At 71.2% G+C, this 56,659-nt stretch carries 57 protein-coding genes and 1 tRNA gene; 11 read left to right on the top strand and 47 right to left on the bottom strand.

Going from position 1 to position 56,659, the window contains the following annotated elements:
• Positions 1–185: 185 nt before the first annotated feature.
• Both KK087_RS09720 and KK087_RS09715 read right to left on the bottom strand, forming a co-directional pair.
• A complete protein-coding gene (locus tag KK087_RS09720; protein ID WP_214564966.1) occupies positions 186–1,193 on the bottom strand; it encodes a tetratricopeptide repeat protein in 1,008 nt (335 codons plus the stop codon).
• Positions 1,190–2,932, bottom strand: a complete 1,743-nt coding sequence (locus tag KK087_RS09715; RefSeq protein WP_214528612.1) for a DUF8094 domain-containing protein — start codon at positions 2,930–2,932, stop codon at positions 1,190–1,192. The genes KK087_RS09720 and KK087_RS09715 overlap by 4 nt, the downstream gene beginning before the upstream one ends.
• Positions 2,933–3,116: 184 nt before the next feature.
• On the opposite strand from KK087_RS09715, the gene KK087_RS09710 reads away from it, so the two are divergent.
• Positions 3,117–4,958, top strand: a complete 1,842-nt coding sequence (locus tag KK087_RS09710; RefSeq protein ID WP_214564965.1) for a coiled-coil domain-containing protein — start codon at positions 3,117–3,119, stop codon at positions 4,956–4,958.
• Between the two features lie 88 nt (positions 4,959–5,046).
• Here the strand turns inward: KK087_RS09710 and KK087_RS09705 are convergent, their stop codons facing one another.
• The 10 genes from KK087_RS09705 to KK087_RS09660 all read right to left on the bottom strand — a co-directional run bounded on the left by KK087_RS09705 (position 5,047) and on the right by KK087_RS09660 (position 13,858).
• A complete protein-coding gene (locus KK087_RS09705; RefSeq protein WP_214564964.1) occupies positions 5,047–5,796 on the bottom strand; it encodes an alpha/beta hydrolase in 750 nt (249 codons plus the stop codon).
• Positions 5,793–6,095 (bottom strand): Rv1322 family protein, encoded by a 303-nt coding sequence (locus KK087_RS09700; RefSeq protein WP_214528615.1) that lies wholly within the window; start codon positions 6,093–6,095, stop codon positions 5,793–5,795. The genes KK087_RS09705 and KK087_RS09700 overlap by 4 nt, the downstream gene beginning before the upstream one ends.
• A gap of 12 nt (positions 6,096–6,107) precedes the next feature.
• Positions 6,108–6,980, bottom strand: coding sequence for an aggregation-promoting factor C-terminal-like domain-containing protein (locus KK087_RS17395; RefSeq protein WP_307858377.1), 873 nt, complete (start codon positions 6,978–6,980; stop codon positions 6,108–6,110).
• 186 nt (positions 6,981–7,166) lie between these two features.
• Entirely contained in the window at positions 7,167–7,715 is a 549-nt protein-coding gene (locus KK087_RS09690; RefSeq protein ID WP_214528616.1) for a DivIVA domain-containing protein, read from the bottom strand.
• Between the two features lie 91 nt (positions 7,716–7,806).
• Positions 7,807–8,817: a phosphatidate cytidylyltransferase gene (locus KK087_RS09685; protein WP_250892728.1), complete on the bottom strand. Its 1,011-nt coding sequence runs from the start codon at positions 8,815–8,817 to the stop codon at positions 7,807–7,809.
• Entirely contained in the window at positions 8,817–9,371 is a 555-nt protein-coding gene (frr, locus tag KK087_RS09680) for a ribosome recycling factor (protein WP_027465871.1), read from the bottom strand. Before frr ends, KK087_RS09685 begins: the two co-directional genes overlap by 1 nt.
• Positions 9,372–9,418: 47 nt before the next feature.
• Positions 9,419–10,138, bottom strand: coding sequence for a UMP kinase (pyrH, locus tag KK087_RS09675; RefSeq protein ID WP_110859085.1), 720 nt, complete (start codon positions 10,136–10,138; stop codon positions 9,419–9,421).
• Positions 10,139–10,265: 127 nt separating this feature from the next.
• Positions 10,266–11,093, bottom strand: a complete 828-nt coding sequence (tsf, locus tag KK087_RS09670) for a translation elongation factor Ts (RefSeq protein WP_214528617.1) — start codon at positions 11,091–11,093, stop codon at positions 10,266–10,268.
• Positions 11,094–11,176: 83 nt separating this feature from the next.
• Positions 11,177–12,094: a 30S ribosomal protein S2 gene (gene rpsB / locus KK087_RS09665; RefSeq protein ID WP_027465874.1), complete on the bottom strand. Its 918-nt coding sequence runs from the start codon at positions 12,092–12,094 to the stop codon at positions 11,177–11,179.
• A gap of 321 nt (positions 12,095–12,415) precedes the next feature.
• Complete coding sequence (locus KK087_RS09660; RefSeq protein ID WP_307860030.1) at positions 12,416–13,858, bottom strand: sugar porter family MFS transporter; 1,443 nt, start codon at positions 13,856–13,858, stop codon at positions 12,416–12,418.
• Between the two features lie 331 nt (positions 13,859–14,189).
• Here KK087_RS09660 and KK087_RS09655 point away from each other — a divergent pair, with 331 nt between their 5' ends.
• Positions 14,190–14,783 carry a murein hydrolase activator EnvC family protein gene (locus KK087_RS09655; protein ID WP_214564962.1) on the top strand — a complete coding sequence of 198 codons (594 nt, stop codon included), beginning with the start codon at positions 14,190–14,192 and terminating at the stop codon, positions 14,781–14,783.
• 83 nt (positions 14,784–14,866) lie between these two features.
• On the opposite strand, the gene KK087_RS09650 is transcribed toward KK087_RS09655, so the two are convergent.
• The 9 genes from KK087_RS09650 to rplS form a co-directional block, all read right to left on the bottom strand.
• Entirely contained in the window at positions 14,867–15,799 is a 933-nt protein-coding gene (locus tag KK087_RS09650; protein WP_307860028.1) for a tyrosine recombinase XerC, read from the bottom strand.
• Between the two features lie 25 nt (positions 15,800–15,824).
• A complete protein-coding gene (gene dprA / locus KK087_RS09645; protein ID WP_214564961.1) occupies positions 15,825–17,021 on the bottom strand; it encodes a DNA-processing protein DprA in 1,197 nt (398 codons plus the stop codon).
• 38 nt (positions 17,022–17,059) lie between these two features.
• Positions 17,060–18,583 carry a YifB family Mg chelatase-like AAA ATPase gene (locus KK087_RS09640; protein ID WP_214564960.1) on the bottom strand — a complete coding sequence of 508 codons (1,524 nt, stop codon included), beginning with the start codon at positions 18,581–18,583 and terminating at the stop codon, positions 17,060–17,062.
• Positions 18,580–18,969, bottom strand: coding sequence for a YraN family protein (locus tag KK087_RS09635; RefSeq protein ID WP_214528622.1), 390 nt, complete (start codon positions 18,967–18,969; stop codon positions 18,580–18,582). The genes KK087_RS09640 and KK087_RS09635 overlap by 4 nt, the downstream gene beginning before the upstream one ends.
• A gap of 151 nt (positions 18,970–19,120) precedes the next feature.
• A complete protein-coding gene (locus KK087_RS09630) occupies positions 19,121–19,471 on the bottom strand; it encodes a histone-like nucleoid-structuring protein Lsr2 (RefSeq protein WP_017888250.1) in 351 nt (116 codons plus the stop codon).
• A 114-nt stretch (positions 19,472–19,585) separates the two neighbouring features.
• Positions 19,586–19,909, bottom strand: coding sequence for a DUF2469 family protein (locus KK087_RS09625; RefSeq protein WP_017888251.1), 324 nt, complete (start codon positions 19,907–19,909; stop codon positions 19,586–19,588).
• 45 nt (positions 19,910–19,954) lie between these two features.
• Positions 19,955–20,662 carry a ribonuclease HII gene (rnhB, locus tag KK087_RS09620; protein ID WP_214564959.1) on the bottom strand — a complete coding sequence of 236 codons (708 nt, stop codon included), beginning with the start codon at positions 20,660–20,662 and terminating at the stop codon, positions 19,955–19,957.
• Positions 20,659–21,402, bottom strand: a complete 744-nt coding sequence (gene lepB / locus KK087_RS09615) for a signal peptidase I (protein ID WP_214528624.1) — start codon at positions 21,400–21,402, stop codon at positions 20,659–20,661. The genes rnhB and lepB overlap by 4 nt, the downstream gene beginning before the upstream one ends.
• A gap of 122 nt (positions 21,403–21,524) precedes the next feature.
• Entirely contained in the window at positions 21,525–21,881 is a 357-nt protein-coding gene (gene rplS, locus KK087_RS09610; RefSeq protein WP_198656144.1) for a 50S ribosomal protein L19, read from the bottom strand.
• Between the two features lie 168 nt (positions 21,882–22,049).
• Here rplS and map point away from each other — a divergent pair, with 168 nt between their 5' ends.
• Entirely contained in the window at positions 22,050–22,841 is a 792-nt protein-coding gene (gene map / locus KK087_RS09605; RefSeq protein WP_214564958.1) for a type I methionyl aminopeptidase, read from the top strand.
• A gap of 150 nt (positions 22,842–22,991) precedes the next feature.
• On the opposite strand, the gene trmD is transcribed toward map, so the two are convergent.
• From trmD to KK087_RS09580, 5 genes are all read right to left on the bottom strand, one after another.
• Positions 22,992–23,681, bottom strand: coding sequence for a tRNA (guanosine(37)-N1)-methyltransferase TrmD (trmD, locus tag KK087_RS09600; protein WP_214528626.1), 690 nt, complete (start codon positions 23,679–23,681; stop codon positions 22,992–22,994).
• A 5-nt stretch (positions 23,682–23,686) separates the two neighbouring features.
• Positions 23,687–24,232, bottom strand: coding sequence for a ribosome maturation factor RimM (gene rimM, locus KK087_RS09595; protein WP_171907871.1), 546 nt, complete (start codon positions 24,230–24,232; stop codon positions 23,687–23,689).
• A 19-nt stretch (positions 24,233–24,251) separates the two neighbouring features.
• Positions 24,252–24,488, bottom strand: coding sequence for an RNA-binding protein (locus KK087_RS09590; protein WP_017888258.1), 237 nt, complete (start codon positions 24,486–24,488; stop codon positions 24,252–24,254).
• Positions 24,489–24,491: 3 nt separating this feature from the next.
• Entirely contained in the window at positions 24,492–24,905 is a 414-nt protein-coding gene (gene rpsP / locus KK087_RS09585) for a 30S ribosomal protein S16 (RefSeq protein WP_214544388.1), read from the bottom strand.
• 164 nt (positions 24,906–25,069) lie between these two features.
• The gene (locus KK087_RS09580) at positions 25,070–27,205 is read right to left on the bottom strand and encodes an oxidoreductase (protein ID WP_214564957.1); all 2,136 of its coding nucleotides are present in this window, start codon (positions 27,203–27,205) and stop codon (positions 25,070–25,072) included.
• A 70-nt stretch (positions 27,206–27,275) separates the two neighbouring features.
• Between KK087_RS09580 and KK087_RS09575 the strand changes: the two genes are divergently transcribed.
• Positions 27,276–28,415: a glutamate--cysteine ligase gene (locus KK087_RS09575; protein WP_214565018.1), complete on the top strand. Its 1,140-nt coding sequence runs from the start codon at positions 27,276–27,278 to the stop codon at positions 28,413–28,415.
• Between the two features lie 188 nt (positions 28,416–28,603).
• Here KK087_RS09575 and ffh read toward each other — a convergent pair whose 3' ends face one another.
• Complete coding sequence (gene ffh, locus KK087_RS09570) at positions 28,604–30,154, bottom strand: signal recognition particle protein (protein WP_214564956.1); 1,551 nt, start codon at positions 30,152–30,154, stop codon at positions 28,604–28,606.
• Positions 30,155–30,198: 44 nt separating this feature from the next.
• Positions 30,199–30,924 carry a VOC family protein gene (locus tag KK087_RS09565; RefSeq protein ID WP_214564955.1) on the bottom strand — a complete coding sequence of 242 codons (726 nt, stop codon included), beginning with the start codon at positions 30,922–30,924 and terminating at the stop codon, positions 30,199–30,201.
• 84 nt (positions 30,925–31,008) lie between these two features.
• Here KK087_RS09565 and lipB point away from each other — a divergent pair, with 84 nt between their 5' ends.
• Both lipB and lipA read left to right on the top strand, forming a co-directional pair.
• A complete protein-coding gene (gene lipB / locus KK087_RS09560) occupies positions 31,009–31,722 on the top strand; it encodes a lipoyl(octanoyl) transferase LipB (protein WP_214564954.1) in 714 nt (237 codons plus the stop codon).
• Positions 31,719–32,702, top strand: coding sequence for a lipoyl synthase (lipA, locus tag KK087_RS09555; protein ID WP_214564953.1), 984 nt, complete (start codon positions 31,719–31,721; stop codon positions 32,700–32,702). Before lipB ends, lipA begins: the two co-directional genes overlap by 4 nt.
• Positions 32,703–32,864: 162 nt before the next feature.
• On the opposite strand, the gene KK087_RS09550 is transcribed toward lipA, so the two are convergent.
• Positions 32,865–33,890, bottom strand: a complete 1,026-nt coding sequence (locus tag KK087_RS09550; RefSeq protein ID WP_110859106.1) for a TerC family protein — start codon at positions 33,888–33,890, stop codon at positions 32,865–32,867.
• Positions 33,891–34,133: 243 nt separating this feature from the next.
• Here KK087_RS09550 and ftsY point away from each other — a divergent pair, with 243 nt between their 5' ends.
• Positions 34,134–35,003 carry a signal recognition particle-docking protein FtsY gene (gene ftsY / locus KK087_RS09545; protein ID WP_017888268.1) on the top strand — a complete coding sequence of 290 codons (870 nt, stop codon included), beginning with the start codon at positions 34,134–34,136 and terminating at the stop codon, positions 35,001–35,003.
• 106 nt (positions 35,004–35,109) lie between these two features.
• Positions 35,110–35,268 carry a hypothetical protein gene (locus tag KK087_RS09540; protein WP_171907827.1) on the top strand — a complete coding sequence of 53 codons (159 nt, stop codon included), beginning with the start codon at positions 35,110–35,112 and terminating at the stop codon, positions 35,266–35,268.
• 176 nt (positions 35,269–35,444) lie between these two features.
• On the opposite strand, the gene KK087_RS09535 is transcribed toward KK087_RS09540, so the two are convergent.
• The 7 genes from KK087_RS09535 to KK087_RS09505 form a co-directional block, all read right to left on the bottom strand.
• On the bottom strand, positions 35,445–39,197 hold the full coding sequence (locus tag KK087_RS09535) for an AAA family ATPase (RefSeq protein ID WP_214564952.1): 3,753 nt from the start codon (positions 39,195–39,197) through the stop codon (positions 35,445–35,447).
• A 31-nt stretch (positions 39,198–39,228) separates the two neighbouring features.
• On the bottom strand, positions 39,229–40,200 hold the full coding sequence (gene mutM, locus KK087_RS09530; protein WP_214564951.1) for a bifunctional DNA-formamidopyrimidine glycosylase/DNA-(apurinic or apyrimidinic site) lyase: 972 nt from the start codon (positions 40,198–40,200) through the stop codon (positions 39,229–39,231).
• A 4-nt stretch (positions 40,201–40,204) separates the two neighbouring features.
• Positions 40,205–40,930 carry a ribonuclease III gene (gene rnc / locus KK087_RS09525; RefSeq protein ID WP_214528636.1) on the bottom strand — a complete coding sequence of 242 codons (726 nt, stop codon included), beginning with the start codon at positions 40,928–40,930 and terminating at the stop codon, positions 40,205–40,207.
• Positions 40,931–40,943: 13 nt separating this feature from the next.
• A complete protein-coding gene (rpmF, locus tag KK087_RS09520) occupies positions 40,944–41,147 on the bottom strand; it encodes a 50S ribosomal protein L32 (RefSeq protein ID WP_017888273.1) in 204 nt (67 codons plus the stop codon).
• Positions 41,148–41,202: 55 nt separating this feature from the next.
• Complete coding sequence (locus KK087_RS09515; protein ID WP_214565017.1) at positions 41,203–41,787, bottom strand: YceD family protein; 585 nt, start codon at positions 41,785–41,787, stop codon at positions 41,203–41,205.
• Positions 41,788–41,881: 94 nt separating this feature from the next.
• The gene (gene coaD, locus KK087_RS09510) at positions 41,882–42,367 is read right to left on the bottom strand and encodes a pantetheine-phosphate adenylyltransferase (protein WP_214528637.1); all 486 of its coding nucleotides are present in this window, start codon (positions 42,365–42,367) and stop codon (positions 41,882–41,884) included.
• A gap of 38 nt (positions 42,368–42,405) precedes the next feature.
• A complete protein-coding gene (locus tag KK087_RS09505) occupies positions 42,406–44,634 on the bottom strand; it encodes an ATP-dependent DNA helicase RecG (RefSeq protein WP_307860023.1) in 2,229 nt (742 codons plus the stop codon).
• 97 nt (positions 44,635–44,731) lie between these two features.
• Here KK087_RS09505 and KK087_RS09500 point away from each other — a divergent pair, with 97 nt between their 5' ends.
• Positions 44,732–45,292 carry an RsmD family RNA methyltransferase gene (locus tag KK087_RS09500; RefSeq protein ID WP_214528639.1) on the top strand — a complete coding sequence of 187 codons (561 nt, stop codon included), beginning with the start codon at positions 44,732–44,734 and terminating at the stop codon, positions 45,290–45,292.
• An 18-nt stretch (positions 45,293–45,310) separates the two neighbouring features.
• Here KK087_RS09500 and thiL read toward each other — a convergent pair whose 3' ends face one another.
• Positions 45,311–46,306 (bottom strand): thiamine-phosphate kinase, encoded by a 996-nt coding sequence (gene thiL / locus KK087_RS09495; RefSeq protein WP_214564949.1) that lies wholly within the window; start codon positions 46,304–46,306, stop codon positions 45,311–45,313.
• Between the two features lie 24 nt (positions 46,307–46,330).
• On the opposite strand from thiL, the gene KK087_RS09490 reads away from it, so the two are divergent.
• Complete coding sequence (locus KK087_RS09490) at positions 46,331–46,816, top strand: DUF3515 family protein (protein WP_214528641.1); 486 nt, start codon at positions 46,331–46,333, stop codon at positions 46,814–46,816.
• Positions 46,817–46,922: 106 nt separating this feature from the next.
• Here KK087_RS09490 and KK087_RS09485 read toward each other — a convergent pair whose 3' ends face one another.
• The 6 genes from KK087_RS09485 to leuC form a co-directional block, all read right to left on the bottom strand.
• Positions 46,923–48,005: a D-alanine--D-alanine ligase family protein gene (locus tag KK087_RS09485; protein ID WP_214528642.1), complete on the bottom strand. Its 1,083-nt coding sequence runs from the start codon at positions 48,003–48,005 to the stop codon at positions 46,923–46,925.
• A 59-nt stretch (positions 48,006–48,064) separates the two neighbouring features.
• Positions 48,065–49,078: an NAD(P)H-dependent glycerol-3-phosphate dehydrogenase gene (locus tag KK087_RS09480; RefSeq protein ID WP_214528663.1), complete on the bottom strand. Its 1,014-nt coding sequence runs from the start codon at positions 49,076–49,078 to the stop codon at positions 48,065–48,067.
• A 79-nt stretch (positions 49,079–49,157) separates the two neighbouring features.
• Positions 49,158–49,982, bottom strand: a complete 825-nt coding sequence (locus tag KK087_RS09475; protein ID WP_214544377.1) for a lysophospholipid acyltransferase family protein — start codon at positions 49,980–49,982, stop codon at positions 49,158–49,160.
• Positions 49,983–49,987: 5 nt separating this feature from the next.
• Positions 49,988–51,355 (bottom strand): UDP-N-acetylglucosamine 1-carboxyvinyltransferase, encoded by a 1,368-nt coding sequence (gene murA, locus KK087_RS09470; protein WP_214528644.1) that lies wholly within the window; start codon positions 51,353–51,355, stop codon positions 49,988–49,990.
• A complete protein-coding gene (gene leuD, locus KK087_RS09465) occupies positions 51,355–51,951 on the bottom strand; it encodes a 3-isopropylmalate dehydratase small subunit (RefSeq protein ID WP_214564948.1) in 597 nt (198 codons plus the stop codon). Before leuD ends, murA begins: the two co-directional genes overlap by 1 nt.
• Positions 51,951–53,408 carry a 3-isopropylmalate dehydratase large subunit gene (leuC, locus tag KK087_RS09460; protein ID WP_214544375.1) on the bottom strand — a complete coding sequence of 486 codons (1,458 nt, stop codon included), beginning with the start codon at positions 53,406–53,408 and terminating at the stop codon, positions 51,951–51,953. Before leuC ends, leuD begins: the two co-directional genes overlap by 1 nt.
• A gap of 227 nt (positions 53,409–53,635) precedes the next feature.
• Here leuC and KK087_RS09455 point away from each other — a divergent pair, with 227 nt between their 5' ends.
• Complete coding sequence (locus KK087_RS09455) at positions 53,636–54,703, top strand: FUSC family protein (protein ID WP_214564947.1); 1,068 nt, start codon at positions 53,636–53,638, stop codon at positions 54,701–54,703.
• 361 nt (positions 54,704–55,064) lie between these two features.
• On the opposite strand, the gene KK087_RS09450 is transcribed toward KK087_RS09455, so the two are convergent.
• The 4 genes from KK087_RS09450 to KK087_RS09435 form a co-directional block, all read right to left on the bottom strand.
• The gene (locus tag KK087_RS09450; RefSeq protein ID WP_214544373.1) at positions 55,065–55,670 is read right to left on the bottom strand and encodes a histidine phosphatase family protein; all 606 of its coding nucleotides are present in this window, start codon (positions 55,668–55,670) and stop codon (positions 55,065–55,067) included.
• Positions 55,667–56,056: a fluoride efflux transporter CrcB gene (gene crcB / locus KK087_RS09445; RefSeq protein WP_214528649.1), complete on the bottom strand. Its 390-nt coding sequence runs from the start codon at positions 56,054–56,056 to the stop codon at positions 55,667–55,669. Before crcB ends, KK087_RS09450 begins: the two co-directional genes overlap by 4 nt.
• Positions 56,053–56,499: a fluoride efflux transporter FluC gene (locus KK087_RS09440; RefSeq protein WP_214564946.1), complete on the bottom strand. Its 447-nt coding sequence runs from the start codon at positions 56,497–56,499 to the stop codon at positions 56,053–56,055. Before KK087_RS09440 ends, crcB begins: the two co-directional genes overlap by 4 nt.
• Positions 56,500–56,582: 83 nt before the next feature.
• A tRNA-Glu gene (locus tag KK087_RS09435) sits at positions 56,583–56,658 on the bottom strand.
• Position 56,659: the final 1 nt, after the last annotated feature.

The raw sequence follows: 56,659 nt of genomic DNA, 5'->3' as shown, positions 1-56,659 counted from the left end.
CGGGAGGCCCGGTGCCAGCTGGCACCGGGCCTCCCGTCCGTCCGTCGCCGGGTCCATCGCGATGTTCGGGACGCCGTCGTGTCCGCGAGACGCCGTCGTGTCCTCGAGACGCCCCGGAAACGCCGAGACGCCGCCGAATTCGGCGGCGTCTCGGTGTGACGACGGCGTCTGCAACGCCGCATCGTCTAGTACAGGGCGCTCGCGAGGCGGCGACGCGCCGCGACCACGCGCGGGTCGTCACTGCCGATGAGCTCGAAGTACTCGACGAGCCGGACGCGCAGGGCCTCCCGGTCGTCGCCGAACACCGTCGGCACGAGGTCGAGCAGACGCCCGAAGGCGTCGTCGACGTGCCCGCCCGAGATGTCCAGGTCGGCGACGGCGAGCTGCGCCTGGACGTCCTGCGGGCCGGCGGCCGCAGCCGCACGGATCTCGTCCGCCGTGCGCCCGTTCAGCCGGTCGAGCAGCGACACCTGCGCGAGCCCGGCCACGGCCATCTGGTCGTGCGGGTCCTGCAGGATGGCGGTCTTGTACTCCTCGATCGCGGTGGCGTAGTCGCCCCGCTCGATCGCGTCGTACGCGGCCTGGTGGTGCGGCGGGAGCGGTTCCGGCTCCGGCTCGCCCTGCTCGGCAGCCTCGACCGGGGCAGCCCCGTCGACGGTCACACGGCCGGACACGCCGTTCTGCTCGGCGGCCTGGAGCACCTGCTCGTAGACGTCACGGACCTGCGCCTCCGGCAGTGCCCCGACGAACAGCCCGAGCGGGCGTCCGCCGATCACGGCGGCCACGGTGGGGATCGACTGCGCCTGGAAGGCCTGCACGAGCTGCGGGTTCGTGTCGGCGTCCACCTTGGCGAGCACCACGCGGCCGTCGTACTCCGCGGTGAGCTGCTCGAGGATCGGTGAGAGCTGCTTGCACGGCCCGCACCACTCGGCCCAGATGTCCACGATGACCGGGACGACGTTCGACAGTTCGAGGACGTCCTGGAACGTGGCGTCGGTGACGTCGATCACGAGCGACGGGACCGTCGGGCCGGCACCGTTCGCGGTGCCGACGTCGGAACCGGGCGCGGCTCCGGCGGGACCCGCCGGGGCCGGAGCACCGGACGGCTGGGGCGGCCGCTGTGCGCGGTCGACGAGGGACGACAGGTCCACGGCTCCGCGGAGCCCGGACGGGGTCGGGGGGATGTTGCTCATTGCACCTCACTCGCTGCTGTCAGGCCCTGCGTGAACCCGAGCAGGACCACTTTGCCATCCGAGGCGACCGGCGGCACGTAGAAGAGCAACTGGACGCTGTAGGTCGCGCTGATGCCCTTCTTGCTCGTGTCCACGCCGGACAGCGCCTTCACGGCACCCTCGGTGTTCACCTCGGCGCCCGACGCGGTCGGGGTCACCTTCTCGATCTCGTCCAGGTCGGCGGAGACCAGGGCGCCGGCGTCGTCGGTCGCGATGGCGACGGCGGAGTCGGCGGGGACCTCGGACGAGTACTCGATCTTCGCCGTGTCCGGCAGGGCCTTGGCCTTCTTGTCCTTGTAGGCCTTGCCGATGGTCGTCCGGAGCGCGTCGCCCTCGGTCGCGAACAGGTCGGCGTACTCGCTGGCGGTGTCCTTCGACAGGATGTCGCCGTAGGCGGTCGCGACCTGGTCCGGCTGGATCGTCAGGAGTTTCGACTCCGGCGCGAGCAGCGCGGCGCCGATCGTCGTGGGGGCGAGGCTCGGGATCTTCGCGTCGGCCTCGAGCGAGACGTCGTACGCCACCTTGTAGGGATCGCGGGCGGTGTCCTGCACCAGGGTCAGGGCCTGCGGGGCCGACTTGGCGTCGCAGTCCTCGGCGACGATCGTGAAGACCGTGCGCGGCCAGGTGTCGGTCTGCTGCGGCAGCGCGACGCACACCTGTGCGGCCGAGATCGCCGGCGGCGCCTTGACGTCCGAGTCCTTGCCACGGATCGAGTAGTTGGCCAGGCGGAGGTCGAGTGCCGCTCCGGAGAACCGGGTCCGCGCCAGGTCGCGGTCGCGCGCCCCGTCGGCCTGCTTCGCGACGGCCGCGGTGCGCTGCACGATGCGGGTGATCTGCTGCTTGGTCGCGGCGGTCGGCTCGGTGGTCTCCGCTGCCCCCGTGGCGGTGGCCGTCGGGGTCGGCGTGGCGAGCGAGGGGTCCCCTCCCTGCGGCCAGTAGTCCGAGGAGCAGCCGGCCAGGGTCAGGGCACCGACGAGCAGCACCGGGACGCCGACGAACGCACGCGTGCCGCGACGACCGCGACGCGGCACCTGGGCTCCGGCGGCGGCGGCACGGCGGGAGGCACGCACCCGCGGCGGACGGCTGCCACCGCTGCGACGGCGGGGACCGCGGCCACGGCGCTGGTGCAGGAAGGCGAGGACGAGCAGCACGAGACCTCCGAGGACGAACACGCCGCCGGCCACGAGCAGCGGGCCGACCGCCGGGGTCGCGGTGTCCTGCGGCCAGGTGACGGACACGTCGCTCGGGGCTGCGGCCTGGCCGTCGCTCACGATCAGGACCGAGACGTCCTGGGGCAGGCGGACGGTGAACTGCCCGGCACCGTCGTACTCCTGGTACCAGAGGTCACTGCCCTTCGGCGACGGGACGCTCGTCTCGCTGCCGGAGGTCGACCCGACGAGCGACCCCTTCTCGGCGTCGAAGCGGAGCGTGGTGTGCTCGGCGTCACCGATCCAGGCGTCGACGTCGGCGGTCTTGCCGTACGCCGCGAAGACCTTGCCGGAGCCGGACACGTTGATGCGCTGGTAGCCGGGGTTGGCGTTGAGGGTCGTCCCCGGGATCACCGTCACCGGGGCGGAACTGGTCGTCGAACTCTCGGCCACGAGCGAGGACGGCGGCGCGAACACGGTCCGCTGCCCCACCGCCAGCGCGACGAGCAGCAGGCCGATGACGAAACTGACGATCGCCAGGACGAATCGCACGAACTCTCTCCCTACCGCGCCGGGGTGGGGATGTCGGCGCGCGAATCAGCGACTCAGGATAGCGAGCAACGCTGGACAGCGCATCAATCCGCGCTGTCGCCGGACTCAGACGACCCGCTTCGGCCGCCACTACAATCGACCGCGGGCCGATCCGGGCCCTCCGCCGAGCACCCAGGAGCGACACGTGGCGAACGACGAGGCCGAGTTCGGGACCGAGCTGCGCGGGTACCGCCGCGACGAGGTGGAGCGTTCGCTGAACGACCTGCGCCGCGAGCTCATCAAGTCGAACAACGACCGCGCCGACGCCGCGAAGGAGATCCGTCTCCTGCAGGCCCGTGTGTCCGAGCTGCAGGGCGAGCTCGACGAAGCCGGCACCCCCACCTACAGCGGTCTGGGCACCCGCCTCGAATCCACCCTGCGCGTCGCCGAGGAGCAGTCGACCCGGCTCATCAGCCAGGCGGACATCGACGCCCAGCGTCTCCGCGCCTCGAGCCGCGCCGAGGCCGAGCGCACCGTCCGCGAAGCGCAGGAAGAAGCGCGGGACACCCTCGAGGACGCCCGCACCCGCGCCAGCAACGAGCTCACCCGCGCCCGTGCCGAAGCGGCCGACACCGTCGAGCGCGCCCGCGCCGAGGCCGGGCTGCTCGCCCAGGACGCCCGCAACGAGGCCGCCGCCGTGCGCGGTGCCGCCGTGACCGAGGCCGCCGAGGTCCGCTCCGTCGCCATCCGCGAGACCAACGCGCTCCGCGCCCAGGTGGAGCACGAGGTCGCCGAACTGCGCGAGATCGCCCAGCGCGAGTCGGCCGACGCCCGCACCGCGGCCGCCGAGCTCGACCGCGAGACCGAGCACCGCCGTTCCGTGTTCGAGGCCGACCACGCACGCCGCACCGAGGACCTCGACCGCGAGGAGACGACGCGACGCCAGGCCCTCGAGCGCGAGGTCACCGAGGGCCGTGCCGCCTGGCACCGAGAGCGTGACGAGGAGCAGCAGGCACACGCGCTGGCCCTCGAGACCGGTCGCGCCGAGCTCGAGTCCGAGGTCACCCGCCGTCGCGCCGAGCTCGACAGCGAGATCGCCGACCGCCGCCGGGAGCTCGACGAGGAACTCGCCGCCGCCCGCGCCGGCTGGGACCGCGAACTCGCCGCGGCCCGCACCGCCCTCGCGCAGGAGATCGAGGCCGCCCAGGCGCAGCTCCGGGTCGACGAGGAGCAGACGCGCGTCGAGAACGCACGTCTGGTGCAGGAGACCGCCGACCGGATCGCCCGCGAGCTCGAGGAGCACGACGCCCGGATCGCGCAGGAGCGTGCCGAGGCCGACGCCGCAGCCGAGCGGGCCGTCCGCGAGCACGAGAACGCCATCGCGGCCCGCCGGGAGCGCGAGCACGCCGAGGTCGACGCCGAGATCGCCGACCGCCGCACCGCCGAGCTCGGGGTGCTCGAAGCCGAGCGCACCGCCCTCGAGCAGGAGATCGCCACCGCCCGCGCCGGTCTGGCCAAGGAGCGCGACGAGGTCCGTGCCGAGATCGCCCGTGAGCGCGATGAGGCCCGCACCACGCTCGAGTCGGAGCTCGCGTCACGTCGTGACGACGCCGAACAGGACTACCTGCAGAAGCACCACGAGACCGTGACCGAGACGCAGAAGTACCTGGACGAGGCGAACCTGCAGCTCGCCGAGGCCACGCGCCGCGCGACCGAGGCCCGTGAGCGCGCCGAGCGCCTGCAGCAGGAGGCCGACGACCTCGAGCGCACCAGCACCGCCGAGGCGCAGGAGCACGCGCGCACCATCGTCGCCGACGCGCAGGACCGGGTGCACCGGATGGTCGCCGACGCCGAGGAGCGCACGGCCGGCATCATCGCCGAGGCCGAGGACCGCCTGGCGGCGATCCGGACCGAGCGCGAAGCCGTCGCCGGCTACCTCGAGAACCTTCGCGGCGTCCTCACGAACGCCACGGGCCTGCTGGGCACGGCACCCACCGCAGCCTCCGCTGCGTCCCAGGACGACGACGTGGACGTGACCGACCGCTGACGGTCGACGGCCTGGAGGCGCACCCCGCGCCTCCAGACCGGCTCACCTGACCGGCGCGGCGGGCTGCTGGGCGTACCCCGACCGTTCCTCAGACCGGCCAGTGGGTGGGCAGCGGCGCGCTGCCCGGCACGACGAGGTCGGCGATCGCGTCGAGGACGATCCGCACGTACCGCTCCCCCACCCACAGGTGCTTCGCACCCGCGACGGGCACCACCCGGACGTTCGGGGCGAGCGCGAACCGCCTCGCCGCCGCGTCCGGCTGCAGGAAGTCGTCGTGCTCCGGGACGAGCGCCACGACCGGGACGTCGACGGCTGCCCAGCGCGCGAGTTCTTCGTCGGACGTGCGGTGCAGCGGCGGGGACAACAGGACGACCCCGGCGACCGTGCCGGCCTCGACGTGCTCGAGCGCGTGCTTGAGGATCACCTCGGTCCCGAACGACCAGCCGACCAGCCAGGGTGTCGGCAGACCGCGGTCGACCACCTCGGCGACGGCTGCACGGAGGTCGAACCCCTCGGACACCCCCTCGCCGAAGACACCCTCGGACGTGCCGCGCGGTGACGTCACCGAACGGAAGTTGAACCGCAGGACCGCGATGTCCGCGAGCGCCGGCAACCGTGCGGCCGCCTTCTTGAGCACGTGTGAGTCCATGAACCCGTGCGCGGTGGGCAGCGGGTGGAGCGTGACGATCGCGCCGCGGGACGGGAGATCGGCGGGCTCGGCGAGTTCGCCGACGAGGGTCAGGTGGTCGTCCGTGACGAGCTCGACGTCGGTGCGACGGGCGGGGAGTTCCGTGGCCGACCGGATCTCCGCGTCGGGCGTGGCGTCGTGCTCGGTCATGCGATGCTCCAGCAGTGGTTGTGCCAGTGCCGCCGCGACGCCAGGTCAGCGGCGTCGCCCAGGACCCCGTCGGCACGCCACACCACGACGTGCGCGGTGCCCGGCAGGACCGTGCCGCCACAGCCCGGGCAGATGTACTCCTTCTGCGCGGACGCGGCGGAGATCGGCTGCACCTGGTACTCGCGTCCCCTGCGGTGCTCGGTGCGCTTCCACGAACCCATCAGCCGGTCGAGGGTGGTCTCCTCGTCAGGCTCGACGTCGCGACCGCGGGGACGCCGCGGTCGGTTGCTGCGCGGCACCCGAGCAGCCGATCAGTACCAGTTGTTGGCCTGGCTGTGACCCCACGCACCACAGGGGGTGCCGTAGACGCCGGCGATGTAGTTGAGGCCCCACGTGATCTGCGTCGCGGGGTTCGTCTGCCAGTCGGCGCCGGCCGTGGCCATCTTGCTGCCCGGGAGTGCCTGCGGGATGCCGTAGGCACCGCTCGGGTTGTACGCGTTGACGCGCCAGCCGGACTCCTTGTTCCACAGCGAGACGAGGCAGTTGTACTGGTCGGTGCCCCAGCCGCGGGCGGTGACCTGCTCCAGGGCGATCGCCTGCGCACTGCCCGGGTCGGGGGTCGCAGCGACGGCAGCGAGGGTGTTGGCGGCCGAGACCGGCTCGGTCTCGGCAGCTGCTGCGTCGGCGGTGTCGTCGGTGGCCTCGGCGTCGGCCTCGTCGGCTTCTTCGACGACGGGCTTCACGACCTTCGGGGCCGGCACCGTGACGTCGTAGCCGTCACGGTCGGCGGCGACCTCGCCGTAGGTGCCGTGCGCGGTGTACTGCTGCGGCGCCGGCGACTTCACGAGGACCGGGGTGTCGACGGCGGCCTGGGCGACGTCGGCCTGCAGCGGGTTGAACAGCGAGGCGCCTGCGAACAGGAACACGCCGACGAAGGACATCATCGGGGCCGTCGCGCGCTTGCGGGCGACGGTGTTCACCGAGGAGACGCGGGCGGGCTGGGCGAGCGTCGCCGTCGCGCGGCGCTGGACCGTCGCGGTGCGCTGCTTCGCCGTGTGCTGGACCGCCTCGTCGAGGGCGTCGTGGGCGAAGGACGCCACGCGCTCGTCGGACACGCGGTTGGCGGCCACCGACTTCGGCGTCGCGACCGGGCCCGTCATCGCCGACGTGGCCGGTGGGGTCACCCCGAGAGCCGACGTGTCCGTCGATCGGGTTCGCTGCATTGCCGCGCGGCGCTCACCGGAAGCCTGGAGGCCGAGGTGCTCGCGGGAATCGCGGTCGGAGCTTGAGTCTGCCGTGTGCCTGCCCATGAGTAGGACCAGGGTAACGGAACGATCACGGAAAGCGAAGCACCTGGGGACAGCGCGTCGTCATCGGACCGCGAGCATGACCTCCACGACGGCGTCGAGCAGCGCGTCGACCTGGGCTTCGCGGTACCCGCCGTGCTTCGGACGGAAGACGATCGAGCGGACCTCGGTCAGGCTGAGCGGCTTGCCCTCACGGAAGTAGCCGTCGAGCCGGGCCGCGAACGCGTCGACGTCCTTCGGGTGGTAGCCGGTGCCGAGGACGCTGACCCGGCTGAACCGCTGGCCGTCGGGTCGCTCGAGCCGCGCGACGACGTCGGAGGCCTTCGTCCGCGCTTCGGAGTACCAGGCCTTCTTGCCGACCTCGCTCATCTCGCGCTCACGCTCACGGGCGGCGAAGGCGTCCTCGAGCCGCTCCAGGGCGGCGTCGACGTGCGACGTGGAGTACCCGCCCTTGCGCATGGAGAACGCCGTGGCACGGATCTTCGCGGCCTCGATGCCGGGGGCGCTGTCGTCGGCGGAGTACGCGCGCCGGGCGTCCTCGAGGAAACGCTCGACTTCGTCGACGTCGTAACCGAGGGCGGAACGGGCTGCGGTCGGGAAGGTGGTGGCCACGGCGTCATTCTGCCAGTCCCGACCCGTGGCACAACCTGGACGCGCTGAGTGCCGCGTTCAGCCCCGCGTCGGGAAGGGCGGTGTCGCAGGGTCAGTGGTTGACGACGAGGTAGAGCACGTAGGCGACCGCGGCCGACGGCAGGATGCTGTCGATCCGGTCCAGCAGACCACCGTGTCCGGGCAGGAACGACGAGATGTCCTTGATGCCGAGGTCACGCTTGATCATCGACTCGGTCAGGTCACCGAGGGTGGCGGAGCCGGAGATGAGCACCCCGAGCACCACACCGGTCCACCAGGGCAGGCCGAGCATGAGCCAGGCGACCAGGATGCCGACGACGATGCTCGCCGCCACGGACCCGGCGAAGCCCTCCCAGGTCTTCTTCGGGCTGATGCGCGGTGCCATCGGGTGCTTGCCGAAGTTGAGCCCGGTCGCGTACGCACCGGTGTCGACCGCGACCACCACGAGGATGAACCCGATCACCCAGAGCTGGCCGTCCGGCTGCGCGGACAGCAGGACGACGCAGGCGCCGAGCAGGGAGATGTACGCCTGCACGAACAGGCCGTTCGTGAGGTCACGGGCGACGTTGCCCGCCGGCGGCTTCGGCCGCGCGAGGGCGACCTCGACCAGCCGCCAGACGCTGATCAGGACGATGCCACCGAGCAGGGTGAACAGCGCTGCCACCTGGCCCAGCAGGAACGCCGCCGGCACGATCGCGATCGCGACGGCCACGCTCGGGATCCGCGGGACGTCGCGTCCGGCGAACCGCATCGCGCTCGTCAGCTCGTACACCCCCACGCCGAGCAGGAAGGCCGCGACCACCATGAAGGACGGCTTCCAGAGGAGCAGCGTGCCGAGCATGACGACGGCGAACACGAGCGCGATGCCGATCGCCGCCGGCAGGTTGCGCCCGGTCCGTGCCGTCAGCGCTTCGTTGCGCGCGCCGAAGTCGGCCTTCCGCTGGCGGAGCTGCGCCTCGAAGTCGGTGCGGGCCGCTCGAGCGCGCGCATCGAAGTCCTGACGGAGCCCCTTCTTCACGGGCCCGCTCGACGCGGGCCCGTGCTCTGCTGTGGGGCGGTCATCGCCCTGGTCGGAGCGACGCATCAGACCTCGAGGAGTTCGGCTTCCTTCTTCTTCAGCGACTCGTCGATCTGGTCGACGTGCTTCTTCGTCAGGGCCTCGAGGTCCTTGTCGCCGCGCGAGATCTCGTCGTCGGAGATCTCACCCTTGAGTGCGTCGAGGTCGTCCTTGGCCTTGCGGCGGATGTTCCGGACGACGACCTTGTGGTCTTCGCCCTTCGTCCGCACGAGCTTGACGAACTCCTTGCGGCGGTCCTTGGTGAGCTCCGGGATCGTCACGCGGACGATGTCACCGTCGTTCGTCGGGCTGGCGCCGAGGTTCGGGAACGTCGCGATGGCACGCTCGATCTCCTTGAGCGCCGTCTTGTCGTACGGCGTCACGATGAGCGTGCGGGCTTCGGGTGTCTGCAGCGACGCGAGCTGCGCGAGCGGCGTCGGCGTGCCGTAGTACTCGACCGGGATCTTCTGGAAGAGCGCCGCGTTGATGCGGCCGGTGCGGACGGTCGAGAAGTCGTCCTTGGCGACCTCGACAGCCTTCGCCATCTTCTCGGTGGCTTCGGTCAGGACATCACTGATCACGGTGTTACTCCTTCGGTACTGGCGTCGAGTCTAGTCAGCGCCGGGGGTCAGTTGCTGACGACGGTGCCGATGCGCTCGCCACGGATCGCGGCCTGGACGTTGCCCTCGCCCTCCATGCCGAAGACGTGCATCGGCATGCCGTTGTCCATGCAGAGCGAGAACGCGGTGGCGTCGACGACCTTGAGGCCCTTGAGCAGCGCGTCCTGGTAGGTCACGTGGTGCAGCTTCTCGGCGGTGGCGTCCTTCTTCGGGTCGGCGGTGTACACGCCGTCGACGCCGTTCTTGGCGACGAGGACCTCGTCCGCCTTGATCTCGAGCGCACGCTGCGCCGCCACCGTGTCGGTGGAGAAGTACGGCAGTCCGGCACCGGCGCCGAAGATGACGACCCGGCCCTTCTCGAGGTGCCGCTCGGCGCGCCGCGGGATGTACGGCTCCGCGACCTGGGTCATCGCGATCGCGGACTGCACGCGGGTCGCAGCGCCCGCCTGCTCGAGGAAGTCCTGCAGTGCGAGCGCGTTCATCACCGTGCCGAGCATGCCCATGTAGTCGGCGCGTCCGCGGTCCATGCCGCGCTGCGAGAGCTCGGCCCCGCGGAAGAAGTTGCCCCCGCCGACGACGATCGCGATCTCGACCTCGCGCGCGGCGACGGCGATCTCCTTGGCGATGGTGCCGATCACGTCGGGGTTCACCCCGAGGGAGCCGGCGCCGAACGCCTCTCCCGACAGCTTCAGCAGAACGCGGCGTCGTCCGGTCTTCTCGTCGGTCATCTGGTCCGCACCCTTCGTCGTGGTCTCGTGGAAATGTACTCGCGGATGTGTCGCGCGCGTGTCGTGCCGGCGCGCGCGAAAAACGGGGCCAGGAACCGCGTTGGTTCCTGACCCCGTCACGGGTTCGTTACGCGCCGACCTTGACGCGGGCGAAGCCCTGGATCGTGATGCCGGCGTTCTCGGCGGCCTTCGCGACGGAGATCTTGTTGTCCTTCGCGTAGTCCTGGTCGAGGAGCGACACCTGCTTGATGTAGGCGTTCACCCGGCCCTCGACGATCTTCGGGAGGGCGGCCTCGGGCTTGCCCTCTTCGCGCGTGATCGCCTCGACGGTCGCGCGCTCCTTCTCGATGGCGTCGGCCGGGACCTCGTCGCGGGTCAGGTAAGTCGGGTTCGCGAACGCGACGTGCTGCGCGATCGAACGTGCCTCGGCAGCGTTGTCGCCCTCGTACGCGATGACGACGGCGATCTGCGGCGGCAGGTCCTGGCTGGTCTTGTGCAGGTAGATCTCGAAGGCCGAGCCCTCGACACGGCGGACCGTGCGGACCTCGAGCTTCTCGCCCAGCGCGGCAGCGGCCTCGTTGACGACCTCGAGGACGGTCTTGCCGTCCAGCGGTGCGGCGTTGGCAGCAGCGACGTCGGCGGCACCGGCAGCGGCGACCGCACCCAGCACCTTGTCGGCGAGGGTCGTGAACTTCTCGTTCTTCGCGACGAAGTCGGTCTCGCTCGCGAGCTCGACGACCGTGGCGGCGCCGTTCTCGGAGGTGGCGACGACGACGCCCTCGGAGGTGGCACGGTCGTCGCGCTTGGCGACGGCCTTGGCACCCTTGATGCGGAGCAGCTCGACGGCCTTGTCGTAGTCGCCGTCGGCCTCGACGAGCGCGTTCTTCGCGTCCATCATGCCGGCGCCGAGGTCCTCGCGGAGCTTCTTCACGTCAGCAGCGGTGAAGTTTGCCATTGACTGGAGTCCTTTCTGGACTGTACGTGTGTGGAGAGTGGAACTGGGGCGCCGGACCCGGTCGGGTCCGGCGCCCCGGTGGCTCACTCGGCGGGGGTGGTCTCCGCGGCTGCCTCGGCCTCGGCCGTCGGCTCCGCGTTCTTCGCCTCGTCGGCGATCGGCTCGCCGATCTCCTTCGCGGCGACCTGCGCGTCAGCGTCGTTCTCCTCGACCGGAGCGGCGGGCGCCTCCGTCGTGGCGGCGGTCTCGCCACCGAGGAGCTCCTGCTCCCACTCGGCGAGGGGCTCGCTGGCCTCGTCCTCGTCGCCACCGTTGTGGCGGGTCTTCAGGCCCTCGGCCGCGGCGTCGGCGACGATGCGGGTGAGGAGACCGACGGAGCGGATCGCGTCGTCGTTGCCCGGGATCGGGTACGTGATCTCGTCGGGGTCGCAGTTGGTGTCGAGGATGCCGATGATCGGGATACCGAGCTTCTGCGCCTCGTCGACGGCGAGGTGCTCCTTCTTGGTGTCGACGATCCAGAGCGCGCTCGGGGTCCGCGTGAGGTTGCGGATACCACCGAGGGTCTTGTGGAGCTTGTCCAGCTCGCGCTTCTTGATGAGGAGCTCCTTCTTGGTGAAGCCCTTCGTCGTGTCGTCGAAGTCGATCTCCTCGAGCTCCTTCATACGCGCGAGGCGCTTGGAGACCGTCTGGAAGTTCGTGAGCAGACCGCCGAGCCAACGCTGGTTGACGTACGGCTGGCCGACGCGGGTCGCCTGCTCGGCGATGGAGCCCTGGGCCTGCTTCTTGGTGCCCACGAAGAGGATCGTGCCACCGTGCGCGACCGTCTCCTTGACGAAGTCGTACGCGCGGTCGATGAAGGCCAGCGACTGCTGCAGGTCGATGATGTGGATGCCCGAGCGCTCGGCGAGGATGAAGCGCTTCACCTTCGGGTTCCACCGACGGGTCTGGTGTCCGAAGTGGACGCCGCTGTCGAGCAGCTGGCGGATGGTGACGACGGCCATGTGCCGTCCTCCTTCTGTGTTCTCGGCGCGCAGCCGTGCTCTCGCACGTCGCTGCGGACCTGTTGCGGTTGTGTCGATCACGACCGTCGGTCGTGGTCCCTGGTGTCCTGGCACGCGACCGCCCGCTCGTGAGAGCGGGACCGGTGGTCGGGTACCGAGCCGATGAGGGCCTGGTGGACACGCGAAGTCAGCGCGCATCAGCACGCTGCTGGATAGATGCTAACAGAAGGGAGGCCCGGATCACGCGCGCCTCGCGGCTGACGTGATCCGGGCCTCCTGTCCGGTCGGTGGTGCGGATCCGCGCGGATCCGCACGTCCTGATCAGGCCTTGGCGTCCGCCGTGTCGCCGTCGGCGGAGATGCCCATCTCCTCCAGCGAGCGGCCCTTCGTCTCCGGGATCTTCGCGATGACGAAGAAGAGCGACAGCAGCGCGAACAGCGCGTAGATGCCGTAGGTGACGGTGAGGTTGAAGCCGGAGAGGACCGGGAACGAGATCGTCACGATGAAGTTCGCGATCCAGTTGGCGGCCGAACCGATGCCGAGCGCCGTGGCACGGATGCGGTTCGGGAACATCTCGCCGAGCAGCACCCACATGAGCGGACCCCACGTGGCGCCGAAGGACACGACGAAGAGGTTCGCGAAGATCAGCGCGATGACGCCCCAGGAGCCGGGGAGGCTCGGGCTGCCGTCGACGATCGTCGCCTGCGAGAACGCGATGGCCACCATGGTGAGCGAGACGAACATGCCAGCGGAACCGGCGACGAGCAGCGGCTTGCGGCCGACCTTGTCGACCAGGAAGATCGCCACGAAGGTGACGGCGACGTTGACCACCGAGGTGATCGTGGAGATGAGGAACGAGTCCTCCTCCTTGAAGCCGACGGCCTGCCAGAGCGTCGTCGAGTAGTAGAAGATCACGTTGATGCCGACGAACTGCTGCAGCACGGCCAGGATGATGCCCACCCAGACGATCGGCTGGAGCCCGAAGCGGTTGCCCCGGATGGAGCCCTTCTTCTCGTTGGCTTCCTTCTTGATGCCGTCCTGGATCTCCTCCAGGCTCGTGTTCACGGTGTCGCGCGGGACGATCTTGCCCATCACGACGCGCGCGTCGTCAGCACGGCCCTTGGTGAGCAGGTAGCGCGGGGACTCCGGCAGGGTGATCGCCAGGACGCCGTAGACGACCGAGGGGATCACGCCGACCAGGAACATCCAGCGCCAGGCCGCCAGGCCCCACACCTCGGCCGAGGCGCTGCCCGCCGTGACGGCGAAGAGCTGGTCGGACAGGAGCGCGGCGAAGATACCGAGCGTGATCGCCAGCTGCTGGAACGAGGCCAGGCGCCCGCGGATCGCCTTCGGGGAGACCTCGGAGATGTACGCCGGTGCGATGACCGACGCGGTCCCGATGCCGAGCCCGCCGACGAGACGCCAGATCACGAGGTCCCACGTGGCGAACGCGAACGCGGACCCGATCGACGAGACGAAGAACAGCACCGCGGCCCAGAACATGATCCGGGTGCGGCCGTAGCGGTCGGCGAGACGACCGGCGAAGTACGCGCCGAACGCACAGCCGATCAGGGCCGATGCGACGGCGAAACCGCTCGCCGCGTCGGAGAGGTCGAACTCGCCCTTGATCGCGTCGACGGCGCCGTTGATGACGGACGAGTCGAAGCCGAACAGGAAGCCACCGACCGCCGCCGCGATGGCGAACAGGGTGACCTTCCCCTTGAACGCACGGTCTTCGCCGTGCCCGGTGGTCGTGGTGGACACGATGCTCCTGGGTTCTGCCGCCGTGCTCTGGTGCAGCACGGTGCCCCGGCGGTCGGCTGGTTCGCCGTCCGAGCGGCGTTGCGTGGTCCGGAGCGGCCCCGACTGTACTCCTCGGCGGGCGGGTGGTCATAACCGGGGGCGGATCGGGACGGCGCGGGGGCGCGCGGGCTCGCTTGCGCGGCGACGCGGACGACACTGTCGCCGTCGTACGACGTCGGTTCTGTCGCTTCCGTCCTCGGCACGTTCCTCCCCAGGCCGGGAGGCGCGACTCCCCCTCCACGGATCGCCCCGGTCCGCCCCGGGGCCGGGTTCCACTGCCCAGGCTGGGGGCATGCGATCGAGTGCACGTCCCGTCCTGCTGACCGTGGTGTGCGCGGCGGTGCTGAGCGGGACCGTGGCGTTCGGTGCCGCGCCGTCGACGGGCGCCGGGGTGACGGCGGGCGCCGGGACGACGGCGGGCGCCGGGACGACGGCGGGCGCCGGGACCGAGCCGGGCCGGGTCGAGGCTCGCTGGGTCTGGCCCACCGGATCGCGTGTGGTCGAGCGAGCGTGGGAGGCACCGTCCTCCGACTACGCCGCCGGGCATCGCGGGTTCGACGTCCCCGCCACCCTCGGAGCGACCGCTTCGGCCGTGGACGACGGCACCGTGGCGTTCGCGGGTGCGGTCGGTGGCCGCACCGTCGTGACGATCGACCACGGTGGCGGGCTCGTCAGCACCCTCGACTCGGTGACGCCCTTGGTCGCCGCGGGTGATGAGGTCACGCAGGGCACGCCGGTCGGGCGGGTCTCGGTCGGGCACTGTCCTGCCTCGGCGCCGTGTGTGCACCTCGGTGCGCGGGTCGACGGCCGGTACGTCGATCCCTTGCCGTACCTGCCGTCGGCGGAGTGGCCGGTGCTGCTGCCCGAGTCGGCATGGCCCGGCTGATCGCGCACGGGCGCGAGTGTCGGGCGCACCCGGTGTCGGGCGCCCCGGGTGTCGGGTACACCGGGTGTCGGGTGGCGCACGGTTCAGGCGCGCGGGTGGGCAGTCCGGTAGACCTCGCGCAGTCGCGCCGACGACACGTGGGTGTAGATCTGCGTCGTCCCGAGGCTGGCGTGGCCGAGGAGCTCCTGCACCGCGCGCAGGTCCGCTCCCCCGTCGAGCAGGTGCGTCGCCGCGGTGTGCCGGAACGTGTGCGGGCCGCTCGGCCCCTCGCCCGGCAGGTCGCCGAGCAACCGGGCCACCACGCGGTAGGCGCTCCGGACGCCGAGTCGGGCACCACGGTCGCCGAGGAACAGCGCCACGCTGGCCGGCCCCTCCGCACGCGCGGCGACGACCGGCCGTCCGCGCTCCAGCCACGCCTCGAGCGCGTCCCGCGCCGGCACGCCGAAGGGCACCACCCGCTCCTTGCCGCCCTTGCCGAGCACCCGCACGGTCAGGCGCCCGCGGTCCAGATCGGTCACGTCGATCCCGACGAGTTCGCTGACCCGGATGGCCGCCGCGTACAGGAGTTCCACGAGAGCACGGTCCCGCAGTGCCGACGGGTCGTCCGTCGCCGCGCGGGCGCCGAGTCCGTCGAGCAGGGTACGCACCTGGTCGGCCGACACCACACGGGGCAGGTGGGCCCCGCCCTTCGGCGCGCGGAGCCGGACCCCGGCGTCGGTCGCGGTCACCCCGGTCTCGCTCGCCCACCGGGTGAACGCGCGGACGGACGAGGACCGCCGGGCGATGGTCGACCGGGCGAGCCCTCGATGATCGGCGTCCCAGAGCCAGTCACGCAGGAGCTCGAGCTCGACGTCGGTGACGCGGTCGATCCCGCGCATCTCGGCGAACACCACGAGCTGTTCGAGGTCGCTCGCGTACGCGCGGAGGGTCTGCTCGCTGAGTCCCCGCGCGTGACGGGCGTGGCCGAGGAAGGCGTCCACCGCCACCACGAGTCGACCGTCCGTCCGCGCAACCACGAAGTCAGCGTACGGCCGCCCGCCGTCATGCCAGTCCCCACCCGCCGCCACCGGGTACGACGAGCCCCTGCAACTGCGCCAGTGCGAGCGCATCGGCGACATCGGCGGGCGACATCCCCGCCCGTCGCGCGATCTCCGCCTCGGGCAGCGCGCGACGGCCGAGCGCGTCGAGGACGCGGGTCACCTCGGGGTCCTGCCGGCCGGACAGGAGCGGTTCGTCCGGCACCGCTCCCCCGCCCTGTTCCGGAGCCGTCCGCGTCGCCGCGGTCGGGTCGCCCGGGTGCACGACGATCTGTGCACGCCCCTGCGCGATGAGCCGGTGGCAACCGACCGACGCAGCGGAGGCGAACGCCCCCGGGACCGCGAACACCGGCCTGCCGAGCTGTGCGGCGTGGTGGGCGGTGTTGAGGGCCCCGGACCGCGCGCCGGCCTCGACCACGACCGTGACGTCGGCCAGCGCGGCGATCAGGCGGTTCCGGCCGAGGAAGCGCCAGCGCGTGGGCCGCGTCCCCGGAGCGGACTCGGCGAGCAGCGCTCCCTGCCGCGCCACGTTGTGGAGGAGCTGCGCGTTGCCGGCCGGGTAGAGCTGGTCGATGCCCCCCGCGAGGACCGCGACGGTGGGGGCTCCGGCGGCGACGGCGACCCGGTGCGCCACCGCGTCGATGCCGTAGGCGCCACCGCTCACGATCGCGCATCCGGCGTCCGCCGCACTCGAGGTGATCTCCGCCGCAGCCTCGGCACCGGCCACCGTGTTCGCCCGGGATCCGACGACTCCCAGCGCCGGCGTCCCGCCGCCGAGGTGTGCGCCCGTGCTGCGTGTCCAGAGCACCACGGGCGCGTGCGGGCCGAGGTCGTCCACGGCGGAGGGCCAGCCGTCACTGTCCGGCACGAGCAGACCGGCACCGACCGCACCGGCAGCCGCGAGCACGTCGCCCACCTGGACACTGGCCAGCCGCGGCCGCCAGCGTCCGACCGCGGCCTGCAGCACGCCGAGCAGGACCGCGGGGTCCTCGGCGCCGGGCACCTCGGCCTCGACGCAGTCACCCAGCAGCGCGTCGAACTCGTCGTCGGCGGCGAGCAGCACGGCGCCGAGCGCGCGCTCCGGTCCGAGCCCGGCGATGAGTTCCCCGGCGACGGAGTCCCCGGGCTCCACGATCGCGGACCACGCGACCCGCGCGGCGGCCTGGACCGGGTCGACGGCAGCGCCGCCCCGGCCGAGCATGCGTGCCACGGTGTCGAGCAGCTCCGTGCCCGCGGGTGTCACAGGGCGCTCCGCAGTGCGAGAGCGCCACGGACGTGGGCGCCCGTCGGTCGGTCGACCGCGTCGAGGTCAGCCAGCGTCCACGCCAACCGCATCACCCGGTCCCAGCCGCGCATCGTCAGGGTTCCGAGGTCGAGCGCACGGTCCAGGTCCGCCGTCGATCCGGGCTCGATCCGGCCCGCAGCCCGGAGCCACGTCCCGGTGACCTCGGCGTTCCGCGACCAGCCCGTCCCGTGCAACCGCTCCGCCATGCGGGCCCGAGCCGCCGCCACCGCAGCACGCGCCACCGCCGTCGTCGGCGTGCTGCCGTCCGCGTCGCGCATCCGTCCGGTCGTCACCCGGGGCACGAGCACCCGGATGTCCATCCGGTCGAGCAGCGGGCCGGACATCCGACCGAGGTACCGGCGGACGGTGCTCGGCGAGCACTCGCAGGGCTGCCCGTGCGCGCCGCCCGCGTTGCCGCACGGACAGGGGTTCGCGGCGAGCACGACCTGGCAGCGGGCGGGGAACTCGGCGGCACCGGCGGCACGGTGGATCGTGATCCGACCGGACTCGAGCGGCTGCCGGAGCGCGTCGAGCACGGCACGCGGGAACTCCGGGGCCTCGTCGAGGAACAGGATCCCCCCGGTGGCGCGCGACACGGCACCGGGGCGCAGCACCCCGGACCCACCGCCGATGAGCGAGACCGCCGAAGCGGAGTGGTGCGGTGCCTCCCAGGGTGGCTTCGTGCTCCACGACGCGGGCCCGAGCCCGGCGACCGACCGGACCGCGGCGACCTCGAGCGCCGTCTCGTCGTCGAGGTCGGGCAGCAGCCCGGGCAGTCGTTCGGCGAGCATCGTCTTGCCGGCACCCGGCGGCCCGAGAAGCAGGGCATGGTGTCCACCGGCAGCCGCCGCGATGAGCGCTCGGACGCCGACCGGGTTCCCCACGACGTCCGACAGCTCGGCCACGGGACGTGGCACAGCCGTGACCGGGACCGGCAGCACCGGGTCGACCTCGACCGTCGGCAGGAGCGCCCCGGCGTCGATCGCGGCCGCACGCAACGAGTCCACGCCCCGGACCCGGACCCCGGTGACCACCCTGGCCTCGGCCAGGTTGCCGACCGGCAGCACCACGCGGTCCACACCGGCGTCGCGTGCAGCGACCAGCATCGGGATCACGCCGGGGACCGGACGCACCCGACCGTCGAGGCCGAGTTCACCGATGTAGACGATGCGCTCGGAGACGTCCGGGGCGAGGCCGGCCCCGGCGAGCACGGCCATCGCGATGGCGAGGTCGAACCCGGAGCCGCGCTTCGGGATCGCCGCCGGGGTCAGGTTCACCGTGATCCGGCGTGCCGGCAGCGGGCACCCGGCGTTCGCGGCGGCGGACCGCACACGCTCACGCGCCTCGCCGAGGGAGGTGTCGGGCAGACCGATGATGCTGAACGCCGGCAGCTGGCTCGTCAGGTGCGCCTCGACCTCGATACGCCGGCCGGTGACGCCGAGCAAGGCGACGGCAGCGGCGCGTCCGATGCCGGTCACAGCACACCCGCCAGGTGTTCGACGACGGTGCGCGGCCCGTCGACGTGGACCGCGACGACGTCGATGCGGACCGAGCGGGCCGAGACCTCGGGGTGCGCGTCGAACCACTCGGGCACGAGTCGTCGCATCCGACTGAGCTTCGCCGCCGTGATCGCCTCGAACGGATGACCGGTCGCGGCTCCGGACCGGGTCTTCACCTCGATGAACGCGAGCGTGCAGGAATCCCACGCGACGATGTCGACTTCCCCCCGAGCACATCGCCAGTTCCGCTCGAGCACCCGGAATCCCCGCGCTTCGAGCCAGGTCACCGCCTGTTCTTCACCGAATCGTCCGAGTCGACCGTTCCGGAGTGATCGCCCCGGTGGACGTTGCACCTGCTGTTCCATGTCGTTGCCTCCACGACAACGATCTCCGGAATGAGCACATCGCCAGGCAGCGCAGAAGTATCTGTGGAATCAGCATGGACGGACCAGCCCTGTGGAGGAAAGAAGAAGGACCCGGGCGATCGAGATCACCCGGGTCCTGCTCCGATGAGCGTCAGTGCGCTGCTGCGTAGGCTTCCTGCACCTGCGTCGAGATACGGCCGCGGGAGGACACTTCGTACCCGTTCTCCTTGGCCCACTCGCGGATCTTGCCGAGCTCTTCCGAGTTGCCGCGCTTGGGCGCCGACTTCGGTGCGGAACCGCCACCGGTCCGACGGCCCGAGACCTTGCGCGCTGCGGCGATGTAGTCGGAGATCGCCTCGCGGAACTTGTCGACGTTGTCGTTCGACAGGTCGATCTCGTACGACGAACCGTCGAACGCGAATTCGACCGTCCGGCCTTCACCGGTGGTGATGGGCGAATCGTCGAGGTCGTCGACGAGCTGGACGGTGACCTTCTGTGCCATGGGGTGCTCCTGTTCGTGGGGCGGGAATATCCCCACCAGAATAGCGCGAACAATTCCCCGGCGGTTCAGATCGCCGGCGATTCACCCGGAAAGAAGAAGAATGAGAATTGACGATCACTCGTCGAGTGCGAGTTCCTTCGGCAGTTCGAGTTCGCGTGTCGTGAGTTCCTCGACGTTCACGTCCTTGAACGTGAGCACGCGGACGCCCTTCACGAAGCGGTCCGAACGGTAGACGTCCCACACCCAGACGTCGTTCATCGTCAGTTCGAAGTAGAAGTCGTGCTCCGTGTCACGGCGCACGAGTTCGACCTCGTTCGCCAGGTAGAAACGGCGCTCCGTCTCGACCACGTAACGGAACTGCGAGACCACGTCTCGGTACTCGCGGTACAGGGCCAGCTCGACCTCGCGGTCGTAGTCGTCGAATTCGTCCTCATCCATTGCGCCCACAGTCTACGGCGACCAGCGCCCGAACGGACGACGCGGTCAACCGGCGAGGGCGTCGAGCTCGTCGAACCCGTCCAGCGAGACGCTCGAGGCCTGGTGCAGCCACGACTTCCGGTGCAGCGCGTGCGCGCCGATCGTCCGGATCGCGTCGTAGTGCGCCGTCGACCCGTACCCCTTGTTCGACACCCACCCGTAGTGCGGGGCTTCGTCGTGGGCCGCGATCATGACCGTGTCACGAGCGACCTTGGCCACCACGGACGCCGCGGCCACCGAGGCGCAGTCGCGGTCTGCCTTGACGCGGACGACCACGTCGAGCGGCTCCGTCGCGGAGCGAAGTGATGCGGGCAGGGCACGGCTCAACCAGTCGAACGACCCGTCCAGCACGACCACCGCTCCGTCGAGGGACACCCCGTCGGCCACCAGAGACCCGAGCGCCTGCACACCGGCAGCACCGAGAGCGGGGACGATGCCCTGCTGGTCGACGAACTCCGCCGACGTCATGCCCACGGCGGTCCGGGCCCAGCGCTGCACGACCGGCACGAGGTCGTTCCGCCGGGCCTCGGACAGCAGCTTCGAGTCGGCGAGCCCCTGGGGCACCCGGCCGATGTCGAGCGTCACGGCGGCCACACCGACCCCGACCGGCCCGGCGATCGCACCGCGGCCGACCTCGTCCATGCCGATGACCGTCACACGGCCCGCAGCCAGGAGACGCTTCTCGACGCGCAACGACGGGCGGACGGCGGTCACTCGTCGCGCTCCTCCACGCCGGCGAACACCTCGGGATGGTCGTCGAGCCACGTCCACCGGCTCGACGGCCAGGAGATGACGAACGCACGACCGGTGACGTCGGACAGCGGGACGAAGCCCTTGGACGGGGTGTCCCCGTTGTAGCGGGAGTCCTTCGAGTCGTTCCGGTTGTCGCCCATCACCCAGATGGTGCCCTTCGGCACGGTGACCGAGAAGTCGGTCGCCGACGCGGGTGCGCCGGCGGGGAGCTTCAGGTACGGCTCCTTGATCGGGACGCCGTTGACCGACATCTGCCCGAGGTCGTTGCAGCACGACACCTTGTCACCCGGCAGGCCGATGACCCGCTTGATCAGGTGGTCGTCACTGTCGCCCGTCCCGAGACCGACCTGCGTGAGGAGCCAGTCGATCGCCTTGGCGGGCTGTGTGTCCGGCGTGACGCTCGGTACCTCGGCCCCGGTGAGCCATCCGCCCGGGTCCTTGAACACGACGACGTCCCCGCGCTTCAGTGCGACGGCGTCGGGCACGAGCTCGTTGACGATCACGCGGTCGTTGATCTGGAGCGTGTTCTCCATCGACGCGGACGGGATGTAGAACGACCGGATCAGGAACGTCTTCACCAGGAAGGACACGAGCAACGCGGCGATGAAGATGATGACGAGGTCGCGAAGGAATGTGAGGACGCCGTTCCGTTGCTTCTCGGCACGTGGCCTGCGCCCGGAATCCTCTGTCGTATCCGTCATTTCCGCTCTCGTTCGAACCACCGACTCCCCACAATGGGAAGAGCCCCCCGTCGATGCACAACCGTACATGGACGAGGGGCTCGCAGCGTCGCCCGGCTCGCGGCCGCTCACTGTGAAGGCGATCAGGCGTCGCGCTTCTCCTTGATCTTGCGGCGGGCAGCCTTGCCGCGGAGCTCGCGCAGGTAGTAGAGCTTCGCACGACGCACGTCACCCTTGGTGACGATCTCGATGTGGTCGATGATCGGCGAGTGCACCGGGAACCAGCGCTCGACGCCGACCTGGAAGCTCACCTTGCGGACCTTGAAGGTCTCGCCGATGCCGTGGCCCTGACGGCCGATGACGACACCCTGGAAGACCTGGATACGCGAGCGCGTGCCTTCGACGATGTTGACGTGCACCTTGATGGTGTCGCCGGGGCGGAAGTCCGGGACGTCGGTCCGCAGCGATGCTGCGTCGACGTTGTCGAGGAGCTGGCTCATGGTGGGTTTCACTCTCTGCGGACGCGCACGGGTCGCCGCGGATCGAAGGTTCGGAAAGTGGTGGTGCGTGCCCGGTGTCGGCGACTCCCCCGTGGCAGAGTCCAGCCAGGGCACAGCGTTCAATACTGCCACAGACACCGGCGGAGACAAAACGACGAGGATGGACCCATGATCGAACTCCGCACCCCCGCCGAGCTGGACGGCCTCCGTGTCGCCGGCCGGTTCGTGGCCGATGTCCTCGACGAACTGCTCGAGACGGTCGACGTCGGCGTCAACCTGCTCGACCTCGACCGGGTCGCGGCCCGGATGATCGCCGAGCGTGGCGCGGAGAGCTGCTACGTCGACTACCACCCGTCGTTCGGCATGTCCCCGTTCGGCAAGAACCTCTGCACCTCGGTCAACGACGCCGCCCTGCACGGTCTGCCGCACGATCGCACCCTGCAGGACGGCGACCTGGTCAGCCTGGACTTCGCCGCGAGCGTCGACGGCTGGGTCGCGGACTCCGCCGTCAGCGTGCAGGTCGGCACGCCGCGTGACGAGGACCAGGCCCTCATCGCCACAGTCGAACGCGCACTGGCCGCCGGCATCGCCCAGGCGGCCCCCGGCAACAAGCTCGGCGACGTCTCGCACGCGATCGGGCACGTGGCACACGAGGCCGGTCACAGCGTCAACCTGCAGTTCGGCGGGCACGGCGTGGGCCGCACGATGCACGGGGACCCGCACGTGCCGAACGACGGCCGTCCGGGTCGCGGCCTGAAGCTCCGGCCGGGGCTGGTCGTGGCGATCGAGCCGTGGCTCATGCAGACGACCGACGAGCTCTACCAGGACGACGACGGCTGGACCCTGCGCAGCGTCGATGGCTCACGTGCCGCGCACGTCGAGCACACGGTCGCGGTCACCGAGGCCGGCCCCGAGGTCCTGACCCTGCGTCGCGCCCAGCGCGCCGACCCGAACGCCTGACGGCCTGGAGGCACGGTGCGGGCCCGCCCCGTGCCTCCAGGCAGACGCGACGGAGCCAGGTTTCGTGCTCAGCGACAGTCCACGCGGAACGAACCGCGAGGAGTGTCGGTCAGCCCGAAAGTCCTTCCAGCAGGCAAGCGCGCCAGCCGGTCAGGCAGGCGGCAGCAGGTCCGGACGGACGCGCCGCGTCCGCTCCAGCTGCTGCTCGTGCCGCCAGGCACCGACGCGGGCGTGGTGCCCACTGAGCAGGACGTCGGGCACGTCGAGCCCGCGCCACGAGGCGGGTTTGGTGTACGAGGGGTACTCGAGGAGGCCGTCCTCGTGGGATTCCTCGACCAGCGACTCGGGGTTGCCGACGACGCCGGGGACGAGTCGGCCGACGGCCTCGATGATCGCCATCGCGGCGACCTCGCCACCGTTCAGCACGTAGTCGCCGAGCGAGAGCTCGACGACGGTGGCTCGTGACGACGCCCACTCGAAGACGCGGGCGTCGATGCCCTCGTAGCGCCCGCAGGCGAAGACGAGGTGCTCGTGTTCGGCGAGCGAGCGCGCGATCGACTGCTTGAACGGTGTGCCGGCCGGCGTCGGGACCACGAGGGTCGACGAGCCGTCGGGCCGGAAGAGGGCCTCGAGCGCCTGCGCCCACGGCTCCGGCTTCATCACCATGCCGGCGCCTCCGCCGTACGGGGTGTCGTCGACGGTGCGGTGCCGGTCGGTGGTCCACGAACGCAGGTCGTGCACGTGCAGGTCGAGCAGACCGCCGGAGCGGGCCTTGCCCAGCAGGGACACGTCGAGCACGGAGAAGAACTCCGGGAAGATCGTGACGATGTCGATCCGCACGGGAGCTAGTCCGTGACCGTCTCGGGACGCGAGGTGTCCTCGGGGTCCTCGAACAGGCCCTGCGGCGGCGTGACCGTGACGGTGCCTGCGGCGATGTCGACCGCGGGCACGATGGCCGAGACGAACGGCACGAGGACCTCGCCGCGGGACGGCGTGTCGATCGCGAGCAGGTCCTGCGCGGGCATGTGGTCCACTCGGGCGACGGTGCCGACCTCGACGCCGTCGCGGAGGACCTTCAGCCCGACCAGCTGGTGGTCGTACCAGGCGTCGTCCTCACCGGTCTCGGCGTCGGCGTCCTGCTCGACCCAGAGGATGATGCGCGCCAGGGACTCGGCCGCGGTGCGGTCGTCGATCCCGGCGAAGAACGCGACGGGGTGACCGTTGTACCAGCGGAGTTCGTCCAGCTCGAGGGTCTTGCCCGACCACGGTGAGTCGTCGGGGACCTGGAGCGTGAAGGTGGCGCCCGGGGTGAACCGACGATCCGGGTCGTCGGTGTAGAGCTCGAGCTTGATGCCGCCCTTGAGCCCGTGCGCCTTCGTGATTCGACCCACCCGGAGCTGGGTCGTCTCCCTAGGAATCGGTGTCCACCACGTCGACCCGCACGCGCTTGCCGTCGGCCAGGGCCGTGACGAGCGTGCGGAGCGCCTTGGCGGTGCGCCCGGCGCGACCGATCACGCGGCCGAGGTCCTCGGGGTGCACGCGCACCTCGAGGACCTCGCCGCGTGGGGAGGTGGAGCTGGCGACGCGCACGTCGTCAGGGTGATCGACGATCCCCTTGACGAGGTGCGTCAGCGCGGATTCGAGCAAGGACTACGCCTCGGTCGTCTCGTCGGCGGTCTCGGCGTCGTCGGCCTTGGCGGCGGGAGCCGTCTTCTCCGACTTCGGCTTGAGGACGGCCTTCTTCGAGGAGTCGACCTGGAAGGGCTGCTTCGGCTCGGCGACCTTGACCTTGGACTCGGTGTCCTTCTCGCCCTTGAACTTGGCCCAGTCGCCGGTCAGCTTGAGGAGGGCCGCGACCTGCTCGGTCGGCTGCGCGCCGACGCCGAGCCAGTAGAGCGCACGCTCGGACTCGATCTTGATGACCGAGGGCTCCTCGGTCGGGTGGTACTGACCGATCTCCTCGAGGACACGACCATCGCGCTTGGTGCGCGAGTCGGCGACGACGATGCGGTAGTAGGGCGCACGGATCTTACCGAGACGCTTCAGACGGATCTTGACAGCCACAATTGCTCCTGTTTGCTTTCGTTGTGGTTGAACTGGAACCGCGGGCGTGGGGGCACACACGGCGAAAGCTCGAGAGAGATCGCTCACAGCTGGATAGAGGGTCGAGCTGCGGCGATTCGACCGTTCATTCTTGCAGATTCCCGGCCGTGATGCGAGCCGACTCGCTACGGCGCGAGTCGCCGCACCGCTTCGAGCGCCTCGGACGTCGCGCGGACCGCGTCCACGCTCCGTGCGTCCCGCGCGCCGCCGACGACGGCGTACGGCACACCGGCGGCCTGGAGGCCCGTGGCGAGTCCGTCGGACGCGTCGCCCTCGGCGTCGCTCGCGCTCTCCTGCCCGGCGCAGATCACGACGCTGTCCGCCCGCACGCCGACCTCGTCCCCGTGCTCGTCGCGGACCCAGAGCACGCCGGGCTCGATGCGCAGGTACTCCTGCACGCCGCCGAGCATCCGCACCCCGGCGTCGCGCAGCCGACCGATCGCGACCCACCGCGACGTGATGCCGATCCCCTGGCCGAACTTGCCCGATCGACGGAGCACCGTCACCTGGGACCCCGGCCGTGTGGTGCGCGGGGCAGCGGGGAGTCGCTGCGGCACGTCGCCGACGAGCTCCTCGGAGACGTCGAGGTCCCACCGGGCCGCGAACTCGGCGGCCCGGACGGCCTCGTCGGGCGACTCGGTCAGGAACGCCGCGGTGTCGACGCCGATGCCGCCGCCACCGATGATCGCGACGGTGCCCTCGGGGACCCCCTCGCGGAGCGCCCGTTCGTAGGACAGCACGTGCGGCAGGTCGCTGCCGGGGACGTCGATGCTCCGCGGGACCACCCCGGCCGCGAGCACGACGGCGTCGCTGTCGACGAGGTCCCGAGCCGTGGCCGGGCGTCCGAGGTGGATCGTCGCGCCCCACTCCGCGAGCTCGGCACGGGCGGAGCGCACCGTGGCGGCGTAGTCCTCCTTGCCCGGCACGAGTGCAGCGAGGCCGAACTGGCCACCCAGGCGGTCGGACGCCTCCCAGACGGTGACGTCGTGGCCCCGTCGAGCGGCGTCCACGGCGGCGGCGAGTCCGGCCGGCCCGCCCCCGACGACGTCGACGCGCTTCGGGTCGGTCGTCGGGCGTGCGGGGAACGCGACTTCGCGGGCGGCCCGGGGGTTGACGAGGCAGGACACCGGGGCGCCGACGATGGAACGGTCGAGGCACGCCTGGTTGCAGCCGATGCACGTGTTCACCAGGGCGAAGCGACCGGCGAGGGACCGGTTGACGAGCGCGGGGTCGGCGAGGAACGGCCGGGCGAGGGCCACCGCGTCGAGCAGTCCGTCGTCCAGCACAGCTTCGCCGTCGCGCAGGTCGGTCATCCGGTTCGAGGCGATGACGCGGACCCCGGGGTACGGCGACGCGCGCACCACCCGGGCGATCCGTTCGGCGTAGGCGAGCCAGGCCCCGTGCGGCACCGCGGCCTGCACCGTCGGGGTGCGGGACTCGTGCCAGCCGATGCCGACCGAGATGCCGTCGAGCCCGAGCGGCAGCAGGTCGTGCACGAGCGCGTCGACCTCGTCGTCGGTCGAGGACCCGGGCATCAGGTCGGCGCCGGACAACCGGATCGTCACGGCGAGCTCGGGGACCGCGGTGCGGACGGCCCGGACGACCTCGACCGCGAAGCGCCGGCGGCGTTCCGCGTCGCCACCCCACTCGTCGTCGCGCAGGTTCGTCAGCGGTGACTGGAACTGATTGATGAGGTAGCCCTCGGACGCCATGATCTCGACGCCGTCGAACCCGATCGCGCGGGCGCTGCGGGCCGCGGCGGCGAAGTCCTCGATGGTCCGCTCGACCTCGGCCGACGTCAGCTCGGTCGGCACCACGCCACGGGCGGCCGCCCAGGGCAGCGCCGACGGCGCCACGACCCGCTGCGGGTCCCCGTGCCGGTCGACCATGCCAGCTGCGAGCGCGTACCGCCCGGCGTGGAACAGCTGCGCGAGGATCGTCCCGCCCTCGTCGTGCACGGCCTGCACCGCGACGCGGAACCGCTCGTCGGCTCCCCCGACGCCGAACACCGCGAAGTCCGGACCGCCGCGGGCCTCGTCGTTCACCGCGATGCCGCCCGTGATGATGCACGCGACACCACCGGCGGCCCGTTCGCGGTAGAACGCCGCCATGCCGGCACCGCCGTCGTCCTGCACCTCGAGCCCGGTGTGCATCGACCCCATCACCACCCGGTTCGCCAGGTGCAGGGGGCCGAGGGTCCAGGCTGACGCGACGGTCCGGAGGGAGTCCGGCACGACGGGGGCGGAAGCGACGCTGCTCATGCGCCCATTCTGCGGGGTCCGCACGAACGGCACCCGTTCGTTGTGCGTGTCCGACAACGTTCCGGGCAGGATGGACGGCATGGACATCCGCTTCACCGAGTCCCGCCCGTCGACCATCGGCGTCGAGTGGGAACTCCCGCTGGTCGATCGGGCGACCGGCGACCTCGCACCCCGCGCCCCCGCCGTCATCGCCGCCGTGCACGAACGGCTCGGTGACCACGACCGGGTCACCGAGGAGCTGCTGACCAACACGGTCGAGGTCGTGTCGAGCGTCCACGATCGGGTGGGGGCTGCGACGAGCGAGCTGTCCGGCATCATCGGCGAGGTCATCGACGCCGCCGAGCCGCTCGACGCCCAGGTGATGTGCTCCGGCACGCACCCGTTCGCCGTCTGGGACCAGCAGGAGATCACCCCGGACAGCGAGCACTACACGACCCTGATCGACCGCACCCGCTGGTGGGGTCGGCAGATGCTCATCTGGGGCGTGCACGTGCACGTCGGCATCGACGACCGCGACAAGGCCGTCCCGATCATGAACGCGATGCTCGCCTACGTCCCGCACCTGCAGGCGTTCACGGCGTCGAGCCCGTTCTGGGGCGGGACCGACACCGGCTACGCCTCGAACCGGGCGCTCATGTTCCAGCAGCTCCCGACGGGCGGGCTCCCGCCGCAGCTGGGTGCCTGGGCGAACTTCGAAGAGGTGGTGGGCGACCTCACCCACACCGGCGTCATCGACAGCGTGAAGGACCTGCGCTGGGACATCCGCCCGTCGCCGGGCTGGGGCACCCTGGAGAACCGGGTCTCCGACGGCATCTCGACCCTGCACGAGGTCGGCGCCGTCACCGCGCTCGTCCAGTGCCTGGTCACCGCGTGCTCCGACCGCCTCGACGCCGGCGAGACCCTGCCGACCATGCAGCCGTGGTTCATCCGCGAGAACAAGTGGCGCGCGGCCCGCTACGGCATGGAGGCCGAGATCATCACGAACGTCGCCGGCGACGAGCGGCTCGTGACCGACGAGGTGCACGACCTGGTGCAGCGGCTCGACCCGATCGCCGAACGCCTCGGGTGCCAGGACGAGCTGCACCACCTCGACACCATGATCGAGCGCGGTGCGTCGTACCAGCGGCAGCTCCGGGTCGCGCAGGAGAACGGCGGCGACCTGCGCGCCGTGGTCCGCCACCTGGTGACGGAGTTCCGCGACGCGCTCTAGCCGCGACCTACCAGAATCGGGCGTACCTGGTCGAATCGGGCGTACCTGGTCGTTTCTTTCGACCAGGTACGCCCGATTCCGCTTTCCAGCGCGCGTGCGATGGGAAGGAACGTCGCGACGGGACCACGACAGGACGGGAGGCCCGTGGCGGATCCGCCACGAGCCTCCCGTCCGTCAGGTGGTCGCGACTAGCGACCCAGGAACTTCTGCAGGCTCGCGAGCTCTTCCTCGGTCGGCGCCTTGCCGCCCTTGGCGCCGCCGAGACCGAGGCCGGACCCCTGCGGGGCCTGCTGCGGCGCAGCCGCGGCACCGGCCGCGAGGGCCGCACGCTTGGCCGGGTTGCCGACCTTCGACTTCTTCTTGCCACCCTGCTGCTGCTTCTTGCCACCGTGCATGCCGGGGATCGGCCCCATGCCCGGCATCTGCGGCACACCACCGCGGGCGACCGTCTTCATCATCTTCGCGGCCTGCTCGAAGCGGTTCACCAGCGCGTTGACCTCGGTCACCGTCGAACCGGCGCCCTTGGCGATGCGGAGCCGGCGCGAGCCGTTCAGCAGCTTCGGGAGCTCACGCTCCTGCGGGGTCATCGACTGGATGATCGCCTCGGTGCGGACGATCTCGCGCTCGTCGAAGTTGTCGAGCGCCTCGCGCATGCCCTTCGCGCCCGGGAGCATGCCGAGCATGCCCTTGATCGAGCCCGCCTTGCGGAGCTGCTGCATCTGCTGCAGGAAGTCGTTCAGCGTGAAGTTGTCGGTCGCGATCTTGTCCGCGACCTTGCGCGCCTCTTCCTCGTCGAAGGCGCCCTGCGCCTGCTCGATGAGGGACAGGATGTCGCCGAGGTCGAGGATCCGGCTCGCCATCCGGTCCGGGTGGAACGGCTCGAAGTCGTCGAGCGATTCACCCGTCGACGCGAACATGATCGGACGGCCGGTCACGCTGGCCACCGACAGGGCCGCACCACCGCGGGCGTCACCGTCGAGCTTCGACAGCACGACGCCGGTGAAGTCGACGCCTTCCTGGAAGGCACGTGCGGTGTTGACGGCGTCCTGACCGATCATCGCGTCGATGACGAACAGGACCTCGTCGGGGTCGACTGCCTTGCGGATGTTCGCGGCCTGCTTCATGAGCTCGGCGTCGACGCCGAGACGACCGGCCGTGTCCACGATGACGGTGTCGTACTGCTGGTCGACCGCGGCCTTGATGGCGTTCTTCGCGACCTTGACCGGGTCGCCGACGCCGTTGCCGGGCTCCGGAGCGAAGACGTGCACGCCGGCCTGCTCACCGACGACCTGCAGCTGCTGCACGGCGTTCGGACGCTGGAGGTCCGCCGCGACGAGCATCGGCGTGTGGCCGTCCTTCTTGAGCCACTTGCCGAGCTTGCCCGCGAGGGTCGTCTTACCGGCACCCTGCAGACCCGCGAGCATGATGACCGTCGGCGGCTTCTTCGCGAACTCGAGCCGTCGCTGCTGCCCGCCCAGGATGCCGACGAGTTCTTCGTTGACGATCTGGACGACCTGCTGCGCCGGGTTGAGCGCGCGGTTGACCTCGTCGGAGAGGGCCCGCCCGCGGACCGATGCGGTGAACGCCTTGACGACCTCGAGCGCGACGTCGGCGTCGAGGAGCGCCCGCCGGATCTCGCGGACGGTGCCGTCGACGTCGGACGGAGTCAGCCGACCCTTGCTCCGCAGATTGCGGAAGGTCTCGGTCAGCCGATCGGAGAGTGAACCGAATTGCGCCATGATCCGTCGATTCTACAAGGCTCCCGACCACCGCACGGGTCCGTTCACCGCAGGAGGACGCCCTCGGTCAGTGCGAGCGGCGCGGGGAGGCCCAGGTCGATGACCACCGGTGCGCTCGACGGGCTCCGGTCACCGGTCGGGAACCACCGCCGCTCGGGCGACACCAGGATCACGAGACCGTCCACATCACCGACCGCCGCGAAGGACTCCCCCGGCGGGTTCGCGTACGGCTCGAGACCGGCGCGTCGCAGCGCCTCGACGGCACCGAGGACGTCGGGCACGGGCACGCCGACCTCGCTGACCGAGACGAGCGGGATGCCGGCGCCGTCGCCGTAGTCGCCGTCGCCGTAGTCGCCGTCGCCGTCGCCGTCGCGCCCGACGTGCGCCCCTGCGGACAGGTCCCGCCGCTCGATCAGTTCGAGGAGCTGCTGGTCGGGCCCCTCGAAGTAGACCGACCGCGAGTTCCAGTTCGGCGGTCCCTCGAACTCGTCCTGGTCGTCGGTACCGAGCACCGTCGTCAGTCCGGCGATCCAGGCCTTGGCCGCGTCGAAGGTCCCCGTGGGGATCGTGATCGCCAGGTGCAGGGCACCGGTCATCTCCGGCAGCTTGCGGAACACCAGGAGCGACGAGCCCACCACGACGCGGACCACGGCGGCGGGGTCGGGACCCGCGTCTGCCTCGTCCACCTCGACCGGGCAGCCCAGCCGTTCGTAGAAGCGGGCGGTGTCGGCGAGGGACCGGGTGGCGAGCTGTACCTGTTGGATGTCCATGCCCACATCGGATCATCTCAACCATTGTCGAGGTCAAGCACCAGGTTGTTGGACGCCGTCCAGAAACTGTCGTACGCTCGGCGCATGCCGGAACTCGAGATCCTGCGCCACCCCGGCCTGCTCGACTACGCGGACGGGCTCGCCCTGCAGCGGGACCTGCACGCCGACGTCGTCGCCGGCCGTTCTCCCGGAGCACTCGTGCTGTGCGAGCACCCGTCGGTGTACACCGCCGGTCGCCGCACCGAACCGTCCGACCTGCCGACGAACGGCGCCCCGGTGGTCGACACCGACCGTGGCGGCCGCATCACCTGGCACGGTCCGGGCCAGCTCGTCGCGTACCCGATCGTCCGGCTCGCCGAACCGCTCGACGTCGTCGCCTGGGTGCGCGACCTGGAGCAGGTCGTCATCGACGCCGCGGCTGCCGTCGGGGTGCACGCCGAACGGGTCGCGGGTCGCAGCGGTGCATGGGTGCCGGGCACCGACGGCTCCCCGGCCGCCAAGGTCGGGGCGATCGGCCTGCACGTCGCCGAGGGTGTGACGACCCACGGCATCGCGATCAACTGCGACAACGCCCTCGACGCCTACGCCGCGATCGTCCCGTGCGGGATCGCCGATGCCGGGGTCACGACACTCAGCGCAGCGGCGGCACGCGTCGGCGCTGGCGCCGTCACGGTCGACCGCCTCGCGCCGCTCGTCGCGCAGCGCGTCCAGCAGGCCGTCGACGGCATGCACACCGGACACCGGATCAGCACGACGCACGCCGGCTCAGCGCCCACTCGACAGGAGACCCTCGTATGACCCTCGCCCCCGAAGGCCGCCCCATGCTCCGGGTCGAGGCCCGGAACGCCCAGACCCCGATCGAGACGAAGCCCGCCTGGATCAAGACCCGCGCGACGCAGGGTCCGGAGTTCCGCGAACTCTCCGGCCTGGTGCGGGACAAGCAGCTGCACACCGTCTGCCAGGAGGCCGGCTGCCCGAACATCTTCGAGTGCTGGGAGGACCGCGAGGCCACCTTCCTGATCGGCGGCTCGCAGTGCACCCGTCGCTGCGACTTCTGCCAGATCGACACCGGCAAGCCGGAACCGCTCGACCGCGACGAGCCCCGCCGGGTCGCGGACTCGGTCGTGTCGATGGACCTGAAGTACGCGACGGTGACCGGCGTCGCACGCGACGACCTGCCCGACGGCGGCTCCTGGCTCTACGCCGAGACCATCCGGGCGATCCACGAGCACTCCCCCGGCACCGGCGTCGAGATCCTGGTGCCGGACTTCAACGGGCGACCCGACCAGCTCGGCCCGGTGTTCGACGCCCGCCCCGAGGTCTTCGCCCACAACGTCGAGACGGTGCCGCGGATCTTCAAGCGCATCCGCCCGGCCTTCACGTTCGAGCGGTCGCTCGACGTCATCACCCAGGGCCGCGACGCCGGACTCGTGACGAAGTCGAACCTCATCCTCGGCATGGGCGAGGAGCGCCTCGAGATCGAGGACGCCCTGCAGCGCCTGTACGACGCCGGCACCGACATCATCACGCTGACCCAGTACCTCCGTCCGTCGCCGCGGCACCTGCCGGTTGCGCGCTGGGTCAGCCCTGCGGAGTTCGTCGAGCTCCGCGAGGTCGCCGAACAGATGGGGTTCGCGGGGGTCCTCGCCGGGCCGCTGGTCCGGTCGTCCTACCGGGCGGGCCGGCTGTGGGCGCGGGCGACGGTGGCCCGCGGCGGCACGGTGCCCGAGCACCTCTCCCACCTGCTCGACGCGACCCCTGGCCGGCAAGCCGTCTGACGCGCGGCGCCGCCGACGTTTCGCGCTGAGCGACACTTCACGTGCTGCGGAGCACGTGAACTGTCGCTCAGACCGAAATCCGGTGCGTCCGGCCGACACGGTGACAGACGGGAGGCGCGGTGCCAGCTGGCACCGCGCCTCCTGTCCGTCAGGTGGTGACGGCTACTTCGCGTCGGCCTCGACCGACTCCTTCGGCTGGCCCGTCGGGGTCAGCCCGCGCTCCTGGCGGCGCTTCGAGACCACCAGCGACGCGGTCGTGGCGACCGCGATCGTCAGCGCGATGAAGCCCAGCGAGAACCAGATCGGGATCTCCGGCGCCCACTCGATGTGTTCGCCACCGTTGATGAAGGGCAGCTCGTTGACGTGCATGGCGTGGAAGACGAGCTTCACACCGATGAACGCCAGGATGACGGCCAGGCCCTGGCCGAGGTAGATGAGCCGCTCGAGCAGCCCGGCGATCAGGAAGTAGAGCTGTCGGAGACCGAGCAGCGAGAACGCGTTCGCGGTGAACACGATGAAGGCGTCCTGCGTGAGCCCGAAGATCGCGGGGATCGAGTCGAGCGCGAAGAGCACGTCGGTCAGACCGATCGCGACCATGACGAGCAGCATCGGGGTGAACAGGCGCTTGCCGTCGACGCGGGTGGTCAGGCGGTCACCGTCGTAGTGGTCCGACGTCGGGATGATGCGCTTGAGGATCCGGATGAGCCGGGATTCGCCCTCGCTGCCGTGGTCGTTGCCGCTGCGGGCCTGCGACCAGGCGAGCCAGAACAGCAGCGCACCGAACAGGTAGAAGACCCACGAGAAGTTCTCGATGATCGTGACGCCGAGCGCGATGAACACGCCGCGGGCGACGAGCGCGATCGCGACGCCGACCAGCAGGACCTTCTGCTGGAACTCCTTCGGCACGGCGAAGCTCGACATGATGATGAGGAAGACGAACAGGTTGTCGACCGACAACGCCTTCTCGGTGAGCCACCCGGCGAAGTACTCACCGCCGGCCTGTCCGCCGCCGAAGACCAGGATGCCGATGCCGAACAGGATGGCCAGGCCGATGTAGAAGGCCGACCAGAACGCGGATTCGCGGATGTGCGGCACGTGCGGTGTACGCACGTGCGAGTAGAAGTCGAACACCAGCAGCGCGAGGATGCCGGCGATGGTGATGAGCCAGACGAAGAGTGGGACGTCCACGGTTTCCTTCAGGTAGGGCGCTGCACGGGCTGTTCACGAACTTGTCGGACACGAACACGTGGGTACGCCGAGGCCTGAAGGTCTCTTCCGTCACGCTGCACCGGAACCGGTGCCGCACGACCGGCGCCCCGGGGCCGGATCGTTCCGGACCGTACTGACGGGGACACCGAGAGGGAATACTCCCCTTCGTGTGACCGAGCATACCGGGCACAGCGGACATGCGCCGCGCTCTAAGCTGGGAGCATGGCGAGTTCCTGGTCACTGTCCACACGGCTGCGCGGCCTCTTCCAGCGCAAGACGATCGACGAGACCACGTGGGAGGACCTCGAGACCGCCCTCATCGGTGCGGACTTCGGTCCGGACATCTCCGAGGAGATCATCGAGGACCTGCACGCCCGGGTCGACCGCTACGGCACGACCGACCCAGCCGACCTGCAGCGCATGCTCCGCGAGGTCCTCGAGGAACGGCTCTCCAAGCTCGACACCACCCTGAAGCTCAGCGCGCGTCCCGCCGTGGTGCTCGTCGTCGGGGTGAACGGCGTCGGCAAGACCACGACGATCGGCAAGTTCGCCAAGTTCCTGAAGACCTACGACCGCACGGTCCTGGTCGGCGCGGCGGACACCTTCCGCGCCGCTGCCGTCGAGCAGGTCGCCACCTGGGCCCAGCGCGCCGGCGTCGACGTCGTCCGTCCGTCGCAGCCCGGGCAGGATCCGGCATCGGTCGCGTACCAGACCGTCGAGAAGGCGATCCGCGACCAGACCGAGATCGTCGTGATCGACACCGCCGGGCGCCTGCACACCAAGGCCGGCCTGATGGACGAGCTCACCAAGATCAAGCGCGTGGTCGAGAAGCAGACCGAGATCAGCGAGGTCCTGCTCGTCCTCGACGCGACGACCGGGCAGAACGGACTCGCACAGGCCCAGGCCTTCATCGAGGGCGCCGGTGTCACCGGTCTCGTCATCACGAAGCTCGACGGCTCGGCCAAGGCCGGCTTCGTGCTGAGCGTGCAGGAGAAGACCGGCATCCCGATCAAGCTCATCGGTCAGGGCGAGGGCATCAACGACCTGACCGGCTTCACGCCGCACGTGTTCGTGCAGAACCTGGTCGGCTGAGCGGACGCGGCCCCGTCGGCTGAGCGAACGCGTTCCTGCCCCGAGGAGTAGCGTCCCTGACGGCCCGGGCGTCTGCTCGGTCTCGTTCCAGGGATAGGAGACCCTCATGCCCGCACTGCTGATCATCGCGATCATCGTCGGCCTCGTCCTGCTCTTCAGCGGCATCTTCGTCGGTGCGCTGAAGTTCCTGCTCTGGGTGGGCATCGTGCTCATCCTGCTGGCGGTCATCGGCTGGCTGCTCCGGACGATCCGCGGTCGCGCGTAGCGACCCGGCGTCCTGTCCGGACGCACCTGACACAACGGGAGGCGCGGTGCCAGCTGGCACCGCGCCTCCCGTCATTTCGTCCGGTCGCGACCGCAGCCTCCGTTTCGCGCCCAGCGACACGTCACGTCGCCGCAGCCGCGTGAGGTGTCGCTCAGTGCGTGAGAGCGCTGCGTCGACTACGCGACCGCGTCCGCCGGCTCGCGCTTCTGCACCCGCTGCCCGACGACGGCGGAGACGCCGTCCTGCCGCATCGACACCCCGTACAGGGCGTCGGCGATCTCCATCGTGCGCTTCTGGTGCGTGATGACGATGAGCTGCGAGGACTCGCGCAGGCGCTCGAACACGGTCAGCAGCCGACCGAGGTTGGCGTCGTCGAGCGCCGCCTCGACCTCGTCCATGATGTAGAACGGCGACGGCCGCGCGGTGAAGATCGCGACGAGGAGCGCCACCGCCGCCAGGGACCGCTCGCCGCCGGACAGCAGGGTCAGGCGGTCGATCTTCTTGCCTGCGGGCTTCACCTGCACGTCGATCCCGGTGCCGAGCAGGTCGGACGGGTCGGTGAGGTTGATCGACCCGGAACCTCCCGGGAACAGGATCGGGAAGATGACGTCGAACGCGTCCTTCGTGTCGTTGAACGCCGACTCGAAGATCGTCTGCATCTTCGTGTCGAGCTCGTCGATGATCGTCAGCAGGTCCGTCCGGGTCTTCTGGAGGTCCTCGAGCTGCTCGGCGAGGAACGCGTGCCGCTGCTCGAGCGCCTGGAACTCCTCGAGGGCGAGCGGGTTCACCTTGCCGAGCTGCCCGAGGTCGCGCTCCGCGGCCTTGAGCCGGCGCTCCTGCTCGGCACGGACGTAGGGCACGGTCTCGACGTCGGCGGGGTCGACCTCGTCGGTGGTGTCGAACTCGGGCAGGGCCGGGCCGCCGGGCAGGGTGGACTCGGCGTTGACGAGGGCAAGGTCGTCGGTGCTCGTCTCGGCGTCTTCGTCTGCGTGCGCGTCCGTGTCGGTGTCCGCGCGGTCCGGCTCGGTCGCGCCCGCGGCTTCGGCCGCGGCGGCCGCCGCTGCGCGCTCCGCATCGCGGTGCTTCCGCGCGAGCACCCGCGGGTCCACGAGCACGTCGACCGGCACCGGCACGTCCGGCCCGTACTCGGCCACCAGCACCGCCTCGGTCAGCCCGAGTTCGCTCTGCGCCCGGTCGAGCACACCGGACACGTGCAGCTTCTTCTCGTAGATCTCCATCTCGAGCGAGTGCACGCCGTCGGTGATGGTCTGCAGGCGGTCCCGCAACTCGCGCTCCTCGTTGCGGATCGTCTGCAGCTCGGTGTTGCGCTTCGACCGCTCGGCTTCTTCCGTCGCCAGCTGGACCCGGGCCTCGGCGAGCGAACGGTCGACCGCGCCGAGCACACCGGGCAGGTCGGCGAGCACGGCCTCGGCGGTGTGGATCTGACCGCGGCGGATGACCGCGAGCCGTGCGGCTTCCTCGGCGGCGGCGCGCTCGGCCTCGAGCTGACGTTCGAGCTGGTCGGCGCGGTGCCGTTCGGCGCGCACCCGCTCGCGCACGGTCTCGACCTGGATCCGCTGTTCGACCTCGGCGGCGCGTGCAGCCTCGAGCGCGTCCTGCAGCGCGGGACGCTCGGAGGCGTCGACCACCGGGCGCTCCTGCTCGGTGAACGTGCGGTGGGCCGCCTCGGCGTCGGCGAGCACGGCCTCGGCTGCCTCGACGGCGCCGTCGGTCTCGGCCAGCGCGGCACGCAGCCGCTCGACCTCGGCCACGGCGTTCTCCGCCTTCGCCCGCGTCGACGCGCTCGTGCGGTCGTACTCGGCCTTCGCCCGGGTGTACGCGCGGGAGGCCGCATCGGCCTCGTCCGCACGGCGTCGTGCATCCTCGACGGCGCTGCGCGCGGCCTGGAGGCCCGTGGCCGCGTCCTCCGCGTCCGTCGCGATCGCGTCGCGTCGCGTCACGGCGTCGTCGCGCTCGGCGACGAGCTCGATGCGCGAGGTCACGCGCTCCCCGCCGCCGGTCACGCGGACCGCACGGACGAGGTCACCGGACCGCGTGACCACCGTGGCGTGCGGGGCGGCCGTGAGCACCGCCTCCAGGTCGAGGTCGTCGGTCTCCGCGACCAGCGTGTCGCGCAGGATCGACGCGAGCGCCGGCGGTCCCTGCACCAGGTCGGTGGCACGGCGGACGCCGGCAGGCAACGTGTCGGGCAGGGCCGCGGGGACGGGCGCGGCGTCCGCGACGACGACGTCGATCCGGCCGAGGTCCGCGGCGCGGGCGTGGTCGACGGCGTCGAGCGCCGTCCCGCGGTCGTCGGCGAGGACGGCGTCGGCGAGGCCCTCGAGCGCCGTGGCGATGGCGGCTTCGAACCCGGGCGTCACCGTCAGGCTGTCGGCCAGGCGCCCGACGATGCCCGCCCGGCCGGCGTCGATCAGGGCCTGCGATCCGTCACGGACCTCGATCGACATGCCGAGCGCCGTGACCCGGGCGTCGAGGGCGTCCCGCTCGCGCTCGAGGGCGTGGAGGCGGTCGCGCTGCTCGTCGCGGGTGGTCTGGACACGTTCGAGCTCGGCACGCGCCTGCTCGAGGGTCTGCGCGAGTACGGTCTCGTCGACCCCCTCGGACGGGTCGACGCCGAGTTCGGCGAGGGCCGCTGCCGCGCGTTCGGCACGCTCCCCCGCCTCGGCCAGTGCCCGTTCCCGCCGCTCGCGGTCGGCCACGGCGGAACCGCGCTTCGACCGGGCGACGTCGACGGCGCTGGCGAGCCGCTGCGCCTCGAGGTCGTGCTGCGAGACGCGGGCGGCCTGCGCCGCGATCTGCTCGTCGAGGGCGTCGAGCGCGGCACGGGCGTCCTGCACGGCACGGGCGGTGGTCACCGAGCTGCCCTGCATCGCGTCGGCACGGGTGGCGAGGCGGTCGGCCTCGGCCCGGACCCCGGCGACGCGCTCGGGCGTGACCGTCGGGCCCTGCTGCGGGGCGTCGGCCTGCTGCGCGAGGAACATCAGGCGCTGGTTCGCCAGGCTCGACAGGCCGCGGAGGCGCTCCTGCACGCTCTCGAGCCGGTGCACGACTGTGCGGGCGCGGTCGACGTCGTCACCGACCATGCTCTGCTCGACGTGCTGCTGGCGCACCCGGGTCTGGTCGAGCCGCTCGGTCAGGACGATGCGCTCGGACTTCCGGCCGGCCTCGACCTCCTGGTGGTCGTGCAGCTCGCGGCGCAGGCGCACCACGTCGTCGGCGAGGAGGCGGGCCTTGGCGTCACGGAAGACGGCGGCGACCGACTGGGCCTTGCGGGCGACCTCGGCCTGACGTCCGAGGGGCTTCAGCTGCCGCCGGATCTCGCCGGCCAGGTCGGACAGGCGGGTCAGGTTGGTCTGCATCGCGTCGAGCTTGCGGAGGGTCTTCTCCTTGCGACGGCGGTGCTTCAGGATCCCCGCGGCCTCCTCGATGAAGCCACGGCGGTCCTCCGGGGTGGCGTGCAGCACCTTGTCGAGCTGCCCCTGCCCGACGATCACGTGCATCTCACGACCGAGGCCGGTGTCGCTCAGCAGCTCCTGCACGTCGAGCAGCCGGCAGTTCTCGCCGTTGATCGCGTACTCGCTGCCGCCGTTGCGGAACAGCGTGCGCGCGATCGTCACCTCGGAGTACTCGATCGGCAGGAGGCCGTCGCTGTTGTCGATGGTCAGCAGCACCTGGGCGCGGCCGAGCGGGCCGCGGGTCGAGGTGCCGGCGAAGATGACGTCCTCCATCTTGCCGCCGCGGAGGGTCTTCGCCCCCTGCTCCCCCATCACCCAGGCGAGCGCGTCGACGACGTTGGACTTGCCGGAGCCGTTCGGGCCGACGATGCACGTGACGCCCGGCTCGAACGCGAACGTCGTCGGCTGCGCGAAGGACTTGAACCCCTTGATGGTCAGGCTCTTCAAGTACATGCGGTCTCCGGATGCTCTGGTTGGCGTCAGGCTAACGCGTACGGGCGCGGGGACGGGGTTGGCACACGGGGCAGATGTGGCTCGACCGGTTCATGAACGCTTCGCGCACGATCGTCGTGCCGCAGCGTGGACACGGCTTCCCCTGCTGCCCGTAGACGTTCAGGCGCTGCGAGAAGTACCCGGACTGCCCGTTGACGTTGACGTACTGGGCGTCGAAGCTCGTGCCGCCGTCCTCGAGCGCGCGCCGCAGGATGGCACGGACCTCGTCGAGCAGTCGTCGCAGGTCGGCACGGGTGAGGCGTTCGGCGGCGCGGTCGTAGTGCAGCTTCGCGGCCCACAGCGACTCGTCGGCGTAGATGTTGCCGATGCCGCTCACGACGCCCTGGTCGAGCAGCACCCGCTTGATGCCGCTCGAGCGCTTCCGGGCCATCGCGGCGAACCGGTCGTCGTCGAACGCGGGGTCGAGCGGGTCGCGGGCGATGTGCGACACCTGCCCCGGCACCCACCGGCGCCACACGGCATCGGGGTCGATCACGTCGACCTGCCCGCCGAACCCGGCGGGAGCACCGTCGATCGTGGGGACCATCGCGTCGATCGCCATCGAGCCGAACGTGCGCTGGTCCACGAACTCGAGCTCCACCGGGGGTTCCGCGGTGCCGGAGCGGTCGGTGCCCGCGGGCTGCACGTCGATGAGGATCCGCCGGTGCTTCGCGGCCGGTCGACCACGACCGAGCAGGATCTGCCCGCTCATACCGAGGTGGGCGACGAGCGCCTCGGGCCGATCGCCCTCGTGCTCGGGCTGCAGCGGCATCCAGAGGAACTTGCCCCGCCGGACGGCCGCGGCGATGGTGCGACCGGTCAGACGGTCGGCGAAGTCCTCGGCGGGGCCGTCGTGCCGTGTGAGGGCGCGGTCGTCGACCACGTCGACGTGGAGGATCCGCGCACCGCTGACGGCGGGTTCGAGACCGGCGCGGACGACCTCGACCTCGGGGAGTTCGGGCACGTGGTCAGGCCGCTCGACCGGACAGCCGGGTCCAGGCGTCGAGCGCGGCGGCCATCTCGGCGGCCTTCTTGCTCGAGCCGGTGCCCGAGGCGATGTCCTCGCCCTGCAGCACGACGGTCGCCATGAAGGTCTTGTCGTGGTCCGGGCCGGTCTCGGTGACGCGGTACGCCGGGTTGCCGAGCGAACGGCTGGAGGCGAGCTCCTGCAGGCTCGTCTTCGGGTCCATCGCGGCGCCGAAGCGGTCCGGGTCGATCATCAGCGGCTCGACCAGGCGGAGCACGAGCTCCGTCGCCGGATCGGGGCCCGCCGACAGGTAGGTGGCGCCGATGACGGCTTCCACGGTGTCGGCGAGGATCGACGACTTGTCGCGCCCACCCGTCTGCTCCTCGCCCTTGCCGAGGCGCAGGTAGCTGCCGAGCCCGATCATCCGGGCGATCTCGGCCAGTGCCACCGTCGACACGAGGCTGGCCCGGCGCTTGGCGAGGTCGCCCTCGTCGAGGTCGGGGAACGACGTGTAGAGCTTCACGGTCACGGCCTGACCGAGGATCGAGTCCCCGAGGAACTCGAGGCGCTCGTTGTGCTTGATGCCTCCGTGCTCGTAGGCGTAGGAGCGGTGCGTCAGGGCGAGCTGGAGCAGCTCGAGGTCGATGTCGGCCCCGAGGATGCCCTGCAGACGAACGACGTCCGGCCCCGCGGGGCGAGACCCCGCAGCGCCGGACGTTGTCGTCATGCGTTCGGTCCGATCAGACGTCGGCGACCTTGCGGCCCTTGTACTCCATGTACAGGGGCGTGCCGGCCGAGTCCTCGACGACCTTCGCGCGGTGCGGGAGGCTGTAGGTGACCTGACCGTTCTCGATCGTCTTCACGAGCTGGATCGGCGTGGCCTTCCACTGCGAACGACGGGCGTGCGTGTTCGCACGGGACTGCTTGCGCTTGGGAACGGCCATGGTGAATCTCTTTCGGTTGGTCGGTGGTCGGTACGGGGGCTGGCGGTGTCGGGACCTACTCGGTCTCGGCCCGCCCCTCGCCCTCGGTGGTCTTCGGTGCGGTGGTGTCACCGTCGGTGGATCCTGCAGCGCTGCCGTCGAGCTCGATCGCGCTGAGGGCTGCCCAGCGGGGATCCAGCACCTGACGAGCGGGCTGCTCGCCGAGGTCGGCCAGACGCTCACCCGTCACCGGGTCGAGTCCTGGGCAGTCCGGTCGGCAGACCGGCTGGAACGGCAGCGACAGCACCACCGCATCTCGAACGACCTGTTCGGTGTCCACGTGGTCATCGCGAACGAAGAAGTCGAAATCCTCCGAGGCATCATACGCGAACAGTTCGGCGAAATCGACCTCGATCGGTTCGCTGATGTCGATGAGGCAGCGCGAGCACTCCCCCGTGGCGTCGGCCGAAGCGTGTCCGGACACGAGGACGCCCTCGTGCAGGCCCTCGAGCCGGACGTCGATGCGCAGTTCCGCACCCTGGCGGACGGCGATCAGACCGGCCCCCATCGCGTCGGGCACCTCGATGTCGAGCGAGTGCTCGCGCATCTCGCCCGGCCGGTGCGCGAGGTCGCGCACGCGCAGGGCGTAGGGGCTGTTCACGGGGGAAGACACGATCGACAAGCCTAGCGCGATCGGGGCCGAGAGTCGAGGTGGCGACAGGCGTGTCCGGACGCGGTGGGCTCAGCGGGCGTGCTCAGCGGGCAGCGAGGGCGTCGGCGACGGTCGTCGGCACGTACGGCGTGACGTCACCGCCGAGGGACGACACCTGGCGGATCAGCGAGCTGGACACGTGCGCACGCGACGCGTCGGGCAGCAGGAAGACCGTCTCGACGTCGGCGAGGTGGCGGTTCATGATCGCCATCGGGGTCTCGTACGCGACGTCCTCGCCGGAGCGGACGCCCTTCACCAGGACCTTCGCGCCGACCTGGCGGCAGTAGTCGACGAGGAGCCCGGAGGTCCACTCCCCCACCGTGACCGTCTCGGGCGCGCCGACCTCGACGAGCGACTCCCGGATGAGCCGCACCCGGTCGACGGCCTCGAACATCGCCGGCTTCTTGTCGGGGTTGTGCACCACGAGGACGTGCACCTCGTCGAACAGCCCGGCCGCCCGGCCGATGACGTCGAGGTGCCCGAGGGTGACGGGGTCGAAGGAACCGGGGACCACCGCGATCTGCGCCATGCCAGCGACGATACCGCCCGGCACGCTGTGCCCCGCGGTCAGTTCTTGCCGAGGAACGCCGCGTCGGACTCGTCGAGGCGCCTGGCGAGGGCGTCGCGGAGGGCCGGCGATCCCTCGAGCTCGGGATCGGGCTCGAGCACGCGCTCCGCTTCTCCGCGCGCATCGACGATGAGGTCGGCGTGCTCGACGACCCGGAGCAGGTTGAGCGAGGACCGGCCACCTGACTGCCGTTCGCCGAGGACGTCGCCTTCTCGTCGGAGCTCGAGGTCGACCCGGGCGAGCTCGAAGCCGTCGTCCGAGGCCGCCACCGCGTCGACGCGTTCGCGCGAGGTCGTCTCGAGCTCGGCCGTCGTGACGAGCAGGCAGACACCCGCCCACTGGCCACGGCCGATGCGGCCGCGGAGCTGGTGGAGCTGCGAGACCCCGAACCGGTCGGCGTCGAGGACGGCCATCATCGCGGCGTTCGGCACGTCGACCCCGACCTCGATCACGGTCGTCGCCACGATCACGTCGAGGTCACCCGCGGCGAAGGACGCCATCACGCGGTCCTTCTCGTCGGCGGTCATCCGCCCGTGCAGGACCGCGATCGAACGCCCCTCGAGCACGGGCATGGTCCGCATCCGCTCGGCGGTGGCGAGCACGGTCGCCGGAGCCCGCTTCGGGGTGTCGTCCTCGCCCTCGGCCGGTTGCGGCTCGCCGTCGTCCTCGGTGTGGGCGTCGTCGATCGCCGGGCAGACGACGAACGCCTGGCGGCCCTTGGCCAGTTCTTCGGCCATGCGTGACCAGATGCGGGGTTCCCAGCCGGGGTGCTCCGCCAGCGGGACGGTGAAGGTCTCGACGCCGGCGCGCCCCGACGGCATGCCCGTGATGGTCGAGACGTCGAGGTCACCGAACACGGTCATCGCCACGGTGCGCGGGATCGGTGTGGCGGTGAGGACGAGCACGTGCGGCGGGGTCGCGCCCTTCGTGCGGAGGGCCTCTCGCTGCTCGACACCGAAGCGGTGCTGCTCGTCGACCACCACGAGCCCGAGCTCGGCGAAGTCCACCCGGTCCCCCAGGAGCGCGTGCGTGCCGACCACCAGCCGCGAGCTGCCCGACGCCGCGGCGAGCAGGGCACGGCGACGTTCGTCGGTGGACTGCGAGCCGGTCAGGATCACCGGGCGGAGCTCGGCCGCCAGGTCGGGTCCGAGGAACTTCACGATGGACCGCAGGTGCTGTGCCGCCAGGACCTCGGTCGGGGCGATGAGTGCGGACTGCCCGCCGGACTCGGCCACGGTGAGCATCGCGCGGATCGCCACGAGTGTCTTGCCGGACCCGACCTCGCCCTGGATCAGCCGGTGCATGGGCCAGGTGCGGGCGAGGTCCTGGTCGATGTCGGCGCCGACGGCCCGCTGGTCGTCGGTGAGCGTGAAGGGCAGGGTGGCGTCGAAGCGTTGGAGGATGCCACCGGGGGCGGCCACGCGCGGGGTGGCCTCGGTGCGACGGGCCGCGATCCGGCGCTGCACCAGGGCGGTCTGCAGCACGAACGCCTCGCGGTAGCGCAGGGCGTCCTGCGCGCGCTTGAAGTCCGCGACCTTCTCGGGGCGGTGCAGCAGGTCGAGGGCCCGGCGGAACGGCACGAGGTCGAGCCGGGACCGGGCGGAGGCCGGCACCGGGTCGGGCAGGTCCGGCAGGGTGTCGAGGATGATGCCGATGGACTTCGCGATCTGCCACGACGTGAGGGAGGCCGTCGCCGGGTAGATCGGGATCGGCTGGCGCGACCACCGGATCGCCTCGTCGGAACCGGGCTCGGCGGCGGCCCGGGGGTCGTCCGGGTCGAACAGCTCGTAGTCGGGGTGCGCGAGCTGTCGGGCACCGCGGTAGTCGCTGACCTTGCCGGAGAAGATGCCCCGGGCTCCGGGCACGAGGTCCTTCGTGCGCCACCCCTGGTTGAAGAACGTCAGGGTGAGGAGCCCCTTGCCGTCACCGATCTTCGCTTCGAGGATGGAGCCTCGGCGCGCACGCATGGTGCGTTCGCGGACGTCGACCACCTCGGCCACGATGGTCACCGGTTCGCCGATGGCCAGGGAGTCGAGGGCTGTCAGCGCACCACGCTCGGCGTACCGGCGTGGCGCGTGCTCGAGGAACTCGCCCACCGTGCGGTACCCGAAGGCCTTCTCGATGGCGGTCGCCGTCCGACCGCCGAGCACGTTCGCGAGCCGCGCGTCGAGCGGCGCCGGACCGAGGTCGGGCGCGGCCGGCGCAGCGGGGGTTCCGGAGGTGACCACGCTCCAACGGTACCCGGCAGGACCGACCCCACCCGCGCCTCCCGAGCGGCCTGTGGAGAACGCCGGACCGGACCCGCCGGGCCGATACGGTGGCTGCATGACCCGCATCATCGCCGGCGCCGCCGGCTCCCTGACGCTCCGCGTGCCGAAGTCCGGCACCCGGCCGACGAGCGACCGCGTGCGCGAGGCGCTGTTCTCGTCGCTCGAGGCACGGGGGCTCGTCGAGGACACGTCGGTGGCCGACCTGTACGCGGGGACCGGCGCCCTCGGACTCGAGGCGGCGTCACGCGGTGCGGTCGAGGTGGTCCTGGTCGACCGGGCGTCGGCCGCAGCGCAGGCGTGCCGGGCGAACGCGAAGGCCGTGCAGCAGCGGATCCCGGGTGTCCGGATCGACGTGCAGCCCCAGCCGGTGCTGGGTTACCTGCGCGGGACCGTCCGCACCTTCGACCTGGTGTTCATCGACCCGCCGTACGACGTCACCGAGCACGAGCTCGCGGAGGTGCTCGAGACCCTGGTGCCGAAGCTGACGCCGGACGCCGTCGTCGTGGTCGAGCGGAGCAAGCGCTCCCCCGAGCCCACCTGGCCGGCGGGCCTCGAGCCGTTCAGCAAGCGCAGCTACGGCGAGACGGTCGCGTGGGAGGCCGTCGCCGCCGGCTGAGGCAGCCGGTCGGCCGGTTCAGCCGGCGGCGCCGTCCCAGTCGGCGTAGGGATCCCAGCCCGTCGTCGGGACCGGGGAGCCGTCGCGCAGCAGGTCCGCGTCGCCACGCTCCCGCACGACGCCGATGCGGCGGAAGCCCCCGGGCAGGACCGCGTCGGCCGGGAACGTGGCGAGCAGGCCGTGGTCCTCGCCGCCGTGCAACGCGACCTCGTCGAGGTCGGTGGCGGCATCGATCTCCAGCGTGACGCGGCTCGCGCGCGCCATCCGGCCGGCGTCGATGGCGAGACCGTCCGACAGGTCGAGCATCGCGGTCGCGCCGGCCTCGGCCGCGAGCGGCCCGTCGGCGATCGGGGGCACCGGACGCCGCTGTCGCCCGACATCGAGATCCGTGTCGGCCCCGCTCGCCACGGTCGCAGCACGGTCCGGCTCACCCCCGTCGTCGACGCCGTCACGGAACAACCGCGCGAGTCCGCGGGCGGCACGTCCGAGCTCGCCGGACACCGCGAGCACGTCACCGACGCTCGCGCCCGACCGGAGCACGGGCGCGCGGCCCAGCAGGTCACCGAAGGCGGTGACGGCCACCGTGAACGTCGCCGAGGTGGAGAGGTCACCGCCGACCACGCCGCACCCGGGGGCGAGTGCGTCGACCGCGAGCCGGAACCCGTCGGCGATGCCCTCGAGGACGGCCACGGGGGTGTCCTGCGGCGCCGCGAGGGCGATCACGAGCCCGCTCGGAGCGGCCCCCATCGCCGCGACGTCGGAGAGGTTCGTGGCGGCGGCCTTCCAACCGATGTCCGTCGGCGAGGACCACGCCCACCGGAAGTCCGGGCCGTGCACCATCATGTCCGTCGTCACGACGAACCGGCCGTCTGGGGCAGCCACGACGGCGCAGTCGTCCCCGGGGCCGAGGATCGGCGTCCCCGCGGGCAGGCGGCTCGTGATGCGGTCGAGCACGGCGAGTTCACCGAGCTCCCCCACGGTCGGTCCGGCCCAGGCGTCGTACGTCGCGTCCACACGAGAACGGTAGCCTGGACGGCGATGGACACCGCGCGCCGCACCCCTCGCACCCTCGCGATCGTGGGGGCCGTGATCGCCCTCGCCGCCGGGCTGACCGGGTGCACCAACGCCGTGTCGATGTCCGCCGCCCCCTCGGCCGACGCCGCGGCGTGCGCCGCCGTGCAGGTCCGGCTCCCGGCGACGGTGGACACGAAGTTCGACCTGCGGAACACGAACGCGCAGTCGACGGCGGCCTGGGGCGATCCCGAGGTGGCGGTCTACCACTGCGGCGTCGCGGTGCCGACGGTGTCCGACCTGCCCTGCTTCTCGCAGGGGGGCGTGGACTGGATCCGCGACGACCGCGGCGACCAGGTCGTCTTCACGACGTTCGGTCGCTCACCGGCCGCGCAGGTCGTCGTCGACTCGACGAAGACCACGTCGACCGTCGTCCAGGAACTCTCCGACGCCGTGTCGACGCTGCCGAAGGACGGGCACGAATGTCTCGACCCGGCCGACGTGCAGGGCTGACCCAGCGGACGGGGCAGCACCAGCTCCACCAGTGTCTCGACCCGGCCGACGTGCAGCGGTGACACCCGGCTGACGCTTGCGCGCCGACCGGGCCAGGACGGCCTGGTCAGCGGACGGCTGCGCGACCCAGCTCGATGAGCTCCGTGATCAGCTCGCCGTAGGACACCCCCGACGCGGCCCAGCAGCGCGGGTACATCGACAGCGGCGTGAAGCCCGGCATCGTGTTGACCTCGTTCACGACGAAGCCGTCGTCGGTCAGGAAGCAGTCGACACGGGCGAGGCCGGAACCGCCGATGGCCTCGAACGCGCGGGCGCCGATCGACCGGATCTCGTCGGTCTGCGCCTCGGTCAGCGGAGCCGGGCAGAGCAGCGACTCGTCGCCACCCAGGTACTTCGACGCGAAGTCGTAGAAGCCGTCCTCGGCCACGACGATCTCGCCGGGAAGGCTGGTGCGCGGCACACCGTCGCGACCCTCGAGCACGGCGACCTCGACCTCGCGGCCGATGACCCGGGGCTCGACGATGACCTTGGAGTCGTGCTCGAACGCCAGGTCCATGGCGGCGCCCAGCTGCGCGGGCTCATCGACGCGCGAGACGCCCATGCTCGACCCGGCGCGGGCCGGCTTGACGAACAGCGGCCAGCCGTGCGCGGCGATCGTCTCGGCGACGTCCACGGGGTCGGCCGCCCACTGCCGGCGGAGCACCGTGGTCCACGGAGCGACCCGCAGCCCGGCGTGCTCGAGCACGGCCTTGGCGACGTGCTTGTCCATCGCCAGCGCACTCGCGAGCACCCCGTCGCCGACGTAGGGCAGCCCGGCGATCTCGAGCAGCCCCTGGATCGTGCCGTCCTCGCCGAAGGGACCGTGCAGGATCGGGAACACCACGTCGACCGGGATCGCCGTGACCGTCCCGTCGGGGTGGGACACGACGAGTTCGTTGCTGGCGGGTGAGGTCGGGAACGCGATCCGCGTGCCGTTGTCGGGCACGGTCGGCAGGGCACCGTCGCGGATCGTCCACTGCGCCGGGTCGTCCGACTGCAGGGTGAAGGCACCGTCCTGGGTGATCCCGATCGGCACGAGGTCGTACTCGGCCCGGTCGACGACGTCCATGATGCCGCCGGCGGTCACGCAGCTGATCTCGTGCTCGCTCGAGCGACCGCCGAAGAGCACGGCGACGGTGGTCCTGGGCATGGGGGTTCCCTCGGGGATCGTGGGCACGGGAGTCCCTTCGTGACTCGGTGCGGGACCGGTCACTCGCCCTGCGGCTCGTCGGTCTCGGTGAGGTGCGGCGCGATGTTGCGCGGATCGAGCCTACCGGCGAGGACCTCGCCGACCTGGCTGACGATGGGCATGTCGACCCCGTTCGCCGCAGCCAGCTCGAGGATCGGGGCGACCGAGGCCAGCCCCTCCGCCGTCTGGTTCATCTGCCGGACGACCTCGTCGAACCGGTAGCCCTGGCCGAGCAGCCGGCCGGCGGTGTTGTTCCGTGACAGCGGTGACTGGCACGTCGCGATGAGGTCGCCGAGGCCCGCGAGCCCGGACAGCGTGGAGGACTGCGCCCCGAGCGACACCGCGAAGTCGGTCATCTCGGCGAGGCCACGCGTGATGATCGAGGCCTTGGTGTTCTCGCCGTAGCCGACCCCGTCGACGATGCCGATCGCGACGGCGATGAGGTTCTTCAGCACGCCGCCGAACTCGGTGCCGATGACGTCGGTGTTGATGAACGACCGGAAGTACGGGTTCGTCGCGACCGCGGCGACGGCGGTCGCGGTGTCGATGCTGGAGGACGACACCACGGCGGCGGTCGGCTGCCGACGGGCGATCTCGAGCGCCAGGTTCGGGCCACTGGCCACCGCGATGCGGTCCTGGTCGATGCCGAGGCCCTGCAGCAGGACCTCACTCATCCGCAGGCCCGTGCTCTTCTCGACGCCCTTCATCAGGCTGACCACCGGCACGTCGGCCGGCAGGAGTTCGCGGATCGCGGCGAGGTTCGAGCGCAGGGTCTGCGAGGGCACCGAGACGTACACCTGCGAGGCGCCGTCGAGCACGCGCTCGAGCGACGTCGACGCGGTCAGGGTGCGGGGCAGGTTGATGCCGGGCAGGTAGTCCGAGTTGCGCTTCGTCTCGGTGATCTCGCGGGCGACCTCGGGGCGCCGGGCCCACACCACGGTGGAGGCACCGCCCTCGGCCAGCACCTTCGCGAACGTGGTGCCCCAGCTGCCGGCACCGATCACGGCGACCCGGGGCTTGTCGGTCGACTGCATGACCACCCGGATCGCTGCGGTGTCGAAGGCCCCGGGAGCCGCAGCAGCGGGGTCGGGTCGGTCGTCGTGGGGTCGGAGGTCACTCAAACCGGCCGGTCTCCTTCTGGTTGTTCGCCGCCGGGTCCCAGCGGGTCGCGGGTGCCCGTTCGCCACGCAGCACCTCGAGCAACGCGGTGATCTCGCGCATGACGAGCTCGGTGGCCTGACCGAGCATCTGCTGGTCGATCGGGCGGCCGCGGTAGGCCGACAGGTCGACCGGGTCGCCGATGATCACGTCGACGCGGGACGGCGGGAACAGCCGGAGCTTCTTGCCGTAGCGCGCCATGATGTTCTGCGTGCCCCAGTGGGCCATCGGGATGAGCGGCACGTCGTTCTCGAGCGCGATCCGCACCGCCCCGGTCTTGCCGCGCATCGGCCAGAGGTCGGGGTCACGGGTCAGCGTGCCCTCGGGGTAGACGATGATCGCCCCACCCTGTTCGACCAGGGACCGGCCGCCGCCGAGCGGGTCGCTCAGTCGGGTCCGACCGGAACGCTCGACGGGGATCTGCCCCATGCCGGACATGAGCTTGCCGACGACGGGCACCCGGAACAGGGACGCCTTCGCGAGGAACCGCGGCGCCCGCTTCGAGATGTACACGGCGGTGCCCACGACGAGGGGGTCGATGTTCGTGAAGTGGTTCGGCGCGAGCACGAACGCGCCCTCCGCCGGCAGGCGGTTCGGGCCGTGCCAGTGGTAGCGCGCCGAGAAGCGGAACGTCGGGATGACGATCGAGGCGACGATGCGGAAGGCGGTGTTCAGCTCGCCGCGCCGCCACCGGCGCCCGCGCACGGGGATGCCGGTCGCGACCTGCGCGTCGGAGCCGCCACGGGCCTCCAGGCCGTCGCCGTTTCCTTCAGCCGGCACTGTGCCTATCCAGCAAAATCGAAATCGGCGCCGAGCTTGCGCAGCTTCGGGATGAAGTGCTCGTAGCCGCGACTGATGATGCCGACGTTGGTGATGTGCGACTCGCCCTCGGCGGTCAGCGCCGCGATGAGGTGGCTGAAGCCACCGCGCAGGTCGGGGACGCGGACGTTGGCAGCGTGCAGCTTCGTCGGACCGGTGACGACGGCGGCCTGCTCGAACGGGCGGCGGGCGACACGGCGGTCGTGGCCGGGCAGCCCCTCCTTGTGCACGACGATGTCGGCGCCCATCTCGTTCAGGGCGTCGGTGAAGCCGAAGCGGTTCTCGTAGACGGTCTCGTGCACGATGCTCTGGCCCTCGGCCTGGGTCAGTGCGACGACGAGCGGCTGCTGCCAGTCCGTCATGAAGCCGGGGTGCACGTCGGTCTCGATGACGACGGGCTTCAGGGTGTCCAGCTCGCGGTAGAACCGGATGCCGTCCTCCTGGATGTCGAACCCGCCGCCGACCTTCCGGAAGACGTTGAGGAACGTCATGAGCTCCTGCTGGTTCGCGCCCTCGACGAAGATGTCGCCGTTGGTGGCGAGCGCGGCTGAGGCCCAGCTGGCGGCCTCGTTGCGGTCGTTGATCGCTCGGTGCGTGTAGCCACGGAGCGACTCGACGCCCTCGATGAAGATGACGCGGTTCGGCTCGACCGAGACGATGGCGCCCATCTTCTGCAGGATCGCGATGAGGTCCATGATCTCGGGCTCGATCGCGGCGTTCCGCAGCTCGGTGACGCCCTTGGCGAGGGTCGCCGAGAGCAGGACCTGCTCGGTCGCGCCGACGCTGGGGTACGGCAGCTCGATCGAGGCGCCCTTCAGACCGTCCGGAGCCGTCAGGTGGATGCCGTTGACCTGCTTGTCGACGACCGCGCCCATGGCACGCAGGGCGTCGAGGTGGAAGTCGATCGGGCGGTCGCCGATGCGGCAGCCACCGAGGTCGGGGATGAACGCCTCGCCGAGCTTGTGCAGCAGCGGCCCGCAGAACAGGATCGGGATGCGGCTCGAGCCGGCGTGCGCGTCGATCTCGGCGAAGTGCGCCGACTCGACGCGCGACGGGTCGAGGATGAGCTCGCCTCGTGCAGGATCGGTGATGCGCACGCCGTGCACCTCGAGCAGCCCGCGGACCACCTTGACGTCGGAGATGTCCGGCACGTCACGGAGGATCGACGGGGTGTCACCGAGCAGCGACGCCACCATGGCCTTGGTCGCGAGGTTCTTCGCCCCACGGACCTCGATGCGTCCCACGAGCGGCTTGCCCCCGCGGATGACGATCTCGTCCGACTTGAGGCCCACGCGCGCCCCTGCGGCCGCTGCGTCCTGTACGAGAGAGTTCACTACTTCACCGGCAATGTCTTCGGCCGCCAACTGGAGCGGCGGGATTCGAACTCCGTGATCGAGGTCTCGTCACGGAGGGTGAGCCCGATGTCGTCGAGCCCTTCCATCAACCGCCAACGAGTGTAGGCGTCGATCTCGAAGGGGACGTCCACATCCCCCAGCGACACGCGCTGCGTCACGAGGTCGACCGTCGCCTCGATGCCCGGGTTCGCCTCGATGGCGGCCCAGAGGCGCTCGACTTCCGGTTCGGTCACGATCGCGGTGACCAGGCCCTGCTTGCCGGCGTTGCCCTTGAAGATGTCCGCGAAACGGGGTGAGACGACCACCGAGAAGCCGAAGTCACGGAGCGCCCAGACGGCGTGCTCGCGCGACGACCCGGTGCCGAAGTCCGGCCCGGCGACGAGCACACGGGCACCCTGGTAGGGCTCCTGGTTCAGAACGAAGTCGGGGTCCTGGCGCCACCCGGAGAACAGGGCGTCCTCGAAGCCGGTCTTCGTGACGCGCTTCAGGTACACCGCGGGGATGATCTGGTCGGTGTCGACGTTGGACCGCTTGAGCGGCGCGGCGATGCCGGAGACGGTGGTGATCTTGTCCATCAGAAGGTCCCCTCGGTGGCGGTGGCGGACGTCGCCGCTGCGATCTCGTCGTCGGTGGCCAGGTCCCACGGGCTGGACAGCGTGCCGCGCACCGCGGTGGCCGCGGCGACGAGCGGCGACACCAGGTGCGTGCGACCGCCCTTGCCCTGGCGCCCCTCGAAGTTGCGGTTCGAGGTGCTGGCGCAGCGCTCCCCCGGAGCCAGCTGGTCCGGGTTCATGCCGAGGCACATCGAGCAGCCGGCGAACCGCCACTCGGCGCCGAACTCGGTGAACACCTTGTCGAGCCCCTCGGCCTCGGCCTCGAGCCGGACCCGCGCGGAGCCGGGCACGACCATCACGCGGACGCCGTCGGCCTTGGTGCGGCCCTTGATGATCGACGCGAAGGCCCGCAGGTCCTCGATGCGCGAGTTCGTGCAGGACCCCATGAACACCGCGTCGACGGCGATGTCCTTCATCGGGGTGCCCGCGGTGATGTCCATGTACTCCAGGGCGCGGCGGGCGGCGGCCTGGTCGTTGGGGTCGCTGTAGGCGGCCGGGTCCGGCACGCTCTCGGACAGCGAGACGCCCTGGCCGGGGTTCGTGCCCCAGGTGACGAAGGGCTCGAGGTCGTCGGCGTCGATGAACACCTCGGCGTCGAACACGGCGTCGTCGTCGGTGGCGAGGGTCTCCCAGTACGCGACGGCGTCGTCCCAGTCCGCACCCGTGGGCGCGTGGTCACGGCCCTGCACGTAGTCGTAGGTGGTCTGGTCGGGGGCGACCATGCCGGCGCGGGCACCGGCCTCGATCGACATGTTGCAGATCGTCATGCGCCCCTCCATCGAGAGCGCGCGGATCGCGGAGCCGCGGTACTCGAGCACGTAGCCCTGCCCGCCGCCCGTGCCGATCTTCGCGATGACGGCCAGGATGATGTCCTTCGCCGTCACGCCCGGGCGCAGCGTGCCCTCGACGGTGATCGCCATCGTCTTGAACGGCTTGAGCGGCAGGGTCTGGGTGGCGAGGACGTGCTCGACCTCGGACGTGCCGATGCCGAACGCCATGGCGCCGAAGGCCCCGTGGGTGCTCGTGTGCGAGTCGCCGCAGACCACGGTGATGCCGGGCATGGTCAGGCCGAGCTGCGGGCCGACCACGTGGACGATGCCCTGCTCCTTGTCGCCGAGGGAGTGCAGCCGGACGCCGAACTCCTCGCAGTTGCGACGGAGGGTCTCGATCTGGATCCGGCTCGTCGGGTCCGCGATGGGGCGGTCGATGGCGAGCGTCGGGGTGTTGTGGTCCTCGGTCGCGATCGTCAGGTCGAGGCGGCGGACCGGACGTCCGGCCTGCCGCAGGCCGTCGAACGCCTGCGGACTCGTCACCTCGTGCACGAGGTGGAGGTCGATGTAGAGGAGGTCGGGGTTGCCGTCCTCGCCCTTGACCACGACGTGGTCGTCCCACACCTTCTCGGCGAGCGTCTTTCCCATGAGCTCAGCCCTCCTCGTCCTCGTCGATGCGCCGCGGACCGCGGCACGATCAGGCGACTCTACCATTGGTATACCAACGCGCGGCACCCCGCCCGCCGCACGCACGTCACCCCGCCCGTCGCACGCACGTCACCCCGCCCGTCGCACGCGCGGCACCCCGTGGCGGGGCGGCCTGGAGGCCCGTGGCGACTCCCCGACACCCGTCGCGGTGGGAAGATGGTGACGACATGACGACACCTGCGCACTCGACCCGGACCATCAACCTCGAGGGCGCGGCTCGCGCCGCGATCGCCGGTGGCGCACCACTCGCGCTGCTCATCGCACTCGGGATGCCGGGGTACGCGGCCTTCGCCATGTTCGCCGGCTTCACCGCCATCTTCGGCGCGACCGAGCCCTACCGGCAGCGTGCCGTCACCACCGGCGTCGCGGGTGCACTGCAGGCGCTCTGCATGTTCGCCGGCATCGGGGTCGGGCTCGTCGGGTCGCCGCTCTGGCTGCAGGCCGTGGGGCTCGTCGTCGTCCTGGTCGTCGCGGTCTGCACCCTCTCCGCGCTCCGGGCGATCCCCGCGCAGCCGATCTTCCCGGTGTTCGCGTTCGTCGTGTCCGCACTGGTGCCGATGCGCCCGGCCGACGTCCCGCTGGTGGCGACGATCATCGTGTGCTCGGTGGCCTGGGCCTGGCTCGTCGCGATGTCCGGCGCCGTGCTCCGCCGGGTGTTCCACCCGCACGCCCCGCACCGGTTCCGCCCGCTGGCCGACCGCAAGCACCGGTCGCTCGCGGTCCTGCGGACGCCGGCACTGTGGGAGACGGTCGGGCTCAACGTCGTCGGCTCGCTGGTCGCCGGGGCGGTCGCAGAGTCGATCCCCGGGCTCGGGCACCCCTACTGGGCGGTGATCGCGGTGGTGTCGACCCTGCCGGCGATCCGGCAGCGGCACACCGTCGTCCGCGCGGGGCAGCGCGTCATCGGCACGATCGGCGGCACGGTGATCGCGGTCGGGATCCTGCTGCTCGAGCCGTCGGCCTGGTGGATCGTCCTGCTGGCCGTCGTCGGGCAGTTCTTCGCGGAGATCTTCGTCGCCCGGAACTACGCCGTCTGCCTGCTGTTCCTCACCCCGCTCGCGTTGGCGGTGTCGTGGCTGAGCCTGCCCGAGGCGCCGCAGCTGCTGGCCCTCGACCGCATCGCCCAGACCGTGCTCGGGGCCGTGGTCAGCGTCGGGCTGCTGGTCGTCGGACGCGCGATCGAGCGTCGGCGCGGGCGTGCCCTGGGTGCGACGAGCGCGATCCGCACCGTCTGAGGCGCGCCCTCCCGGGCGTAGCGGGCCCTCCCGGGCGTACCGGGTCGAATCGGGCGTACCTGGTCGAATCGGGCGTACCTGGTCGAACCGGGCGTACCTGGTCGTTCCTTTCGACCAGGAACGCCCGATTCCACCTTCCATCGCGCCTGACAGGGGAAGGAACGTACGCAGACGACGGACGGGAGGCCCGTGGCGGCGCCGCCACGGGCCTCCCGTCCGTCGTGTGGTCACGACCACCGTCCCGCGGAAGCGACAGATCGCCGCGGAACATCCGCACGAACCTGTCGCTTTCGCGGCCGGGACGGCCCGGCGTGCCGTGGGTCTGTCGCTTTCGCAAACAGGTCCCACCGACCACGCGGCGTCAGTCGCGCGGCTGGATGTTCCAGGCGTCGATGACGGGGCGGCCGTGCTCGTACCCGAGGATGCTGACCGAGGCGGTGCCGAGCTTCAGCACGGCGCCGTCCTGTGGCGCGAGGCGGATCCACGCGGCGCCGAGCGCACGGAGCACGTGGCCGTGGGCGATGAACACGGCGTCGTGGCCCTCGGCGAGCACCGGACGGGCACGGTTCAGGATGCGCTCGACGCGGACCCGGACCTCGGCGGCGCTCTCACCGGGGGTGTCACCGGCGGGGACCCCGTCGGTCCACAGGTCCCACGGCCCGTGGCGCAGCACCTTGATCTGCGGCGTGGTCAGGCCCTCGTACGCGCCGTAGTCCCACTCGTACAGGTCCTCGTCGGTCTCCGGCTCGACGCCGATCAGGTGCGCGGTGTCGCGGGCACGCTGCAGGGGGCTCGACAGCGCCAGCGCGAACGACCGGTCGCCGAGGTAGCGGCCGGCGCGCTTCGCCTGCTCGACACCGTTCTCGGTGAGGGGGATGTCGGTGCGGCCGGTGTGCTGCCCGCTCTTCGACCACTCCGTCTCTCCGTGACGGACGAGGACGAGTTCGCCGGGGCGTTCCGAGGTCATGAGTTCCTTCCGATCCAGAGGCCGAGCGCAGCTGCGCCGACCGAGACGACGAGCATCCCGAGGCCGTTCAGGACGGCGAGCCGGGGCTTTCCGGATCGGAGGAGCTGTACGGTCTCGACGCTCGCCGTCGAGAACGTCGTGTACCCACCCATCATGCCCGTCCCGAGCACAGCGACCGTCGAGGCGGGGAGGGTGCCGGCCTGCGCGAGGCCCGTCAGGACACCGAGCACGAGCGATCCGGACACGTTGATGAGCAGGGTGCCGACCGGGAACGCGGCGAACCGCGAACCGGCGACCCGGGCCTTGACGACGCCGTCGAGCACGAAGCGCAGGGCGGCGCCGGCTCCCCCACCGACCGCGACCAGGAGCAGTTCGACCGGGCTCATCGGGCGTCCTGCAGCGGTTCGGGGCGGGTGCGGGGCCGGGTGGCCGCGGCGACCCACAGACCGAGGACGACCGCGACGAGTCCGAGCACGACCGACAGCAGTGCGTACCCGCTGCCCGCCGTCCACCGACCGAGGTCGAGCAGCTGCGCGGTGTCGTCGGCCAGCGTGCTGTAGGTCGTGAAGCCGCCGAGCACACCGGTGCCGACGAACAGCCGGACCGCGCGACGTCGACCGAGGTCGGGTCCGCGGCGGGCGAGGGCGTCGAGCAGGAACCCGAGGCAGAACGCCCCGACGACGTTGATCGTGAGGATCGTCCAGCTGATGCCGTCGTGGGCGGGGAACGCGGTCGCGAACAGGGCCCGGGCCGCCGTGCCGATCGCACCGCCGAGGGCGACCAGGGCGATCAGCCGCCAGCGCAGGTGCGGTGGTCGTTCGTCGTGCACGGAGGGCTCCTCTCGACGACGACCCAGGCTAGCCGAGACGACGAAACCCCCGCCGAGCCGGAGCTCGTCGGGGGTTTGCGTGCTGGTGACCCCAGCGGGATTCGAACCCGCGTTACCGCCGTGAGAGGGCAGCGTACTAGGCCGCTATACGATGGGGCCG

The organism is Curtobacterium aurantiacum (assembly GCF_018598555.1).
Classification (GTDB): Bacteria; Actinomycetota; Actinomycetes; order Actinomycetales; family Microbacteriaceae; genus Curtobacterium; species Curtobacterium aurantiacum.
The sequence above is the reverse complement of the archived record's forward strand: the minus strand, read 5'-3'. Positions and strand labels throughout refer to the sequence as shown.

Bases quoted from the DNA above. Each gene is read 5' to 3' on its own strand.
- KK087_RS09720 (WP_214564966.1), bottom strand. From the start codon at position 1,193: ATGAGCAACATCCCCCCGACCCCGTCCGGGCTCCGCGGAGCCGTGGAC.
- KK087_RS09705 (WP_214564964.1), bottom strand. From the start codon at position 5,796: ATGACCGAGCACGACGCCACGCCCGACGCGGAGATCCGGTCGGCCACG.
- KK087_RS09685 (WP_250892728.1), bottom strand. From the start codon at position 8,817: ATGCGTCGCTCCGACCAGGGCGATGACCGCCCCACAGCAGAGCACGGG.
- pyrH (WP_110859085.1), bottom strand. From the start codon at position 10,138: ATGACCGACGAGAAGACCGGACGACGCCGCGTTCTGCTGAAGCTGTCG.
- tsf (WP_214528617.1), bottom strand. From the start codon at position 11,093: ATGGCAAACTTCACCGCTGCTGACGTGAAGAAGCTCCGCGAGGACCTC.
- rpsB (WP_027465874.1), bottom strand. From the start codon at position 12,094: ATGGCCGTCGTCACCATCCGCCAGCTGCTCGACAGCGGCGTCCACTTC.
- KK087_RS09655 (WP_214564962.1), top strand. From the start codon at position 14,190: ATGCGATCGAGTGCACGTCCCGTCCTGCTGACCGTGGTGTGCGCGGCG.
- dprA (WP_214564961.1), bottom strand. From the start codon at position 17,021: ATGCTCGGCCGGGGCGGCGCTGCCGTCGACCCGGTCCAGGCCGCCGCG.
- KK087_RS09635 (WP_214528622.1), bottom strand. From the start codon at position 18,969: ATGGAACAGCAGGTGCAACGTCCACCGGGGCGATCACTCCGGAACGGT.
- KK087_RS09630 (WP_017888250.1), bottom strand. From the start codon at position 19,471: ATGGCACAGAAGGTCACCGTCCAGCTCGTCGACGACCTCGACGATTCG.
- KK087_RS09625 (WP_017888251.1), bottom strand. From the start codon at position 19,909: ATGGATGAGGACGAATTCGACGACTACGACCGCGAGGTCGAGCTGGCC.
- lepB (WP_214528624.1), bottom strand. From the start codon at position 21,402: ATGACGGATACGACAGAGGATTCCGGGCGCAGGCCACGTGCCGAGAAG.
- rplS (WP_198656144.1), bottom strand. From the start codon at position 21,881: ATGAGCCAGCTCCTCGACAACGTCGACGCAGCATCGCTGCGGACCGAC.
- map (WP_214564958.1), top strand. From the start codon at position 22,050: ATGATCGAACTCCGCACCCCCGCCGAGCTGGACGGCCTCCGTGTCGCC.
- KK087_RS09580 (WP_214564957.1), bottom strand. From the start codon at position 27,205: ATGAGCAGCGTCGCTTCCGCCCCCGTCGTGCCGGACTCCCTCCGGACC.
- KK087_RS09575 (WP_214565018.1), top strand. From the start codon at position 27,276: ATGGACGGCATGGACATCCGCTTCACCGAGTCCCGCCCGTCGACCATC.
- ffh (WP_214564956.1), bottom strand. From the start codon at position 30,154: ATGGCGCAATTCGGTTCACTCTCCGATCGGCTGACCGAGACCTTCCGC.
- KK087_RS09565 (WP_214564955.1), bottom strand. From the start codon at position 30,924: ATGGACATCCAACAGGTACAGCTCGCCACCCGGTCCCTCGCCGACACC.
- lipB (WP_214564954.1), top strand. From the start codon at position 31,009: ATGCCGGAACTCGAGATCCTGCGCCACCCCGGCCTGCTCGACTACGCG.
- lipA (WP_214564953.1), top strand. From the start codon at position 31,719: ATGACCCTCGCCCCCGAAGGCCGCCCCATGCTCCGGGTCGAGGCCCGG.
- ftsY (WP_017888268.1), top strand. From the start codon at position 34,134: ATGGCGAGTTCCTGGTCACTGTCCACACGGCTGCGCGGCCTCTTCCAG.
- KK087_RS09540 (WP_171907827.1), top strand. From the start codon at position 35,110: ATGCCCGCACTGCTGATCATCGCGATCATCGTCGGCCTCGTCCTGCTC.
- KK087_RS09535 (WP_214564952.1), bottom strand. From the start codon at position 39,197: ATGTACTTGAAGAGCCTGACCATCAAGGGGTTCAAGTCCTTCGCGCAG.
- rnc (WP_214528636.1), bottom strand. From the start codon at position 40,930: ATGACGACAACGTCCGGCGCTGCGGGGTCTCGCCCCGCGGGGCCGGAC.
- rpmF (WP_017888273.1), bottom strand. From the start codon at position 41,147: ATGGCCGTTCCCAAGCGCAAGCAGTCCCGTGCGAACACGCACGCCCGT.
- coaD (WP_214528637.1), bottom strand. From the start codon at position 42,367: ATGGCGCAGATCGCGGTGGTCCCCGGTTCCTTCGACCCCGTCACCCTC.
- KK087_RS09500 (WP_214528639.1), top strand. From the start codon at position 44,732: ATGACCCGCATCATCGCCGGCGCCGCCGGCTCCCTGACGCTCCGCGTG.
- KK087_RS09490 (WP_214528641.1), top strand. From the start codon at position 46,331: ATGGACACCGCGCGCCGCACCCCTCGCACCCTCGCGATCGTGGGGGCC.
- KK087_RS09485 (WP_214528642.1), bottom strand. From the start codon at position 48,005: ATGCCCAGGACCACCGTCGCCGTGCTCTTCGGCGGTCGCTCGAGCGAG.
- KK087_RS09480 (WP_214528663.1), bottom strand. From the start codon at position 49,078: ATGCAGTCGACCGACAAGCCCCGGGTCGCCGTGATCGGTGCCGGCAGC.
- leuD (WP_214564948.1), bottom strand. From the start codon at position 51,951: ATGGACAAGATCACCACCGTCTCCGGCATCGCCGCGCCGCTCAAGCGG.
- leuC (WP_214544375.1), bottom strand. From the start codon at position 53,408: ATGGGAAAGACGCTCGCCGAGAAGGTGTGGGACGACCACGTCGTGGTC.
- KK087_RS09455 (WP_214564947.1), top strand. From the start codon at position 53,636: ATGACGACACCTGCGCACTCGACCCGGACCATCAACCTCGAGGGCGCG.
- KK087_RS09450 (WP_214544373.1), bottom strand. From the start codon at position 55,670: ATGACCTCGGAACGCCCCGGCGAACTCGTCCTCGTCCGTCACGGAGAG.
- crcB (WP_214528649.1), bottom strand. From the start codon at position 56,056: ATGAGCCCGGTCGAACTGCTCCTGGTCGCGGTCGGTGGGGGAGCCGGC.